This window comes from Streptomyces sp. NPDC058758 (genome assembly GCF_042746075.1).
Taxonomy (GTDB): domain Bacteria; phylum Actinomycetota; class Actinomycetes; order Streptomycetales; family Streptomycetaceae; genus Streptomyces.
Map to the genome: position 1 here is coordinate 54,929 of NZ_JBHYPS010000026.1, position 55,737 is coordinate 110,665.

Annotated in this window: 50 protein-coding genes (2 of these 50 only partly in view); 27 read left to right on the forward strand and 23 right to left on the reverse strand. The window is 75.0% G+C overall.

The genetic code is table 11. From position 1 onward, the window contains the following. The 4 genes in view from ACFW6A_RS26370 to ACFW6A_RS26385 are tightly spaced (at most 48 nt apart) and all read left to right on the forward strand, a layout consistent with a single transcriptional unit that may run on beyond the window. Positions 1-360, forward strand: the 3' portion of a protein-coding gene (locus ACFW6A_RS26370; RefSeq protein ID WP_351856577.1) for a hypothetical protein. 153 nt of this gene lie to the left of the window's left edge; the window shows 360 of its 513 coding nt (coding positions 154-513); its start codon lies beyond the left edge, outside the window; it ends in the stop codon at positions 358-360. Continuing rightward, the gene (locus ACFW6A_RS26375; protein WP_386643378.1) at positions 357-1,052 is read left to right on the forward strand and encodes a hypothetical protein; all 696 of its coding nucleotides are present in this window, start codon (positions 357-359) and stop codon (positions 1,050-1,052) included. Before ACFW6A_RS26370 ends, ACFW6A_RS26375 begins: the two co-directional genes overlap by 4 nt. 26 nt (positions 1,053-1,078) lie before the next feature. Further along, a complete protein-coding gene (locus ACFW6A_RS26380; RefSeq protein WP_351856579.1) occupies positions 1,079-1,621 on the forward strand; it encodes a nuclear transport factor 2 family protein in 543 nt (180 codons plus the stop codon). 48 nt (positions 1,622-1,669) lie between these two features. Beyond that, entirely contained in the window at positions 1,670-2,446 is a 777-nt protein-coding gene (locus ACFW6A_RS26385) for a hypothetical protein (protein WP_351856581.1), read from the forward strand. Between the two features lie 10 nt (positions 2,447-2,456). Here ACFW6A_RS26385 and ACFW6A_RS26390 read toward each other — a convergent pair whose 3' ends face one another. Further along, a complete protein-coding gene (locus ACFW6A_RS26390; RefSeq protein WP_351856583.1) occupies positions 2,457-3,248 on the reverse strand; it encodes a putative protein N(5)-glutamine methyltransferase in 792 nt (263 codons plus the stop codon). 199 nt (positions 3,249-3,447) lie between these two features. Continuing rightward, positions 3,448-3,930: a glutathione peroxidase gene (locus ACFW6A_RS26395; RefSeq protein WP_351854308.1), complete on the reverse strand. Its 483-nt coding sequence runs from the start codon at positions 3,928-3,930 to the stop codon at positions 3,448-3,450. A 36-nt stretch (positions 3,931-3,966) separates the two neighbouring features. On the opposite strand from ACFW6A_RS26395, the gene ACFW6A_RS26400 reads away from it, so the two are divergent. Beyond that, a complete protein-coding gene (locus tag ACFW6A_RS26400) occupies positions 3,967-4,185 on the forward strand; it encodes a DUF6011 domain-containing protein (RefSeq protein ID WP_351854305.1) in 219 nt (72 codons plus the stop codon). On the opposite strand, the gene ACFW6A_RS26405 is transcribed toward ACFW6A_RS26400, so the two are convergent. Next, complete coding sequence (locus ACFW6A_RS26405) at positions 4,182-4,919, reverse strand: hypothetical protein (RefSeq protein ID WP_351854303.1); 738 nt, start codon at positions 4,917-4,919, stop codon at positions 4,182-4,184. The genes ACFW6A_RS26400 and ACFW6A_RS26405 overlap by 4 nt on opposite strands. 155 nt (positions 4,920-5,074) lie before the next feature. Between ACFW6A_RS26405 and ACFW6A_RS26410 the strand changes: the two genes are divergently transcribed. Continuing rightward, positions 5,075-6,145 carry an RNA ligase (ATP) gene (locus ACFW6A_RS26410; protein WP_351854300.1) on the forward strand — a complete coding sequence of 357 codons (1,071 nt, stop codon included), beginning with the start codon at positions 5,075-5,077 and terminating at the stop codon, positions 6,143-6,145. Between the two features lie 9 nt (positions 6,146-6,154). Here the strand turns inward: ACFW6A_RS26410 and ACFW6A_RS26415 are convergent, their stop codons facing one another. Together ACFW6A_RS26415 and ACFW6A_RS26420 are read right to left on the reverse strand one after the other, a co-directional pair. Then, complete coding sequence (locus tag ACFW6A_RS26415; protein WP_351854298.1) at positions 6,155-7,021, reverse strand: acyl-CoA thioesterase II; 867 nt, start codon at positions 7,019-7,021, stop codon at positions 6,155-6,157. A gap of 22 nt (positions 7,022-7,043) precedes the next feature. Continuing rightward, positions 7,044-9,557, reverse strand: a complete 2,514-nt coding sequence (locus ACFW6A_RS26420) for a DUF3516 domain-containing protein (protein WP_351854295.1) — start codon at positions 9,555-9,557, stop codon at positions 7,044-7,046. A gap of 132 nt (positions 9,558-9,689) precedes the next feature. Here ACFW6A_RS26420 and ACFW6A_RS26425 point away from each other — a divergent pair, with 132 nt between their 5' ends. Together ACFW6A_RS26425 and ACFW6A_RS26430 are read left to right on the forward strand one after the other, a co-directional pair. Beyond that, positions 9,690-10,481, forward strand: a complete 792-nt coding sequence (locus ACFW6A_RS26425) for a metal-dependent hydrolase (protein WP_351854292.1) — start codon at positions 9,690-9,692, stop codon at positions 10,479-10,481. Positions 10,482-10,635: 154 nt separating this feature from the next. Continuing rightward, on the forward strand, positions 10,636-11,361 hold the full coding sequence (locus ACFW6A_RS26430) for a trypsin-like serine protease (protein ID WP_351854289.1): 726 nt from the start codon (positions 10,636-10,638) through the stop codon (positions 11,359-11,361). 69 nt (positions 11,362-11,430) lie between these two features. Here the strand turns inward: ACFW6A_RS26430 and ACFW6A_RS26435 are convergent, their stop codons facing one another. From ACFW6A_RS26435 to ACFW6A_RS26455, 5 genes are all read right to left on the reverse strand, one after another. After that, positions 11,431-13,212, reverse strand: coding sequence for an ABC transporter ATP-binding protein (locus tag ACFW6A_RS26435; protein ID WP_351854286.1), 1,782 nt, complete (start codon positions 13,210-13,212; stop codon positions 11,431-11,433). Continuing rightward, complete coding sequence (locus tag ACFW6A_RS26440) at positions 13,209-15,005, reverse strand: ABC transporter transmembrane domain-containing protein (RefSeq protein ID WP_386483815.1); 1,797 nt, start codon at positions 15,003-15,005, stop codon at positions 13,209-13,211. The genes ACFW6A_RS26435 and ACFW6A_RS26440 overlap by 4 nt, the downstream gene beginning before the upstream one ends. Positions 15,006-15,210: 205 nt before the next feature. Further along, positions 15,211-17,163 (reverse strand): ABC transporter ATP-binding protein, encoded by a 1,953-nt coding sequence (locus ACFW6A_RS26445; protein WP_386643387.1) that lies wholly within the window; start codon positions 17,161-17,163, stop codon positions 15,211-15,213. Between the two features lie 124 nt (positions 17,164-17,287). Beyond that, positions 17,288-20,212 carry an FAD-binding and (Fe-S)-binding domain-containing protein gene (locus ACFW6A_RS26450; RefSeq protein ID WP_351854280.1) on the reverse strand — a complete coding sequence of 975 codons (2,925 nt, stop codon included), beginning with the start codon at positions 20,210-20,212 and terminating at the stop codon, positions 17,288-17,290. A 34-nt stretch (positions 20,213-20,246) separates the two neighbouring features. Beyond that, positions 20,247-20,693, reverse strand: a complete 447-nt coding sequence (locus ACFW6A_RS26455; protein ID WP_351854311.1) for a MarR family transcriptional regulator — start codon at positions 20,691-20,693, stop codon at positions 20,247-20,249. A 126-nt stretch (positions 20,694-20,819) separates the two neighbouring features. Here ACFW6A_RS26455 and ACFW6A_RS26460 point away from each other — a divergent pair, with 126 nt between their 5' ends. Together ACFW6A_RS26460 and ACFW6A_RS26465 are read left to right on the forward strand one after the other, a co-directional pair. Continuing rightward, on the forward strand, positions 20,820-22,655 hold the full coding sequence (locus ACFW6A_RS26460; protein ID WP_386643390.1) for an ABC transporter ATP-binding protein: 1,836 nt from the start codon (positions 20,820-20,822) through the stop codon (positions 22,653-22,655). A gap of 394 nt (positions 22,656-23,049) precedes the next feature. Beyond that, positions 23,050-23,433, forward strand: a complete 384-nt coding sequence (locus tag ACFW6A_RS26465; RefSeq protein ID WP_386483820.1) for a hypothetical protein — start codon at positions 23,050-23,052, stop codon at positions 23,431-23,433. Here the strand turns inward: ACFW6A_RS26465 and ACFW6A_RS26470 are convergent. The 5 genes from ACFW6A_RS26470 to ACFW6A_RS26490 form a co-directional block, all read right to left on the reverse strand. Continuing rightward, positions 23,423-24,541, reverse strand: coding sequence for an NAD(P)-binding domain-containing protein (locus ACFW6A_RS26470; protein WP_386643393.1), 1,119 nt, complete (start codon positions 24,539-24,541; stop codon positions 23,423-23,425). The two genes, ACFW6A_RS26465 and ACFW6A_RS26470, sit on opposite strands and share 11 nt — an antisense overlap. Before the next feature lie 68 nt (positions 24,542-24,609). Then, positions 24,610-25,794 (reverse strand): LLM class flavin-dependent oxidoreductase, encoded by a 1,185-nt coding sequence (locus ACFW6A_RS26475; protein WP_386643396.1) that lies wholly within the window; start codon positions 25,792-25,794, stop codon positions 24,610-24,612. Between the two features lie 2 nt (positions 25,795-25,796). Then, positions 25,797-26,834, reverse strand: a complete 1,038-nt coding sequence (locus ACFW6A_RS26480; RefSeq protein ID WP_351854270.1) for an ABC transporter substrate-binding protein — start codon at positions 26,832-26,834, stop codon at positions 25,797-25,799. 10 nt (positions 26,835-26,844) lie between these two features. Continuing rightward, positions 26,845-27,627, reverse strand: a complete 783-nt coding sequence (locus tag ACFW6A_RS26485; protein WP_386643399.1) for an ABC transporter ATP-binding protein — start codon at positions 27,625-27,627, stop codon at positions 26,845-26,847. Further along, positions 27,600-28,469 (reverse strand): ABC transporter permease, encoded by an 870-nt coding sequence (locus tag ACFW6A_RS26490; protein ID WP_351854264.1) that lies wholly within the window; start codon positions 28,467-28,469, stop codon positions 27,600-27,602. The genes ACFW6A_RS26485 and ACFW6A_RS26490 overlap by 28 nt, the downstream gene beginning before the upstream one ends. Positions 28,470-28,799: 330 nt before the next feature. On the opposite strand from ACFW6A_RS26490, the gene ACFW6A_RS26495 reads away from it, so the two are divergent. Next, positions 28,800-29,222 (forward strand): YjbQ family protein, encoded by a 423-nt coding sequence (locus ACFW6A_RS26495; protein ID WP_351854262.1) that lies wholly within the window; start codon positions 28,800-28,802, stop codon positions 29,220-29,222. 154 nt (positions 29,223-29,376) lie between these two features. On the opposite strand, the gene ACFW6A_RS26500 is transcribed toward ACFW6A_RS26495, so the two are convergent. After that, a complete protein-coding gene (locus ACFW6A_RS26500) occupies positions 29,377-29,583 on the reverse strand; it encodes a hypothetical protein (RefSeq protein ID WP_351854260.1) in 207 nt (68 codons plus the stop codon). A gap of 379 nt (positions 29,584-29,962) precedes the next feature. Between ACFW6A_RS26500 and ACFW6A_RS26505 the strand changes: the two genes are divergently transcribed. Together ACFW6A_RS26505 and ACFW6A_RS26510 are read left to right on the forward strand one after the other, a co-directional pair. Next, positions 29,963-30,346 (forward strand): DUF6479 family protein, encoded by a 384-nt coding sequence (locus ACFW6A_RS26505; protein WP_351854257.1) that lies wholly within the window; start codon positions 29,963-29,965, stop codon positions 30,344-30,346. A 280-nt stretch (positions 30,347-30,626) separates the two neighbouring features. Beyond that, positions 30,627-31,283, forward strand: coding sequence for a sigma-70 family RNA polymerase sigma factor (locus ACFW6A_RS26510; RefSeq protein ID WP_351854254.1), 657 nt, complete (start codon positions 30,627-30,629; stop codon positions 31,281-31,283). Between the two features lie 132 nt (positions 31,284-31,415). On the opposite strand, the gene ACFW6A_RS26515 is transcribed toward ACFW6A_RS26510, so the two are convergent. Together ACFW6A_RS26515 and ACFW6A_RS26520 are read right to left on the reverse strand one after the other, a co-directional pair. Then, a complete protein-coding gene (locus ACFW6A_RS26515) occupies positions 31,416-32,081 on the reverse strand; it encodes an SDR family NAD(P)-dependent oxidoreductase (protein ID WP_351856163.1) in 666 nt (221 codons plus the stop codon). Positions 32,082-32,213: 132 nt separating this feature from the next. Then, positions 32,214-33,470 (reverse strand): NAD(P)/FAD-dependent oxidoreductase, encoded by a 1,257-nt coding sequence (locus ACFW6A_RS26520; RefSeq protein WP_386480367.1) that lies wholly within the window; start codon positions 33,468-33,470, stop codon positions 32,214-32,216. A gap of 372 nt (positions 33,471-33,842) precedes the next feature. Between ACFW6A_RS26520 and ACFW6A_RS26525 the strand changes: the two genes are divergently transcribed. Further along, positions 33,843-35,924 carry an MMPL family transporter gene (locus ACFW6A_RS26525; RefSeq protein ID WP_386643404.1) on the forward strand — a complete coding sequence of 694 codons (2,082 nt, stop codon included), beginning with the start codon at positions 33,843-33,845 and terminating at the stop codon, positions 35,922-35,924. Positions 35,925-35,984: 60 nt separating this feature from the next. Here ACFW6A_RS26525 and ACFW6A_RS26530 read toward each other — a convergent pair whose 3' ends face one another. Further along, positions 35,985-37,328 (reverse strand): glycosyltransferase, encoded by a 1,344-nt coding sequence (locus ACFW6A_RS26530; protein WP_386643407.1) that lies wholly within the window; start codon positions 37,326-37,328, stop codon positions 35,985-35,987. 167 nt (positions 37,329-37,495) lie between these two features. On the opposite strand from ACFW6A_RS26530, the gene ACFW6A_RS26535 reads away from it, so the two are divergent. Continuing rightward, positions 37,496-39,592: a glycosyltransferase family 4 protein gene (locus ACFW6A_RS26535; RefSeq protein WP_386643410.1), complete on the forward strand. Its 2,097-nt coding sequence runs from the start codon at positions 37,496-37,498 to the stop codon at positions 39,590-39,592. Between the two features lie 237 nt (positions 39,593-39,829). On the opposite strand, the gene ACFW6A_RS26540 is transcribed toward ACFW6A_RS26535, so the two are convergent. Next, positions 39,830-40,072, reverse strand: coding sequence for a hypothetical protein (locus ACFW6A_RS26540; RefSeq protein ID WP_386480377.1), 243 nt, complete (start codon positions 40,070-40,072; stop codon positions 39,830-39,832). A 251-nt stretch (positions 40,073-40,323) separates the two neighbouring features. Next, complete coding sequence (locus ACFW6A_RS26545; RefSeq protein WP_386480380.1) at positions 40,324-40,971, reverse strand: RNA polymerase sigma factor; 648 nt, start codon at positions 40,969-40,971, stop codon at positions 40,324-40,326. 203 nt (positions 40,972-41,174) lie between these two features. Between ACFW6A_RS26545 and ACFW6A_RS26550 the strand changes: the two genes are divergently transcribed. The 3 genes from ACFW6A_RS26550 to ACFW6A_RS26560 all read left to right on the forward strand — a co-directional run bounded on the left by ACFW6A_RS26550 (position 41,175) and on the right by ACFW6A_RS26560 (position 43,732). Beyond that, positions 41,175-41,996 carry a DUF4397 domain-containing protein gene (locus ACFW6A_RS26550; protein WP_386643413.1) on the forward strand — a complete coding sequence of 274 codons (822 nt, stop codon included), beginning with the start codon at positions 41,175-41,177 and terminating at the stop codon, positions 41,994-41,996. Continuing rightward, complete coding sequence (locus ACFW6A_RS26555) at positions 41,989-42,732, forward strand: sortase domain-bontaining protein (RefSeq protein ID WP_386480386.1); 744 nt, start codon at positions 41,989-41,991, stop codon at positions 42,730-42,732. The genes ACFW6A_RS26550 and ACFW6A_RS26555 overlap by 8 nt, the downstream gene beginning before the upstream one ends. A gap of 148 nt (positions 42,733-42,880) precedes the next feature. Further along, complete coding sequence (locus ACFW6A_RS26560; RefSeq protein WP_386643416.1) at positions 42,881-43,732, forward strand: anti-sigma factor domain-containing protein; 852 nt, start codon at positions 42,881-42,883, stop codon at positions 43,730-43,732. Here the strand turns inward: ACFW6A_RS26560 and ACFW6A_RS26565 are convergent. After that, on the reverse strand, positions 43,701-44,765 hold the full coding sequence (locus ACFW6A_RS26565) for a MerR family transcriptional regulator (RefSeq protein ID WP_351856139.1): 1,065 nt from the start codon (positions 44,763-44,765) through the stop codon (positions 43,701-43,703). The genes ACFW6A_RS26560 and ACFW6A_RS26565 overlap by 32 nt on opposite strands. A 100-nt stretch (positions 44,766-44,865) precedes the next feature. Continuing rightward, positions 44,866-45,138, reverse strand: coding sequence for a DUF6479 family protein (locus ACFW6A_RS26570; RefSeq protein WP_386480394.1), 273 nt, complete (start codon positions 45,136-45,138; stop codon positions 44,866-44,868). Between the two features lie 313 nt (positions 45,139-45,451). On the opposite strand from ACFW6A_RS26570, the gene ACFW6A_RS26575 reads away from it, so the two are divergent. The 9 genes from ACFW6A_RS26575 to ACFW6A_RS26615 form a co-directional block, all read left to right on the forward strand. Continuing rightward, positions 45,452-46,444, forward strand: coding sequence for an ATP-binding protein (locus ACFW6A_RS26575; protein WP_351856133.1), 993 nt, complete (start codon positions 45,452-45,454; stop codon positions 46,442-46,444). Beyond that, positions 46,441-46,956 carry a hypothetical protein gene (locus ACFW6A_RS26580; protein ID WP_351856129.1) on the forward strand — a complete coding sequence of 172 codons (516 nt, stop codon included), beginning with the start codon at positions 46,441-46,443 and terminating at the stop codon, positions 46,954-46,956. The genes ACFW6A_RS26575 and ACFW6A_RS26580 overlap by 4 nt, the downstream gene beginning before the upstream one ends. Positions 46,957-47,032: 76 nt before the next feature. Then, positions 47,033-47,653, forward strand: coding sequence for a hypothetical protein (locus ACFW6A_RS26585; RefSeq protein ID WP_351856126.1), 621 nt, complete (start codon positions 47,033-47,035; stop codon positions 47,651-47,653). Continuing rightward, positions 47,643-48,143 (forward strand): single-stranded DNA-binding protein, encoded by a 501-nt coding sequence (locus tag ACFW6A_RS26590; protein ID WP_351856123.1) that lies wholly within the window; start codon positions 47,643-47,645, stop codon positions 48,141-48,143. Before ACFW6A_RS26585 ends, ACFW6A_RS26590 begins: the two co-directional genes overlap by 11 nt. A gap of 63 nt (positions 48,144-48,206) precedes the next feature. Further along, a complete protein-coding gene (recA, locus tag ACFW6A_RS26595; RefSeq protein ID WP_386643421.1) occupies positions 48,207-49,466 on the forward strand; it encodes a recombinase RecA in 1,260 nt (419 codons plus the stop codon). Between the two features lie 44 nt (positions 49,467-49,510). Beyond that, complete coding sequence (gene ruvB, locus ACFW6A_RS26600; protein WP_351856118.1) at positions 49,511-50,614, forward strand: Holliday junction branch migration DNA helicase RuvB; 1,104 nt, start codon at positions 49,511-49,513, stop codon at positions 50,612-50,614. A gap of 313 nt (positions 50,615-50,927) precedes the next feature. Further along, the gene (locus ACFW6A_RS26605; protein WP_351856701.1) at positions 50,928-52,094 is read left to right on the forward strand and encodes a glutamate--cysteine ligase; all 1,167 of its coding nucleotides are present in this window, start codon (positions 50,928-50,930) and stop codon (positions 52,092-52,094) included. A 317-nt stretch (positions 52,095-52,411) separates the two neighbouring features. Further along, positions 52,412-54,196 (forward strand): N-acetylglutaminylglutamine amidotransferase, encoded by a 1,785-nt coding sequence (locus ACFW6A_RS26610; RefSeq protein WP_386643426.1) that lies wholly within the window; start codon positions 52,412-52,414, stop codon positions 54,194-54,196. Next, positions 54,169-55,737, forward strand: the 5' portion of a protein-coding gene (locus ACFW6A_RS26615; protein WP_386643429.1) for an alpha/beta fold hydrolase. Its footprint extends 462 nt past the window's final position; 1,569 of the gene's 2,031 nt are visible here — the first part of the coding sequence; its start codon is at positions 54,169-54,171; its stop codon lies beyond the right edge, outside the window. Before ACFW6A_RS26610 ends, ACFW6A_RS26615 begins: the two co-directional genes overlap by 28 nt.

A 55,737-nucleotide genomic window follows, 5' to 3' on the forward strand; every position in this document is an offset into this window, starting at 1 on the left:
CTCACCGTCCTCAACTCCCTCGACGCCTCCACCCGCGAGCGCGCCGAGGCGGGCATCCAGGCCTGGCGCGACGCGTCCGCCGGCCCGCTCCGCGCAGAGCTGGGCCGCACCGAGCCCGCGGTGGGGGCCTCGGCCCGCGCCACCGTCACCGAGGCCGCCCTCACCGCCCTCGACGCGCGCGCGGGGACGGCGAAGCTCATCGCGACCGTGCGCGTCGACGTCACCCCGAAGGGCGGCACCGCCACCACCGACCGCAAACGCCTGGAGGCCGTCCTGACCCGCACCGGCGAGCACACCTGGCAGGTGGCGGCGCTCAGCGCGGTGCCCGTCGCCGGAACCGAGGAAGGCGGGAACGAGTGAGCCGAACGCTGCCGACCCCCGAAACGGAAACCGGGCCCGAGAAGACGGCCGGGCCCGAGAAGACGGCCGGGCCCGGAACCGAAGACGGAACCGAGCCCGACCCCGCAACCGAGCCCGAGCCCGGGACCGGGGAGGCCGCCGGGGACGAGGAGGCGGCCGAGGACGGTACCGGCGCCGGCCCCCGCCGCCCCGCCGGCGTCCGCCGCAAGGCCGCCCTCGCCACCGCCCTCGCCGTCCTCCTCCTCGGCGGCGGCGCCTTCTTCCACGGCGCCCACCAGCTCCGGTCGACGCCGTCGGCGCGGAACCAGGCGCTCACCGACGCCGCCGCGACCACCCGCGTCGGGGGCGACGTCGCGGAGGGCCTCGCCCGGATCTTCTCCTACACGCCCACCAGCTCCGACGCCGCCGAACGCAGCGCCGGGACCGTACTGGCCGGCCGCGCCGCCCGCCAGTACGCCGACCTGTTCGCCCAGGTCCGCAAGAGCCTGGTGGAGCAGCGGATCACCCTCTCCACCCAGGCCGTCCGCACCGGCGTCATCGAGCTCGACGGGGACACCGCGCGCCTCCTCGTCTTCCTCGACCAGGTCTCGCGCCGGGACAGGGCCGCGGCCACCTCCGCGGCGGCCCAGCTCACCGTCACCGCGCGGTTCCAGGACGACCGGTGGCTGATCACCGACATCAAGGCCCGCTGACCATGGGCGGGAGACGGGAGCACCTCATGACACGCGCGGTCCGCACTCCGGCCGGCACCCGGCCGGCCCTGGCCGCGGCCCTCGTGCTCACCCTCGTCGCGGGCGGCTTCGCGGCCTGGACCGGCCAGGGCTGGTACGCCGCGGCCCACGACGACACCGCCGCGTACGCCGCCGAACGCGACCGGGCGCTCGCCGCGGGGGAGCAGGCCGTGCAGAACCTCAACACGCTCGACCACCGGCAGGTCGACCGGGGGCTGGACCTCTGGGAGTCCTCCACCACCGGCGAGCTGCACGAGCAGCTCGTCGGCGGCCGGGAGGAGTTCGCCGACCAGGTGAAGGCGGCGAAGACGGTGACGACGGCGCGGGTGCTGTCCGGCGCCGTCACGGAACTCGACGACCGGTCGGGGCGGGCCCGGCTGCTCGTCGCCCTCCGCGTCACCGTCACGACGCCGGACAACAAGAGCACCGACAAGGACAGCCGCATGCTGGGCGAACTCACCCGCGCCGACGGGCAGTGGAAGCTCAGCGGTCTGGGGCAGGCCCCCGTGGGGGGCACGGCGGCCGGCTGACGCCCGGCCGCCCCCGAGAGCCGCCAGCACCCGAAAGGACACCGCACCATGCCGACGCCCCGCCACCACCTCAACCGCGAGCGCCGCCGCCAGGCCCGCGCCGACCAGCCGGCCGCCGACGCCAAGGCCCCCGTCGGCCTCCTGACCGGGCCCGCGCCGGCGCCGCGACGGCGCACGGCGGCGAAGCCCGTACCGGAGGAGGGGGGGTCCGGGGCGGCGGAGCGGCACGGGGACGGCCGGGAGGCCCGGCCGCGGCGGCACCGCGTCCCCCTCCTCGTCCTGTGCGTCCTGACCCTCCTGCTCGGCGGCTTCGCGGGTTGGGCGCAGAGCAGGGCGGGCGAGCTGCGCGACGACCCGGCGCGCGGGAACACGGCCCTCACCGACCCGGCCCGCACCAGCGAGATCAAGGGGCAGACGGCCGTGGCGGTCGCCGCCCTCTTCTCCTACGACCACACCGACGCCGCCGCCTTCGAGCGGGCCGGGAAGACCTTCCTCACCGGCAAGGCCGTCGAGCAGCACCGGACGCTCTTCGCCGGGGTGCTGGCCCAGGCCGCCGCGCAGAAGTCGGTGATCACCACGACCGTCACCGACAGCGCGGTCGAGCGGATCGACGGTGACCGCGCCCGCGTGCTGGTCTACGCGGACCAGAGCAGCGTGAGCACGGCCGGCACCCCGAAGCCGAAGGCGGGCAAGGGGCAGCCGAAGGCCCAGGCCCAGGCCCAGTCCCAGGACCAAGGGGTCTACGCGGGCGCGATGTTCGCCGTGGACGTCGTCCGGCGCGACGGGACCTGGCTGGTCGAGGGCATCGACACCTTCGGCCGCTGAGCCGCCCGGCCTAGCGCGGCCGGGTCGCGACGAGCACGGTCGCGTACCGGTCCTCGCAGGTCTCGAACCGGGGCGTCAGGCCGTGCGCGGCGACGGCGTCGGCCGCCGCCCCGGTCTGCCGCTCGCTCGTCTCGACGAACAGCCGCCCGCCCGGTGCCAGCCAGGCGGGCGCCTCGGCGGCCACCCGGCGCAGCACGTCGAGACCGTCGGCGCCGCCGTCGAGCGCGACGAGCGGTTCGTGCTCGCGCGCCTCGGGCGGCAGCAGGCCGACCTCCTCGGTCGGCACGTACGGCACGTTGGCGACCAGGATCTCCACCCGCCCGCGCAGCTCGTCGGGCAGCGGCGCGAAGAGGTCGCCCTCGTGGACGCGGCCGCCGCGCGGCTCGACGTTCCGGCGGGCGCAGCGGACGGCGGCGGGCTCGATGTCCGCGGCGTGGACCCGCGCGTCCGGGACGGCCGACAGCAGCACCGCGCCTGCCGCGCCGGAGCCGCAGCACAGGTCGACGCAGAGCGCGCCGGGCGCGGCCAGCGCCACGGCCCGCTCGACGAGGAACTCGGTGCGCCGCCGGGGCACGAAGACCCCGGGGTCGACGGCGATCCGCAGCCCGGCGAAGTCCGCCCAGCCGACGACGTGTTCCAGGGGGAGGCCGCCGGCCCGCCGCTCGACGAGCACGTCGAGTTCGGCGGCGTCACGGGCGGCTTCGATGAGGAGTTCCGCCTCGTCCTCGGCGAACACGCAGCCCGCGGCGCGGAGTCGGGAGACGATGGTGGGGCGGAGGGAGACGGTGGGGTCGAGCGACATGGGGGAGAGACCTTCCGGGAAGCCGTGCGGAGGCTCCCGCGGCCGCTACGACCGGACCGGTGCGACGGCCGCCGAGGGGGAGCTTCCTGCCTGCGTGGTGCGGATCGAACCCACCTCCTTCGGTTGCCGTGTGCGGAGCCCGATGATCGTACCCCAGGGCCGGCGCCGGGCCGCGGCCCGGCGCCGGCCCGTGCGGGACTCAGCCGAGCAGCGCCTCGATGGCCGCGACGACCTCGGGGGCCTCCGGCTCGGTGCGCGGGCGGAAGCGGGTGACGGTGCCGTCGGCGGAGATCAGGAACTTCTCGAAGTTCCACTGCACGTCACCGGCCTCGCCGTCGGCGTCCGCGACCCGCGTCAGCTCGGTGTAGAGCGGGTGCCGGCCGTCGCCGTTGACCTCGGTCTTCTCCAGGAGCGGGAAGGTGACGCCGTACGTCGTCGAGCAGAAGCTCTGGATCTCCTCGGCCGTACCCGGCTCCTGCCCGAGGAACTGGTTGCAGGGCACGCCCACGACGGTGAGCCCGCGCTCGCCGTACGTCTTCTGGAGCCGCTCCAGGCCTTCGTACTGCGGGGTGAGGCCGCACTTGGAGGCCACGTTCACGACCAGCACGGCCTTGTCCCGGTAGTCGGCCAGGGAGACCGGCTCGCCGGCCAGGTTCTTCAGCGGGATGTCGTACAGACTCATGGGGGCTCCTCGTCGAGACTAGGGTGTGATGACAACATGAGTGAAGAACCCCTGGCAATCGCGGTCGATTCCGCCCCCGGCGCGTCGCGCCGCCTCGTCCGCTGCCGCCTCTGCGGCCGCCCCCTGACCGGCGCGGACTCCCGCCGTACGGGACTGGGCCCCACCTGCGACGCCAAGCTCCACCCGCCGGCCCCCGACATCCGCACCCGCCGCCACGAGGTAGACCAGGACCCGCTGCCGGGCCTGGACCCCTAGCCGGCCGAGGCGATGAGCCCGGAGTACGCCGGCCACCGCTCCTCCTGCCCGAGCGCCAGCAGCGCGACCTTGCGGGCGAGCAGGGGATCGGGGTGGGCGGCGAGCCGGGCGGGCGCGTGCTCGACGAGCCAGGCCTGGAGCTCGGGCAGGAGGACGCCGTCCAGGTCCATGTACCAGGGCAGGACGGACGAGTCGTCGTTGAGCAGGTCCTCGATCCGGTACGCCACCCAGTCGGCGAGGTGCCGGTCCGCCGTCCCGCCCCGGGGCGCGGCCGCCCAGACGTCGTGCACGGGCGCGAGCGACCGGTGGATCTCCACGCACAGCTCCCACACCGCCCCCACCCCGTACACGGGCGCGGGGTCGGCGAGCGTCTCCCGCCACCACACGTCGAGGAAACCGGCGATCGCCCCGGCCTGCTCGGCGGGCCATTCCTGCCACCGCACCCGGCCGAGACCGGCGGGGGCGTACCCCATGCCGGAGAACCGGCCGTCCGCGAGGTGGTGGAGGAACTCCGGCAGCACCCGCCGCAGCACCGCCGGGTGGTCGCCGAAGTGCCCGGGCTCCTTGTGGAAGAACCGGCGTGCCAGGTCGTCGCCCAGCGGCGTCCGGGGCACCGCGAGGAGCGCCAGCTCCTCCGCCCCGTAGCAGCGGAGGCACCCGTCGGCGGGAGCCGTCATGCCGCCGAAGACGGCGTCGACGCGGCGGAGGGCGGCGGTCAGTGCGGGAGAGGTCACGGCGTGGTCCTGACGGGACTCCGTCCGGGGCGGCGCCCGGCGAAGAGCGCGACGATACCGGTCGCCAAAAGCGGTGGCCAGGGATTTAACGTTCCGTCAGGGTGGTCCGTCATGAGAGCGAAACCCGCGGCACACCACCCATCGGAGTCCTGAACATGTCCACCCTGCGCGTCACCGCCGAAGTCCTCACCGTCCACCCCCACCCGAACGCCGACGCCCTCGAACTGGCGCAGGTCGGCCTCTACCGGGCCGTCGTCGCCAAGGGCGCCTACCGGACCGGGGACACCGCCCTCTACATCCCGGAGCAGGCGGTGCTGCCCGCCGGGCTCGTCGCCGAGCTGGGGCTGACCGGGCGGCTGGCCGGGAAGGCCTCGGACCGGGTGAAGGCGGTGCGGCTGCGCGGGGAGCTGTCGCAGGGGATCGTGTGCCGGCCGGGCGCGCTGGCCGGGGTCGACCTGGCGCGGGCCGCCGCCGACGGGACCGACTTCGCGGAGGCGCTCGGGATCACCAAGTGGGTGCCGCCGGTCCCGCCGACCATGAGCGGCGACGTGGAGGCCGCGCCCGACCTGCTGCCCTGGGTCGACATCGAGAACCTGCACCGCTACCCCGGAATCTTCGAGCCCGGCGAGGCGGTCGTCCTCACCGAGAAGATCCACGGCACGGCCTGCCTGCTGACGCACGTCGCCGGGGAGGGGCGGACGTACGTGTCCTCCAAGGGCTTCGGCGGCAAGGGCCTCGCCCTCCGGGAGGACCCGCGCAACCTGTACTGGCGGGCCGTCCGCGCGCACGGCCTGCCCGCCGTCGCCGCGCGGCTCGCCGCCCGGCTCGGGGCGACCCGCGTCGGCCTCTTCGGGGAGGTGTACGGCTCCGGCGTCCAGGACCTGGCGTACGGCGCCGACGCCCGCCGCGAGGCCGTCGGCTACGCCCTCTTCGACGTCTCCGCCGAGATCGACGGGCAGGTCCGCTGGCTGGACCCGGCCGAGGTCCTGGAGCCGGGCGAGGTGCCGCTCGTACCGCGCCTGTACGAGGGCCCGTACGACCCGGACACCGTCCTCGCCCACGCGAGCGGCGCCGAGACCGTCTCCGGGCGCTCCGCCCACCTCCGGGAGGGCGTCGTCGTCCGGCCGGCCGTCGAGCGGTACAGCCCGGTCACCGGCGGCCGGGCCGTCGCCAAGGCGGTCAGCCCGGCCTACCTCACCCGCAAGGGCGGCACCGAGTACGAGTGACGCGGCCGGTCAGGACAGCGCGCGGAACAGGCCCTCCTGGACCACCGAGACGAGCATCCGGCCCTCCCGGTCGTAGATCCGGCCCCGGGCCAGTCCCCGGCCGCCGGTCGCGACCGGGGACTCCTGCTCGTACAGGAACCACTCGTCGGCCCGGAAAGGCCGGTGGAACCACATCGCGTGGTCCAGGGACGCCATGTCGAAGCCGCGCGGGCCCCAGAGCGGCTCGACCGGGATCCGCACGGCGTCGAGCAGGGTCATGTCGGAGGCGTACGTCACCGCGCAGGTGTGCACCAGCGGGTCGTCGCCCAGCGGCCCGACCGCCCGCATCCACACCGCGCTGCGCGGGTCCGCGCCCTCGACCTCGTCCTTCGTCCAGCGCAGCCGGTCGACGTACCGGATGTCGAAGGGCTGGCGGCGGGCCATCCGCTCCAGCGCCTCCGGCAGCGCCCCGAGGTGGTCCCGGATCTCGTCCGCCAGCCTCGGCAGGCTCTCCGGGTCCACCAGGTGGCGCGGCGGCAGCTGGTGCTCGAAGCCCGCCTCCTCCGGGAGGTGGAAGGAGGCCGTCAGGTTGAAGATCGTCCGGCCCTCCTGGACGGCCGTGACCCGGCGGGTCGTGAAGGAGCGCCCGTCCCTGACCCGTTCCACCTGGTAGACGATCGGCACGCCCGGCCGGCCCGGCCGCAGGAAGTAGGCATGCAGCGAGTGCACCGGCCGGTCCGCGTCCACGGTCCGCCCGGCCGCCACCAGGGCCTGCCCGGCGACCTGCCCGCCGAAGACCCGTTGCAGCGACTCCTGCGGACTGTGCCCGCGGAAGATGTCGACCTCGATCCGCTCCAGGTCGAGCAGGTCCACGAGCTTCTCGGCGGGATTGGTCACGAGCGTCCTCCTCGGGAAGGGTCTACAGCTGTCCGACCGACGTCACGCGGACGACCGCCCGGCCCTCCTCGTCGGAGGCCGCCAGGTCCACCTCCGCGCTGATGCCCCAGTCATGGTCGCCGTTCGGGTCGGCGAAGGTCTGCCGGACGCGCCACAGGCCGTGCGCCGCGTCCTCCTCGATCGCGAGCAGCTTCGGGCCGCGCGCGTCCGGGCCCGTCCCCAGGTCGTCGTACTCGTCCCAGTACGCGTCCATCGCCTCGCCCCACGCGTCCGCGTCCCAGCCGGACTCGGCGTCCATCTCGCCCAGCTCGCCGACCTTGTCGAGCGCCGCCAGCTCCACCCGCCGGAACATCGCGTTGCGCACCAGGACGCGGAAGGCGCGCGCGTTGGCCGTGACCGGCTTGACCTGGTCGGCCTTCTCCTGCGCCTCCTCGGCGGTCTGGACCTCCGGGTTGGCCAGCTGCTCCCACTCGTCGAGCAGCGAGGAGTCCACCTGGCGCACCATCTCGCCGAGCCAGGCGATCAGGTCCTCCAGGTCGTCCGTCTTGAGGTCGTCCGGGATGGTGTGGTCGAGCGCCTTGTACGCGCTCGCCAGGTAGCGCAGCACGATGCCCTCGGTCCGGGCCAGCTCGTAGTGGGAGGTGAACTCCGTGAAGGTCATGGCCCGTTCGTACATGTCGCGGATGACCGACTTCGGCGACACCGGGTGGTCGCCGACCCACGGGTGCGACTTCCGGTACACGTTGTACGCGTGCCAGAGCAGCTCCTCCAGCGGCTTCGGGTACGAGACCTCCTGGAGCCGTTCCATCCGCTCCTCGTACTCGACGCCGTCCGCCTTCATCCGCCCGACGGCCTCGCCGCGCGCCTTGTTCTGCATGGCGGCGAGGATCTGGCGCGGGTCGTCGAGCGTCGACTCGACGACCGACACCATGTCGAGGGCGTACGACGGGGACTCCGGGTCGAGCAGGTCGAAGGCGGCCAGCGCGAACGTCGACAGCGGCTGGTTCAGCGCGAAGTCCTGCTGGAGGTCGACGGTCAGCCGGATGTGGCGGCCCTCCGCGTCCGGCGTGTCCAGCTGCTCCACCACGCCGCCGTCGAGCAGCGAGCGGTAGATCGCGATGGCCCGCCGGATGTGCCGCAGCTGCGCCTTGCGCGGCTCGTGGTTGTCCTCCAGGAGCTTGCGCATCGCCTCGAAGGCGTTGCCGGGCCGGGCGATCACCGACAGCAGCATGGTGTGGGTGACCTTGAAGCGGGAGGTCAGCGGCTCCGGCTCGGCGGCCTGAAGCTTCTCGAAGGTGGTGTCGCTCCAGGCGACGAAGCCCTCGGGGGCCTTCTTGCGGACCACCTTGCGGCGCTTCTTCGGGTCGTCGCCGGCCTTCGCGAGCGCCTTCTCGTTCTCGATGACGTGCTCGGGGGCCTGCGCCACCACGAAGCCGGCGGTGTCGAAGCCGGCCCGGCCGGCCCGGCCCGCGATCTGGTGGAACTCGCGGGCGCGCAGCGTGCGCACCCGGTTGCCGTCGTACTTGGTGAGGGCGGTGAAGAGCACGGTGCGGATCGGCACGTTCACGCCGACGCCGAGGGTGTCGGTCCCGCAGATCACCTTGAGCAGGCCCGCCTGCGCCAGCTTCTCCACGAGCCGCCGGTACTTCGGCAGCATGCCGGCGTGGTGCACGCCGATGCCGTGGCGGACGTAGCGGGAGAGGTTCTGGCCGAACTTGGTGGTGAAGCGGAAGTTGCCGATCAGCTCGGCGATCCTGTCCTTCTCCTCGCGCGTGCACATGTTGATGCTCATCAGCGACTGCGCCCGCTCGACGGCCTGCGCCTGCGTGAAGTGCACGATGTAGACGGGCGCCTGCTTGGTCTCCAGGAGCTCGGTCAGGGTGTCGGTGATGGGCGTGAGCCGGTACTCGTACGAGAGCGGCACCGGCCGGGTCGCCGAACGGACCACCGAGGTCGGGCGGCCGGTGCGCCGGGTGAGGTCCTTCTCGAACATCGACACGTCGCCGAGCGTCGCCGACATGAGGACGAACTGCGCCTGGGGGAGTTCCAGCAGCGGGATCTGCCAGGCCCACCCCCGGTCCGCCTCGGCGTAGAAGTGGAACTCGTCCATGACGACCTGGCCGATGTCGGCGTCCTTGCCGTCGCGCAGCGCGATCGAGGCCAGCACCTCGGCCGTACAGCAGATGACCGGCGCGTCCGCGTTCACGGAGGCGTCGCCGGTCAGCATGCCGACGTTCTCCGTGCCGAAGATCTTGCACAGGTCGAAGAACTTCTCCGACACCAGCGCCTTGATCGGCGCCGTGTAGAAGGTGACCTGGTCGTTCGCGAGCGCCGTGAAGTGCGCTCCGGCCGCCACCAGCGACTTCCCGGACCCGGTCGGGGTCGACAGGATGACGTTCGCCCCCGAGACCACCTCGATCAGCGCCTCCTCCTGCGCCGGGTAGAGCGAGATGCCGCGCTCCTCGGCCCAGGAGGAGAAGGCCTCGAAGAGGGCGTCGGGGTCGGCGGTCGGCGGCAGCTGATCGATAAGGGTCACGTCCCCATCTTGCCTGCATTCCGCCCGGATGAGGGAACCGGCCGTCGAACGTGAAGATCACGCCCGATAGGCTGCTCCGTCGACCGGTCGTCAACTCGGCGCCGGCAGGGGAGAAACGGGGCGGAACCGACCATGATGGGACCGGCGCACTCGCTGTCCGGAGCGGCGGCCTGGCTGGGCGTGGGAGCCGCCGCGGCCGCCTTCGACCACCCGATGCCCTGGCCGGTGCTGCTGGTCGGCGCGCTGCTCTGCGCGGGCGCGGCCCTCGCCCCCGACCTGGACCACAAGTCGGCCACCATCTCACGCGCCTTCGGCCCCGTCTCGCGGGGCCTGTGCGAGATCGTCGACAAGCTGTCGTACGCCGTCTACAAGGCGACCCGCAGCCCCCAGGACCCGCGCCGCTCCGGCGGCCACCGCACCCTCACCCACACCTGGCTGTGGGCGGTCCTCATCGGCGGCGGCTGCTCGGTCGCGGCCGTCACCGGCGGCCGCTGGGCGGTCCTCGCGATCCTCTTCGTCCACCTCGTCCTCGCCGTCGAGGGCCTGCTGTGGCGGGCCGCGCGGATGTCCAGCGACATCCTGGTGTGGCTGCTCGGCGCGACGAGCGCCTGGATCCTCGCCGGGGTCCTGGACCAGCCGGGCAACGGCTCGGACTGGCTCTTCACCGGCCCCGGCCAGGAGTACCTGTGGCTGGGCCTGCCGATCGTCCTCGGCGCCCTCGTCCACGACGTCGGCGACGCGCTCACCGTCTCCGGCTGCCCGATCCTGTGGCCGATCCCCATCGGCCGCAAGCGCTGGTACCCGATCGGCCCGCCGAAGGGCATGCGCTTCCGGGCCGGCAGCTGGGTCGAGCTGAAGGTCCTCATGCCGGCCTTCATGGTCCTCGGCGGCGTCGGCGGGGCCTCGGCGCTCGGCTTCTTCTAGCACGGCCCGGCCCCCGCCGGGCCGTGCCCCGCCCCGGGGATAACACGGTGTTATGGACGAACGGGATTACCCCGGTGTCCGGCGCGTGACGACCCTGGTTCCACCCACTCCCCCCACAGGCGGCACGTCCGCGTGCCGTCGGAGACGAGGAACCTTGCGTACGCACCGCATATGGGCGTCCGCCGCCGCCGCGGCGCTCTCCGTGCTCGCCCTGTTCGCGCCCGCCGCCACCGCGGCGGAGACTCCCGCCCCCGCCGCCGGCACCACGGCCGTCCAGCCGATCATCGGCGGAGGCTACGCCCAGAGCGGCCCCTGGGCGGCCCGGCTGCTCTCCAACGGCAGGGAGACCTGTTCCGCGACGATCATCGCCCCCACCTGGATCCTGACGGCCAAGCACTGCGTCACCGGGGGCGGCCTCTCCTTCCGGATCGGCAGCCTGGACCAGCACAGCGGCGGCACCCTCGCCAACGGGGTCCAGACCTACACCCACAGCGCCGACCTCGCGCTGGTCCGCCTGGACCGCTCCGTGACGGCGACCTACGCCCGGCTCGGCCAGCCCGGCTCCGTGACCGTCGGACAGAACGTCCAGGTCTACGGCTGGGGCGCCACCTCCCAGTGCGGCTCCGAGGCCACCTGTCAGTCCCGCTACCTCAAGGTCGCCAACGTGACGGTGACCGGAGGCTGCCGCGACGCGTACGGCGGCTCGGCGATCTGCGCCCGGCGCGGCGACGGCATCACCGCCGGCGGCGACTCCGGCGGCCCGATGATGGCGAACGGCGTCCAGGTCGGCGTGGCCTCCACCAGCGACCGCCAGACGACCACCGCCTACACCAACGTGACGGCCTACCGGTCCTGGATCCAGTCGGTCGCGGGCGTCTGACCGCCCGGACGGCCGTGCCCCGCCCCGCCGGGCGGGGCACGGCCGTCGCCCGGCGGGGCCGGGACCGGATCAGCCGTGCCAGGACCGCCACAGGGCCGCGTACGCGCCGTCCGCCGCGACCAGGTCGTGGTGGCTGCCCAGCTCGCTGACCCGGCCGTTCTCGACCACCGCGATCAGGTCGGCGTCGTGCGCGGTGTGCAGCCGGTGCGCGATCGCCACCACCGTCCGCCCGTCCAGGACCCGGCCGAGCGAGCGCTCCAGGTGCCGGGCCGCGCGCGGGTCGAGGAGCGAGGTCGCCTCGTCCAGGACCAGCGTGTGCGGATCCGCCAGGACCAGCCGGGCCAGCGCGATCTGCTGCGCCTGGGCCGGGGTCAGCGCCCTGCCGCCCGAGCCGACCTCGGTGTCCAGGCCCGCGTCGAGCCCGCGCGCCCAGCCGTCCGCGTCCACCGCGCCCAGCGCCGCCCACAGCTCCGGGTCCCCGGCCGCCGGGCGGGCCAGCAGCAGGTTGTCGCGGAGGGTGCCGACGAAGACGTGGTGCTCCTGGTTGACCAGCGCCACGTGCGTGCGGACCCGCTCGGCCGGCATCCGCGCCAGCTCGGCCCCGCCCAGCGTGACGGCGCCCGAGCGCGGACCGTAGATGCCCGCGAGGAGCCGGCCCAGCGTCGACTTGCCCGCCCCGGACGGGCCGACCAGGGCCAGCCGCGTGCCGGGCGCCACCGCGAGCGACACCCCGTGCAGCACGTCCACGCCCTCCCGGTAGCCGAAGCGCACGTCGGCCGCCTCGACCGCGCGGCCCTCGGGCTCCACCGACCCGTCGCCGGGCTCCGGCTCGATGTCCCGCACGCCCACCAGCCGGGCCAGCGACACCTGCGCGACCTGGAGCTCGTCGTACCAGCGCAGCACGATCCCGATCGGGTCGACCAGCATCTGCGCGAGCAGCGCTCCGGTGGTCAGCTGCCCGATGTCCATCCAGCCCCTGAAGACGCAGAACCCGCCGATGGCGAGGACCCCGCACAGCACCGTCGAGTGCGTCGCGGTGACGACCGGGAAGAGCACCGACCGCAGGTAGAGCGTGTACCGCTCCCACCGCGTCCACTCCCGGATCCGCCGGTCCGACAGCGCCACCCGGCGCGCGCCCAGCCGGTGCGCCTCGACCGTGCGGCCCGCGTCGACCGTCTCGGCGAGCGCGGAGGCCACCGCCGCGTACCCGGCCGCCTCCGAGCGGTACGCGGCGGGCGCCCGCTTGAAGTACCAGCGGCAGCCGGTGATCAGCAGCGGCGCGGCGATCACCACGGCCAGGGCGAGCGGCGGCGCCGTGAAGGCGAGCCCGCCGACCAGCAGCCCGGCCCACACCACGCCGACCACCAGCTGCGGCACCGCCTCGCGCATCGCGTTGGCCAGCCGGTCCACGTCGGTGGTGATCCGGGACAGCAGGTCGCCGGTGCCGGCCCGCTCCAGGACGCCCGGCGGCAGGCCGACGGCGCGGACCAGGAAGTCCTCCCGCAGGTCGGCCAGCATCTCCTCGCCGAGCATCGCCCCGCGCAGCCGGACCAGCCGCACGAAGAACGTCTGCACCGCGAGCGCCACGGCGAACAGCGCGACCGCGCTCCCCAGGTGGAGCTCCCGCGCGCCCTCGGCGAGCCGGTCCACCACCTGGCCGAGGACGTAGGGGCCCGCCATGGAGGCGGTCACGGCGACCGTGTTCACGACGACGAGCAGCACGAAGGCGCGGCGGTGCCGGCGCAGCAGTCCGCGGACGTAGGCCCGGACGGTCGTGCCGGCGGCGACGGGCAGGGTGGTGGCGGTCGTCGGGGCCGCCGGGTCGTACGCGGGCGGCGCCAGGCCGATCATGCGGTTTCCCCTTCCAGTGCTTCGGGTCCGGCCGCCGTCGCGGCCAGCTCGTCCTCCGTCTCCCGGGTGACGACCGCCCGGTAGCGCGGCTCCCGCGCCAGGAGCTCGCGGTGGGTGCCGTGGGCGACGGCCCGGCCCTCGTGGACCAGGACCACCCGGTCCGCGAGGTCCAGGAGCAGCGGCGACGAGGCCAGCACCACGGTGGTCGCCCCCGACCGCAGCTTGCGGACCCCGGCCGCGACGCGGGACTCGGTGTGCGAGTCGACCGCCGAGGTCGGCTCGTCGAGGACGAGCACCTCCGGGTCGGTCACCAGGGACCGGGCGAGGGCGAGGCGCTGGCGCTGGCCGCCGGAGAGCGAGCGGCCCCGCTCGGTGATCCGGGTCCGCATCGGGTCGCCGCCGGTGTCCACCGACGCCTGCGCGAGCGCGTCGAGCACGTCGTCGCACTGGGCGGCGGCGAGCGCGTCCTCCGGCCGGACCGCGCCGGACGCGGGCACGTCGAGCAGCTCGCGCAGGGTGCCGGAGAGCAGCACCGGCTCCTTGTCCTGGACGAGGACGGCCGTCCGGGCCGCGTCCAGCGACAGCTCGTCGAGCGGCACCCCGCCGAGGCGTACGGAGACGTGGTCGTCGCCCGGCTCGGCCGGATGCCCGCCGAGCCGCTCCGCCAGCCGGCCGGCCGCGTCCGGGTCGCCGCACACCACGGCGGTGAGCAGACCGGCGGGGGCGATCAGCCCGGTCAGCGGGTCGTACAGGTCACCGGCCGCCTTCGGCTCCCGCCCGCCGCCGGCCGGCGCGGTGGTCCGGCTCAGCGCCAGGACCCGCGCCGCGCGCTTCGCGGAGGGCCGCGAGAAGGCGTAGGCCATCGCGATCTCCTCCACGTTCCGCAGCGGGTGGTGGGTGAGCGCCACCGCGCCGTAGACGGTGACCAGCGCCCCGACGGTGATCGTGCCGTCGAGCGCGAGCCGGGCGCCGTACGCGACCACGGCGATCAGCAGCAGGCCCGGCAGCAGCACCTGGACGGCTGCGATCAGGGCCCACATGCGGGCGCTGCGGACGGCGGCCCGGCGGACCTCCTGGGAGGCGGTCCGGTAGCGGCCGAGGAACAGCTCCTCGCCGCCGATGCCCCGCAGCACGCGCAGTCCGGCGACCGTGTCGGAGGCGAGTTCGGTGGCCTTGCCGGCCTTCTCGCGCTGCTCGTCGGCCCGGCGGGTCGCGCGCGGCAGCAGCGGCAGCGCGGCCAGGGCGAGCGCGGGGACGCCCACCGCGACGACGAGGCCGAGCGCCGGTTCGTACACGACGAGCCCGACGCAGACGGCCAGGAGGGTGAGGACGGCGGCGGCGAAGCGCGAGAACGCCTCGACGAACCAGCCGATCTTCTCGACGTCGCCGGTGGAGACGGCGACGACCTCGCCGGCCGCGACCCGCCGGGTCAGCAGCGAGCCCAGCTCGGCGGTCCTGCGGGCGAGGAGCTGCTGGACCCGCGCGGCGGCGGTGATCCAGTTGGTGACGGCGGTGCGGTGCAGCATCGTGTCGCCGACGGCGATGCCGAGGCCGAGCGCCACGAGGACGCCGCAGCCGAGGGCGAGCCGCCCGCCGTCGCGGTCGATGACGGCCTGCACGGCGAGGCCGACGCCGACCGGCAGTCCGGCGATGGACAGCTGGAGCACCAACCCCCACAGCAGGGACCTCGCCTGCCCGCCGAGCTGCATGCGCCCCAGCCAGATCAGGAACCGGGTGCCCGAGCGGACGTCGGGCACCCCCGGGTCGGCGTACGGGAGTCGATGGATCTGCATGACGTCCCCAGGGGTGCTCGGGGGCGGACGGGGGGTGGGCCGGCGCACGCGGGCGCGCGTCGGCGGGGGTCCCGGCGAGGGACCCCGTGGGTGCGGACCCCGGGGTGCGGGATCCGTGCCAGGTTCGCCCTCCGCCGGGCCCCGCGGCAACGGATTTTCCGGCTCCGGCTCCGGCGGTACGGGGCGAGCCGGTCCGCCCCGCCCGTCACCCCTGCCCCGCGGACTCCTCAGGCCGCCGCTGCCCGGGGACGCCCCGGTCGTTCTGGAGCTCCAGGAGCTCCCGGAAGAGCCCCGGCGCCGCAGAGAGTTCGTCGAAGGTGCCCTCCTGCACGATCCGGCCGTGGCCGAGGACGACGATCCGGTCGGCGACCGCCACGTTGGCCAGCCGGTGGGTCACGAGCACGACCGGCCGCCCCTCGGCGACCTCCCGCAGCCCGGCGAAGATCCGGTGCTCGGCGCGGGCGTCGAGCGCGCTCGTGGGCTCGTCGAGGACGAGCACCCCCGGCCGGTAGAACGCCCGGGCGATCGCGATCCGCTGCCACTGCCCGCCCGACAGCTCGACCCCGCCGAACCACTCCCGGGCCAGCAGCGTCCCCCAGCCGCTGCGCAGCCCGTCCACCACCTCGTCCGCCCCCGACCGCTCGGCGGCCTCCCGCAGCGCCCCGCGCCCGCCGCGCGGCTGCCCGAGCGTGACGTTCTCCTCGGCGGAGAGCGGCCAGTGCGCGAAGACCTGCGGGACGACGGCCGTGTGCCGCCACATCGCGTACGCGTCGAGCTCGCGCACGTCCCGCCCGTCCCAGGTCACCGTGCCCTCCGTCGGCAGGTACAGGCCGGTGAGCAGCCGCGAGAGGGTCGTCTTGCCGGAGCCGTTCTCGCCGACCAGGGCGACGATCTCGCCCGCCCGCACCTCCAGCGTGACGTCGGTGAGGGCGGGCCGGTCGGCGTCCGGGTAGGCGTAGCCGAGCCGTTCGGCGCGGACGGCCTTCGGCGGGCCGGGGACGACCGTGCCCCGGTCCAGGCGGTGGCCGCCCGCCTCCGCGATGAAGTCGGCCCAGTCGTCGACGTACAGCCCGGTGCGGAAGATCCGGGTGCCGTAGCCGACGATCCCGTACAGGTTGCTGCCGACGGTCTGGAGGGCGAAGACCGCGGTGCCGGCCGAGGCGAGCGTCATGCGCCCGGAGGCGAGCAGCAGCACCAGCGCGCCCCACATCACGGCGGAGGCGACGCCGCCGGCCGCCGATCCGGCCATCGCCCAGCGCGAGCCGCGGTGGATGGCCCGGTCGGTGACGGCGTCCACCCGGGCGCCGATCTCGCGGTAGCGGCCGAGGAGGAAGCCGAACATGGTGCCGGAGCGGAGCTGGTCGGCGATCTGCCGGTCGGCGATGTACCAGCGCAGATGGCCCAGGGTGCGCCGCTCGGCGGAGACCGCCCGGCTGCTCTCCCACTGGAGGTGCGCGCCCTTCATCCGGGCCAGCGCCTGGGGGAGGACCGCGAGCACGAGCAGCGGCAGCAGCACGGGGTGGAGGACGGCGACGACGCCGGCGGCGGCGATGATCGAGGCGAGGCAGGACATCAGCATCTGCGACTCGGTGATGAGGTCCTTGGCGACGTCGGCGCCCCGGTCGGCGTGGTCCCACTTGTCGTTGAAGCCGGGGTGGTCGTACGCGGTGAGTTCGGCGTTCGCCGCCGCGTGCAGCATCTCCAGCTCGGCCTCGCGGGAGATCCGGGGCGAGAGGCGCGAGGAGACGTCGGAGATCACGATGCCGAGGACGGCCCGCAGCCCGACGGCGGAGGCGATCAGGGCGAGGGAGGGCAGCGCCTCGGCGATCCGGTCCCGGATGGGGCCGGGGGCGATCAGCGAGGCGAGGGTGGAGCCGGTGGCGACGAGGCCGGTGGCCTCCAGGACGGCCGACAGGGCCTGGCAGGAGAGCAGCAGGGCGACGGCCCGCCGGTCCACCCGCCAGCCGAGCGCGAGCCCCTGGCGCACGAGGTGCGGAAGGCGGCGGGCCATCACCCACGGCGAGGTGGGCCTGCCTTCGAGGGCGGTGAGCTTGCCCGTCTGGTAGCGGTACTCCTCGGCGGGCGGCTGTTTCCGGTCCCGGGGCGCCGCCGGGTCGGCGGGCTGTCCCGCGGTGTCGGTGGTCTGCTCTGCGGTCACGGTGGTGTGTTCCCCCGTCCGGGTGACGACACGGAAGGGGAGGAGCTACCCAGCCGTGCCCCCGGCGCACCGCCCGGCGGGCGGTTCACCCGCCGGGGGGAACGCTTTCCGGACAGGCGCCGGGTCAGGGGCGCGTGGCCCGCTCCAGGGCGAGGAGCGCGGAGGCGTACCGGCGGCCGGTGGCGCGGTCCATGCCGATCTCGCACATCCGGTTGGCCGAGAGGTGCGCGTCGAAGGGACGGGCGGTGACCTCGGCGGCCTCGCGGGCGGTGGCCGAGGCGGTCAGTTCGGGGTGGAGCATGCCCCGGTCGCCGGCGAAGGCGCAGCAGCCCGCGTCGACCGGGACGACGACCTCCTCGGCGCAGAACCCGGCGATCTCGGTGAGCTTGTCCGCGTCGCCGAGGTGCCGCATCGAGCAGGTGGGGTGCACCACCGCGGACCCCACCCGGCGCCGTGCCTCCAGCCGGGGCAGGAGTTCGTCGGCGGCCCACACCAGGGAGTCCACGACGGTCAGTTCGGCGTGCAGCGCGCGGTTGTCGTCGGTGAGGTGGGGGACGACCTCGTGGGCGATGCCGAGGGTGCAGGAGGAGGCGTCGACCACGAGCGGCAGCCGGCCGCCCGCGGTCCAGCCCCAGGCGGCCTCCACGATCCGGTTGGCCATCACCGCGTTGCCCGCCTCGTACCCCTTGGAGTGCCAGATGGTGGCGCAGCACGTGCCGGCCACGTCCTCGGGGATCCACACGGGCCGGCCCGCCCGGGCCGAGACGGCGACGACGGCCTCCGGGAGGGAGGGGCCGGGGGTCCCGTCGGGATGGCCGAAGATGCGGTTGACGCAGGCCGGGTAGTAGACGGCGGCGGCCGCCGGGCGGTGGGTGCGGGGCAGCCGCCGGGGTGCCGCCCCGGGGATCTCCGGCAGCCACTCCGGTACGAGGTCGGGCCGGACGGCCCTGCGGGCGAGGCCGGTCACCCGCTCCAGGAGGCCGTCGCCCATCCGGCCGGCCGCGCCCACCGCGAGCCGCGCCGAGGCCTCCACGGCGCGGAAGTGCCGGGCGGCGAGCGCGGCGATCCGCTCCTCGCGCGGGGAGTGCCGGGCGTGCCGGAAGTCCTTCATCAGGGCGCCGGTGTCGATGCCGACGGGGCAGGCCAGCTTGCAGGTGGAGTCGCCGGCGCAGGTGTCGACGGCGTCGTAGCCGTACGCCTCCAGGAGCCGCTGCTCGACGGGGGAGCCGTCGGCCTGGCGCAGCATCTCGCGGCGCAGCACGATCCGCTGGCGCGGGGTGGTCGTCAGGTCCTGGCTGGGGCAGGTCGGTTCGCAGAAGCCGCACTCGATGCACGGGTCGGCGGTCCGCTCGACGGACGGGATGGTCTTCAGGCCGCGCAGATGGGCCTGGGGGTCCCGGTCGAGGACGATCCGGGGGGCGAGGACGCCGTCGGGGTCGATGAGTTCCTTGGTGCGCCACATGAGTTCGGTCGCCTTCGGGCCCCACTCCAGCTCCAGGAAGGGGGCGATGTTGCGGCCGGTGGCGTGCTCCGCCTTCAGGGAGCCGTCGAAGCGTTCGACGGTGAGCTTGCAGAAGTCGGCCATGAAGGAGGCGTACCGCTCGACGTCCGAGGGGTCGGCGGCGTCGAAGGCGAGCAGGAAGTGCAGGTTGCCGTGGGCGGCGTGACCGGCGACGGCCGCGTCGAAGCCGTGCCGGGCCTGGAGGTCGAGCAGTTCGGCGCAGGCCTCGGCGAGCCGGGCCGGGGGCACCGCGAAGTCCTCGGTGATCAGGGTCGTGCCCGAGGGGCGGGAGCCGCCGACGGCCGTCACGAAGGCCTTGCGGGCCTTCCAGTAGCCGCCGATGACGGCGGCGTCACGGGTGAAGGCGTTGTCGACGGAGGGGACCGGGGCGACCAGGTCGAGTCCGGCCAGGACCTCGCCGGCCGCCCGCTCGTACGCGGCCAGGGCCGGTTCGTCCGGCGCCCGGAACTCGACGAGGAGCGCCGTGGTGTCCTTGGGCAGGTCCGCCCAGTCGGCCGGGACGCCGGGCACCCGCACCGAGGCGCGCAGGGTGTTGCCGTCCATCAGCTCGACGGCGAGCGCCCCGGCCTCGTTGAAACGGGGCACGGCCGCCGCGGCGGCGGGCAGGGAGGGGAAGAAGAGCAGGGCGGTGGAGACCATCCGGTCGAGCGGCAGGGTGTCGAAGACGACCTCGGAGAGGAAGCCGAAGGTGCCCTCGGAGCCGATCATCAGGCCCCGCAGGATCTCCACCGGGGTGGCGCCGTCGAGGAAGGCGTCGAGGCGGTAGCCGTTGGTGTTCTTGATCCGGTACTTGGCGCGGATCCGGGCCGTGAGCTCGGCGTCGGCCTCGATCTCTGCCTTGAGCGCGAGCAGCCCCGCGCACAGGCGGGGCTCGGCGCGGGCCAGCTCCTCGTCGGCGGCGGGGTCGGCGGTGTCGACGACCGTGCCGCCCGGCAGCACGCAGGTGAGCGAGGCGACCGTCCGGTAGGAGTTCCGGGTGGTGCCGGCGGTCATCCCGGAGGCGTTGTTGGCGACGACCCCGCCGATCGTGCAGGCGACCGCGCTGGCGGGGTCGGGGCCGAGCACCCGGCCGTAGGGCGCGAGGGCGGCGTTGGCGCGGACGACGGTGGTGCCGGGGCGGATCCGGGCCCGGGCCCCGCCGTCCAGGACCTCCACGCCCGCCCAGTGGCGGCGGACGTCGACGAGGATGTCCTCGCCCTGCGCCTGCCCGTTGAGACTGGTGCCTGCGGCCCGGAAGACCACCTCGCGGCCCTTGCCGTGGGCGTAGGACAGCACGGCCGAGACGTCGTCGACGTCCTCGGCGACCACGACCACCTGCGGCAGGAAGCGGTAGGGGCTCGCGTCGGAGGCGTACCGCACCAGGTCGGAGACGCCCGAGAGGACCTTCTCGGGGCCGATCAGCGCCGCCAGGTCCTCCCGCAGCCGCCGTGGGGTGCCGCGCGCCTGGAGGTCCGGGACCCGGTCGGGGGCCGGGGTCCGCTTCCGGCCCGGGCTGAGGGCCCGCGGGTTCGGTTCCAGCAGCGGCATGGCACGGCTCCCCTCGGCACGGGCGCCGGCGGGGTCAGCAGCCGCTCTCCGGGACGGGCCCGGCCAGGGCGGTCAGCAGGCCTCCGAGCTCCTCGCGCTGTTCGACGGTCAATGGAGCCAGGATGTCCTCTGCGGCGGCCCGGCGCGCGCTGCGCAGCTCCCACAGCGTGGCGCGCCCCTCGTCGGTGAGCTCGATCCGCACCACCCGGCGGTTGCTCGGGTCGGGCACCCGGCGCACCCGCCCGGCGGCCTCGAGGCCGTCGACGAGGCTGGTCACGGCGCGCGGGACGACCTCCAGGCGGGCGGCGAGGTCGGCCATCCGGGGCGGGGCGTCGCCGAAGTGCGCGACCAGGCGCAGCAGCCGGGACTGCGCGGGGGTGATGCCGACCGGCTCCAGGTGGCGCTTCTGGATGCGGTGCAGCCGGCGGGTGAGCCGCAGCAGCTGCTCGGCGAGGAGCCCGTCGGGGTCGGGGGCGCTCACGGCGGGGGTGTCCATGGGGGAACAATATCAGGACCCCGCTCATTGTGAACATAGGTAAGAGTGAGCTACAGTCCGATGTGCGCCCCCGCGGCGCACCCCGCCGCCCCGACCCCCTCGAAGGAGCCCATGCGTCCCCACGACGAGTCCACCTGGACACCTCCGCCGCGCGATCCCGCGCAGCCGAGGGAGCCCGCCCAGCTGCGGCGGATCCTCGGCCTCTTCCGTCCCTACCGCGCCCGCCTCGCGCTCGTCGGCCTGCTGGTCGCCGCCGCCTCGCTGGTCTCGGTCGCCACCCCGTTCCTCCTCAAGGGGATCCTCGACACCGCGATCCCCCAGGGGCGCACCGGGCTGCTCAGCCTGCTCGCCCTCGGCATGATCGTCACCGCCGTCCTGACCGGCGTCTTCGGCGTGCTCCAGACCCTGATCTCCACCACGGTGGGCCAGCGCGTCATGCACGACCTGCGCACCGCGGTCTACGGCCGGCTCCAGCGGATGCCGCTGGCCTTCTTCACCCGGACCAGGACCGGCGAGGTCCAGTCCCGGATCGCCAACGACATCGGCGGCATGCAGGCCACCGTGACCTCCACGGCCACCTCCCTGGTCTCCAACCTGACCGCCGTCGTCGCGACCGTGGTCGCCATGCTCGCCCTCGACTGGCGCCTCACCCTCTTCTCCCTCCTCCTGCTCCCCGTCTTCGTCTGGATCAGCCGGCGGGTCGGCGGCGAGCGGAAGCGGATCACCACCCAGCGCCAGAAGCAGATGGCCGCCATGGCGGCGACCGTCACCGAGTCGCTCTCCGTCAGCGGCATCCTGCTCGGCCGCACCATGGGCCGCGCCGACTCGCTGACCGAGTCCTTCGCCCGGGAGTCCGAGCGCCTCGTCGACCTCGAAGTGCGCTCCTCCATGGCCGGGCGCTGGCGGATGTCCGTCATCGGCATCGTGATGGCCGCCATGCCGGCCCTGCTCTACTGGGCGGCCGGCCTCGCCGTGCAGGCCGGCGGCGCCGCGATCTCCCTCGGCACCCTGGTCGCCTTCGTCTCGCTCCAGCAGGGGCTCTTCCGGCCCACCGTGAGCCTGCTCTCCACCGGCGTCCAGATGCAGACCTCGCTCGCGCTCTTCCAGCGCATCTTCGAGTACCTCGACCTCCCGGTGGACATCACCGAGCCCGAGGAGCCCGTCCGCATCGGCGCCGTCCGCGGCGAGATCGGCTTCGAGAAGGTCCGCTTCCGGTACGACCCCGAGGGCGCGGGCCGCCCGACCCTCGACGGCATCGACCTCACCGTGCCCGCCGGCGGCAGCCTCGCCGTCGTCGGTCCCACCGGCTCCGGCAAGTCCACGCTCAGCTATCTCGTGCCCCGGCTCTACGACGTGACCGAGGGCCGGGTCACGCTGGACGGGGTCGACGTCCGCGACCTCGGCTTCGACACCCTCGCCGACGCGATCGGCGTCGTCTCCCAGGAGACGTACCTCTTCCACGCCTCCGTCGCCGACAACCTGCGCTTCGCCAAGCCGGACGCCACCGACGCGGAGATCGAGGCCGCCGCCAGGGCCGCCCAGATCCACGACCACATCGCCTCGCTGCCCGACGGCTACGACACCCTGGTCGGCGAGCGCGGCTACCGCTTCTCCGGCGGCGAGAAGCAGCGCCTGGCCATCGCCCGCACGATCCTGCGCGACCCGCCGGTGCTCATCCTCGACGAGGCGACCAGCGCCCTCGACACCCGCACCGAGCACGCGGTGCAGCAGGCGATCGACACCCTCTCCGCGGGTCGCACCACGATCACCATCGCCCACCGCCTCTCGACCGTCCGCGACGCCGACCGGATCGTCGTGCTGGACGCGGGCCGGATCGCGGAGAGCGGTTCGCACGAGGAGCTCATGGCCCGGGACGGGGCGTACGCCGCCCTGGTCCGCCGCGACGAACAGACGAACGCGGGAGCGGTTGTTCCCACGAACGTGTGATCGTTCCGGGATTCGTTGCCCAACTCCCGTGCGGCGTCGGATGATTACGGTGCGCAAGCGACGGGCTGCAGACCGCGACTGCGCTGTCCCACGAAACACCTGTACGAGGAGAAGCACCACCATGAACGTCATCACCGATCTGCTCGCCGGCGTCCTCCACTTCCTGGGCTGGCTCGTCTGACGCTCGCAGTTCCCGGCGCCGCCGGTCCCCCGTCCCAGGGGGCCGGCGGCGCCGCCGTGCGTCCACTCCGCGGCCGACCGCGAGGCCCGTCGGCCGGACGCGGCCGAGTTCAACGAGCGGCAGGGCCGGCAGCGGACGGAGTGGCGCCGATTGTGTGGTGAAAACGACCGATTCGAGTGGTATCGCGAGGGCGCCCGACTCGTTGGGCAGCGCATGAATCAGCTCAGACGACGTCGCTGGATCTGGTCGCCCATCACCTCCTGGCAGGCCAGGCGGCTGGCCCGGGTGACCGGGGTGGACTTCGACGATGCCTGGGTCGAGATCCGGCTCACCACCCATCCGGACGAGCGACATTTCGCCCTCGCCCATGACGTCCTCACCCAGGTCCTCCTCACCCGGAGCGCCGTCTACCTGGAGGAGGGGCTGCGGTACGCGCCGGAGGGCGGGACGCGGTACGCCCCGGAGGGGGGCGGTGCCCGGTACGCCCCGGGCGAGGGCGCGCGGTACGCACCGGGCGGCGGCCGGTACGCGCCCGAGGCGGGGCTGAGGTCGCCGGAGGGGGAGTGGCGGCCGCGCGACGGGTCCCTCAGGCCGTGAGCGGCGCCGGCTCCAGGGGGTGGTCCGGCCGGCGCGCGAGGAGCCGGCGGACCTCGGCCACCGCGGCGCGGCCGGCCCGGTTGGCGCCGATCGTCGAGGCCGACGGGCCGTAGCCGACCAGGTGGACGCGCTCGTCGAGAACCGCGCGGGTTCCCTCCATCCGGACGCCGCCGCCGGGGTCCCGCAGGCGGAGCGGGGCCAGGTGGTCGATGGCCGGCCGGAAGCCTGTCGCCCACAGGATCACGTCCGCGTCGACCGTGCGGCCGTCCGCCCAGACCGCGCCGGTCGGCGTGATCCGTTCGAACATCGGCCGCCGGTCCAGGACGCCGTTCGCCAGTCCCGCGCGGATCGCGTCGTTGAGCGGCAGTCCGGTCACCGAGACCACGCTGCGCGGCGGCAGACCCCGCCGGACCCGCTCCTCGACCAGCGCGACCGCCGCCCGCCCCTCCGCCTCGCCGAAGGGGCCCTCCCGGAAGACCGGCTCGCGCCGGGTCACCCAGGTGGTCGCGGCGGCGTGCTCCGCGATCTCCAGCAGGTGCTGGGTGGCCGACGCCCCGCCGCCCACCACGATCACCCGCCGGCCGGCGAAGGCCTCGGGACCCGGGTACCGGGCGGTGTGCAGCTGGGTCCCGAGGAAGGTCTCCTGTCCGGGGTAGCGGGGCCAGAAGGGGCGGTCCCAGGTGCCGGTCGCGTTGATCAGCGCCCGGGTCGCGTACACCCCCTCCGAGGTCTCCACCCGCAGCCGGCCGCCCTCGCCCTCCCGGACGGCGGTCACGTCCACCGGCCGGTGCACCCCGAGGCCGAAGGTCCGCTCGTACGCGTCGAAATAGGCGGCGATCACCTCGGAGGAGGGGCGGGAGGGATCGGCCCCGGTCAGCTCCATGCCCGGCAGGGAGTGCATCCCGTGCACCTTGCCGTAGGTCAGCGACGGCCACCGGAACTGCCAGGCGCCGCCCGGCCCGGGCGCGTGGTCGAGGACGACGAAGTCCCGGTCCGGCTCCAGGCCGGTGCGCCGGAGGTGGAAGGCGGCGGAGAGCCCCGCCTGACCGGCGCCGACGATCACGACGTCCACCGTACGGTCCACCACGTCCACCACAGAATCGTTCACGTTTCTACCAACCGGGGCGGGGGCCGGGATCTTCCCGGCCCCCGCCCGCCGGTCCGGCGGCCGGGGCCTCAGCGCCCGCCGCCGACCCCCGTGAGGCCCGCCGCGCCCGCCAGGAGCGGCGACGCCGGCACCGTCGTCAGCAGGCCGCGCTCCGCGAGCAGCGGGGTGACGCCCTCGCCGAACCAGTACGCCTCCTCCAGGTGCGGGTAGCCGGAGAGCACGAAGTGCTCCACGCCCAGGTCGTGGTACTCCTCGATGCGGTCGGCGATGTCCGCGTGGCTGCCGACGAGCGCCGTACCGGCCCCGCCCCGCACCAGGCCCACGCCCGCCCACAGGTTCGGGGCGATCTCCAGCCGGTCCCGGTCCAGCGCGCCGCCCCCGTGGAGCGCGAGCATCCGCTGCTGGCCCACCGACTCGCTGCGGCCGAGGAGCGCCTGCGCCGCCGCGACCGTCTCGGCGTCGAGGTCGGCGAGCAGCCGGTCGGCGGTCGCCCACGCCTCCCGGGAGCTGTCGCGGGAGATCGTGTGCAGCCGGATGCCGAAGCGGACGGTCCGGCCGCGCTCCTCGGCGAGCCGGCGGATCCAGTCGATCTTCTCCTTGACCTGCCACGGCGGCTCGCCCCAGGTGAGGTAGACGTCCGCGTGCTCGGCGGCGACCGGGCCGGCCGCCGGGGACGAGCCGCCGAAGAACAGCTCCGGCAGGGGGTCCGGCGGCAGCGCGGTGAGCCCGCCCTCCACCTGGTAGTGCTCGCCCCGGAAGTCGTACGGGCGCCCGCTCCACACGCCCCGCACGACGGACAGGAACTCGGCGGTGCGCGCGTACCGCTGGTCGTGGTCCAGGTGGTCGCCGAACCGCCGCTGCTCGACGGAGTCGCCGCCGGTCACCACGTTGAGCAGCAGCCGCCCGCGGGTGATCCGCTGGTAGGTCGCGGCCATCTGGGCGGCGAGCACGGGGGACAGCACGCCGGGCCGGAACGCCACCAGGAACTTGAGCCGTTCGGTGTGCTGCGCGAGCGCGACCGTCGTCAGCCAGGCGTCCTCGCACCACGTGCCGGTGGGCGTCAGCACGGCCTCGAAGCCGAGCCGCTCGGCCGCCTTCGCGATCTGCGCGAGGTACTCGACGTCCGGCGCGCGGACCCCGGCGACCGTGCCCGAGCGCGTCCGGGCGATGCCGCCGTCGGTGTAGGCGTGCCGGTCGACGAGGGTGCGCCCGTCGCCGCCGGTCGGCAGGAACCAGTGCAGGTGGACCGTCATGGTCAGTTGTCCTTTCCGTAGGAGCGCGCCGGAGTGGTCGACGGCGGCAGGTCCTTGTCGTAGCGGTCGTCCACGAAGTCGGCGAACCGGATGGAGCGCGGGATCAGCCCCAGGCCGGCGAAGGTGTCGGCGATCCGCTGCTCGGAGGCGATCGCCGCGTCGTCGAGGGCGACGGGGATCCGGGTGCCGCTGCTGCGCTTCACGGCGGCCAGCGCCACCTCGTACGGCAGCCCCGTCTCCTTCGCCCAGACCTTCGCCCACTCCTCCGGGTGGTCGAACACCCAGTTCTGGGCGCGCCGCAGCCGCTCGACGAAGTCGCCGACGGCCTTCTCCTTCTTCTCGTCGGCGAGCGCGGCGGGCGCGGCGACCTGGAAGCCGAGCCCGTTGACGACCCCGCGCCCGTCGGTCAGGACCCGTCCGGAACCGCTGTGCAGCACCTGGGAGGTGTACGGGTCCCAGACCGCCCACGCGTCGACCTTGCCGCTGGTGAAGGCGGCGAGCGCGTCGGCCGGCTGCAACAGCGTGACCTGGACGTCCTTCAGCGTCAGCCCGGCCTTCTCCAGCGAGCCGATCAGCTGGAAGTGCGCGGAACTGCCCTGTGCCACCGCGACCTTCCTGCCCTTCAGGTCGCGGACGGAGCGGAGCGGCGAGTCCTTCGGCACGAGGAGGGCCTCGCCGGCCGAGTCGCCGTGGGTCGCGGCGATCACGGTGATCTTCGAGTGGGCGCCGGCGGCGAAGACCGGCGGGGTGTTGCCGACGCCGCCGATGTCGACGGCCCCGGCGTTGATGGCTTCGAGCAGCGGTGGCCCGGAGGTGAAGGTGGACCATTTCACCCGGTACGGCAGGTCGTCGAGTTCTCCGGCGGCGCGCAGCACGGCCTCGGAGCCGCCCTTCTGGTCGCCGACGTTCAGGACGAGATCGCCCTTGCCGTCGGTGTTCCCGCCGGCGTCGGCGCCCGAGGCGGGCGCGCAGGCGGTCGCGGCGAGCAGCGCGAGCGGGAGCAGCAGCGCGGTGGAGAGGGAGAGTCGGAGGGACTTCACGACGGGGCTCCTAGGCGGGGGAGGAGGAGGGGACGGGGGCAGGGGTGGTGGCGGCGGGTCGGGCGGCTTCGTCGGTGCCGGACCCGCCCTCCCCGACGCCGAGTTCGGCGAGGAGGCGGCCGCGGAGGCCGGCGAAGGCGGGGTCGGCGGGGGAGCGGGGCCGGTCGAGGGCGACGGGCGTGTCGTACGCGATGGCCCCGTCGCGCATCACCAGGGCCCGGTCGGCGAGGAGCAGGGCCTCGTCCACGTCGTGGGTGACGAGGAGCACGGTGCAGCCGCGCCGCCGCCACAGCTCGGCGACCAGCCGCTGGGCCTTGATCCGGGTCAGCGCGTCGAGTGCGCCGAACGGCTCGTCGAGCAGCAGCAGATCGGGGTCGCGTACCAACGCCCTTGCCAGGGAGGCGCGCTGGGCCTCGCCGCCGGAGAGGGTCTTGGGCCAGACGTCGGCCCGGTGCCCGAGCCCGACCTCCTCCAGGGCGCGGTCGGCGACGGCCCTGTCCGGGCGGCCCGGCAGTCCGAGGAGGACGTTGCGCCAGACCCGCTTCCACGGCATCAGCCGGGGGGCCTGGAAGGCGACCGCGCGGCGGCGCGGCACGAGCACGGTGCCGGAGACCTCGCGGTCGAGCCCGGCGAGCACCCGCAGCAGGGTGGACTTCCCGCACCCGCTGTGTCCGAGCAGCGCGGTGAACTGCCCCGGTTCCAGGGTGAGATCGAGGCCGTCGATGACCGGCCGGCCGTCGAAGGAGCGGGTCAGGCCCCGGACGGTCACTGTCCGGTGAAGGTCGGTCGCCATTGCAGCAGCAGCCTTTCGAGAGTGCGGACGACGGCGTCGGCGAGCAGGCCGAGGAAGGCGTAGACGACGAGGCAGACGACGATCACGTCGGTGCGGAAGAACTCGCGGGCCTGGTTCATGAGGAAGCCGATCCCGGCGTCGGCGTTGATGGACTCGCCGAAGACGAGCGCCAGCCAGGCGGTGGCGAGCGCGTACCGCAGCCCGGTCATGGCGCCCGGGAGCGCGCCGGGCAGCACCACGTGCCGCACGAGCCCCCACCGTCCGAGCCCCAGCGACTGTCCGGCCTCGACGAGTTGGGCGTCGACGCCCCGGATCCCGGCGTACACGTTCAGATAGAGGTGGAAGGCGGTGCCGAGCGCGATGAGCGCCACCTTGGGGGCCTCGCCGATGCCCAGCCAGATGATCAGCAGCGGGATGAGCCCGACCCACGGCACCGTCCGCAGCATCTGCACGGTGGCGTCCACGAGGTCCTCGCCGAGCCGGGAGAGCCCGGACAGCAGCGCCAGCGCCGTCCCGACGGCGCCGCCGATGAGCAGCCCGGCGGCCACCCGCCGGAGCGAGACCCCCATGGCGGTCGGCAGGGTCCCGTCCGCGACCAGACCCGCGGCCGACCGCGCGATCGTCCCGGGCGAGGCGAGCACCTCCGGCGCGAGCGCCCCCGTGGCGCTGGCCACCTGCCACGCCAGCAGGAGCAGCAGCGGCCCGACGGCCCGCCGCAGCCAGCGCGGCACGGCGGGCCGGCGCCCGGGGCGCCGCAGGGGAGTGAGGGATTCGATCTCCGGAATACCGGATATGTCCGGCAGGAGGGGCGCAGGGGGCGGGGGTGCGTGACCGACGGCCATGAAGAGACTCCGGTACGGGGAGGGGAACGCGGCAAGGAGCGGCGGGGAGCGGGTACGCGTCGACGTCACCGCACGCGGAGGGCGCACGCGTACGGCGGAGGGGTCAGAGCGTCAGGAGGAGGCGTCCGGCCGTCGGCACGGCCGGGAAGAAGGCGTCAGCAGCCGCGGGAACAGGTGGCGGAGGCCACCCGCAGCAGGTCGATGTGACCGCGCGTGGTGAGCAGTGCTGTACGCAACATGGCGCGAACGTAGCGACCCGCGGGCGACACGGTCAACGGTGTCTCGGAGCGTGGACGCGCGATCCTGCTCCTCGGACGGCAGGATGACCCCATGTCACCTTCCTTCACCACGCGCGTCGTCAGCCTCACCACGGGTTCCCAGGAGACGGTCACCGATCTGACGCGGGTCTGCGAGGACTTCCTCACGGAGGCCGCCGCGGGACGCGACGGCCTCCTCAACCTCTTCGTCCCCCACGCCACCGCGGGCCTCGCCGTCCTGGAGACGGGCGCCGGCAGCGACAGCGACCTCCTGGCCACCCTCCACCACCTGCTCCCCGCCGACGACCGCTGGCAGCACCGCCACGGCTCCCCCGGCCACGGCCGCGACCACGTCCTCCCCGCCTTCCTCCCGCCCCACGCCACCCTCCCCGTCGTCGCCGGCGGCCTCGCCCTGGGCACCTGGCAGTCGGTCTGTCTGGTCGACACCAACAAGGACAACCCCCAGCGGCAGGTGCGGCTGAGCTTCCTGGGGTGACCCGGGGCGGGGCGGCCTCCGCGAAGGGCGCCTCCGCGAAAGGTTCTTGCTCGGGAGGCGCCGGGTGCCGGGGTCCGGATGCCGGGCGCAGGGTGCCGGGCGCCGCCGGGCAGGGCCCGGCGCCCTGGTCCGTGTCCGCCGGGCGGGGGCGAGGTCAGGCCAGGGGGCGGTCCGGGGCCGGGGCGGGGGATCCCGAGGCCTGGGCCGCGTGCCACCGCAGGGCACTGCAGTGCGGCGGGAACGGCGGGAAGAGGTGTCCGGCGAGGTCGATCCGCCAGACGTGCCCTTCCACGCAGTCGCAGACGTACTCGCCCGCGGCCGGCGTGTAATGGCCGGGGAGGAACGCGGCAGTCGAGGTCATGGGGTGTCCTGGCTTTCTCCGGGGGACTGGGCGTTCGGAATTCACGGGCGGGTGTCCGCGCGGATGCGCGGTCCCCGGGAGATCACCCGGACGGCGGTGCGTGCCGGCCCCGGTGTCGCGCGGGCCCGCCGCTCCGGTCCGCGGTCGGCCCGGCGGCCGGAACGGGGCCTTTCCGGTCCGTCCCCGAAACCACCGCGACCGCCGGGACGCTGCACGAACGACGCGTATGGTGGCGCGCTCCTCCCGGAGGGACGCTGGTTCTCCTCGGCCTCGTCGTCCTTCCGGCCCCGGCCGTACGGCCGCGACGGGAGGTGTGCGGCAGGGCGATCCCGACCGTGCCCCGCCCTGCGGGCGGGGGTCCGACGCATGGGAGACCTTCATGAACACCCACTCCGTCGCGGTGAACGGACTGGCTGCCGGCGTCTGGCAGTCAGGACTCGCCCAGGTGCTCGGCGGCCTGATCGTGGTCGTCGTCCTCATCGGCGCCTTCGTCCTGGGGACCAGGCTCACGAGGAAGGAGCTCCCGCCCCCGGCCCCCGACACCCAGCCGCACCGCCCCGAGACCGACCGGCACCCCGGCGAGGTGTCCGAGTACCGGAGGCCCTCCGAGATGCCCCACACCGACGGGGCGCACCGTCTCATGCCCTACAACCTGCGGAACTGCGGCGAGGCGTCGGCCGTTCCGCCCAGCGAGGAGCAGCGCAAGTGGGGCGGCATCTCCAGCGGCGGCTTCGGCAGCGGTGGCACGGGCCACGGCGACTGAAACGGCCGAACGACGGCCGCGTGAGCGGCGAACGGAGAACGGCGCGAGAGGGTCTCCCCTCCGCGCCGTTTCCGCGTGCGAGGGGGAGGATCGGGCCCGCCTCCGGCGTCGTGCCGGCGCGATCCTCACGGTCGGCCCGCCCGGGATGGCGGCGGGCGGGCCCCCGTGTTCCGCTGGTGCCGTGGGCATCTCTGCGCCGCGGCCTCGTCCCGAGGGACCCGTTACGGCCGTCGGCATCGCGACCCCGTCCCCTTCCCCCGGATGACTCCGGAGACGACTGGTGCCCTCCCGACCGCCCGCGCCCCCGTGCGCCCACTGCCTGGCCCGGAACGACGGCGCGCCGCCGCACGGCGATGTCGTACGCGATGCCTTCGATTCCCTCTTCACCCAGTGGTACCCCGTCGTGCTGCGCTGGGCCCGGCGCCGCTGCATCGAGCCCCAGGACGCCGAGGACGTCGCCCAGCGGGTGTTCGCGGACGTCTGGTCGCACTCCGGCCGGTACTGCCCGCGCCGCGGCGGCCTCGGTCCGTGGCTGCACGGCATCACCGCGCACAAAGCGGCCGACGCGTCCGGTGCGCTGGTGCGGCGTCACGAAGGCTTCCGCCGCCTGGGGCGGGGGCCCGCTCCGGAAAGCCCCGACACCTGCGCGCGTGCGGTGGAGCGCCTGGGACTCGCCGCCCACCTGGCCGGTCTGCCGCCCGACCGCCGCGAGATCCTCTTCCTCGCCTACTACGTGGGGCTCACCCAGCCCGAGATCGCGCGGCGCCTCGGTCTGCCCCTCGGCACGGTCAAGAGCCATACGAGGAGGGCGCTGCGAGCGCTCGCCGGAGTGGTCGACGCCCGTACGGACGCCCCTGCGGAGGGGGTGGCCGGTCGGGCGAGCGGGAGCAACTCCACGGAGGGGCAGCCCGGTTGCGGCCTGCGGGTCGGCTCCTGAGAGCCGTCCCGGTGCCTCGCGAAGGAGGCCGGCCGTTCCCGGGCGAGGGGCAAGGCACGGGGGACGGGACGGGGCGGGAGGGGCGAGCGCGCCTCCCCGGGGCGTGCGCCCCGGGGAGGGGGTGACGGGTGCTCACCTCCCCGTGGCGCCTGCCAGGACGGGCGTGACCAGGAGGCGGTCGACCGCCTCGGCCGGGTCGGCCCCGGCCGGCATGCGCGGGGCCGTTCCGGTCACCGCGCGGTCGGCGAAACCCGTGGCGAGGTGGGGCAGGCGGACGTCCACGACCGAGGTTCCGCGGGCGCGTCGCTCCCGTCGCACCACTTCGAGCCAGGCCGCGAGGGCGGTCTTCGCCGCCGCGTAGTCGGCCGTGCCGCGCATCGGCCGGTCGACGATCGCGCCGGTGACGACCGCGACGGTGCCCGCGCCCTCCATGACGCGCAGGGCTCCCCTGACCACCGCCATGGGGGCGAGCGCGTTGACGGTCATGAGGTGTTCGGCGACCGCGTTCGTGACGTCGTCCGCCGCGCCGAAGCCCGCGACGCCCACGGTGACGACCACCGTGTCGAGCCCTCCCAGGGCGCGGGCCGCCCACGGTGCCAGCGCGGCGCAGCGGTCGAGGTCGTAGGCGTCGAAGGCGAGCGCCGGGCAGCCGTCCAGCCCACGGGACCGCTCCTCCAGCCGGGCGGGGTCGCGCCCCGCCAGCGCCACGGAGGCCCCGCGCTCGGCCAGCAGCCGTGCCGCCAGGCCCCCGACCTCCCCGGTCGCCCCGACGACGAGCACTCTTCTCCGACCTGTCATCCCGTCCTCCCGGCCTGTCATCCCGTCCTCCCGGACTTCGATACGGGCCGACCGTCCCGACGGGCCGGCCGCCCCGCGGGCCGGCCGCCCCGCGGGCCCGGAGCCCCGCCGCCCCAGGGCGGCGCGGACCGTTCAGGCAGGGCCCGGGCGGAGGTCGTCCAAGACGGCGCGTGCCGCCCGGGCTCCCGAAGCCAGCGCGCCCTGGAGGGAGCCGGTCGCCCGGTGGTCCCCGCACACGTACCGGCCGGGCGCCCACCGCACAGCGCGGACCAGCGGGGACGGGCCCGGCATGGCCGGCAGGGCGTCGGTGACCGTGACGCGGTGGACCAGCTCCCAGTCGTCGGTGCCGACGCCGTACACCTCGCCCAGGTCGTGCCGGACGGCGTCCGTGCGGGCCGCGCCGGGGGAGCCGAGCACGGAAGTGGAGACGAGGGCCCGGCCGTCGGTGGAGAAGCCGGGCTGGACGGCGGTGAGGACGCAGGTGTTGAGGAACCTGCGCCGGGAGTCGACGACGAGGACGGGCTCGGCCAGCGGGGGGCGGGTGGTCGCGTGGTACAGCGTGGTCACCGTCCGGCCGTCCGGTACGCGGAGCCCCGGGAGCAGCCGCGCCGCGACCCGCTGGCCGGTCGCGACGACGACCGCGCGGGAGGCCACCTCGTGCCCGTCGGCGAGGGCCACGCCCCCGGGCGTCAGGGAGGAGACCGGGGTCCCGGTCCGCAGCACGCCCGGCGGCAGCCGCGACGCGAGTCGGGCGGGCACCGCGCCGATCCCCTCGGCCGGCAGGCAGAGGGTGCCGCGGAGCATGCTCCGCCACACCAGGTGGAAGAAGCGGGCCGAGGTCTCCAGCCCGTCCTCCAGGAAGACGCCGGAGAGGAAGGGGCGGAAGAACGTCTCCACCAGCCGCGGCGACACGCCCGCCGCCGCCAGCGCGTCGCGCGTCGTGCCGTCGGCGCCGCGCCGCAGCACGGCCGCCGGGGCCAGGGCGTCCCGGGCCGACAGCGCGGAGAGGGCGAGCAGGTCGCGACCGGAGGCGAGCCGGCCGGGAAGCAGGTCCCGGCTCTGCAGCGGGCGCCGGCTGGGGTCCGTGAACCGGCGGAGCCCGTCTTCCGTGTGGACCAGCACTCCGGGGGTGAACGGTCGCAGCCGCAGGGACTTGAGGTCCAGGCGGCGCTTGACCTGGGGATACGACGTGTTGAAGACCTGGAAGCCGCGGTCCGCGGTGAAGCCGGCCACCCGGTCGGTGCGCATCCGCCCGCCGACCGCGTCGCCGGCCTCCAGCAGCAGCACCCGCAGCCCCGCCGCGCACAGGTCGCCGGCACAGGCGAGCCCGGAGGCACCCGCTCCGACGACGACCACGTCGTAGGATCCGCCGTCCGTCGTCCGCGCCATGGTGTCCTCCTGGGGTGTGGGTTCCTGATCGGACGGGCCCGTCCCGTCCCGCCTGGGGAAGAGGGCCCCGGCTGATCCGCGGAGAACCGGCGCGTGTCCGTCCCGCCGCGTCCGCCCGTGCCCGCGCGATGCCCGCTCCGGCCGGCTCTGTTCCTTCGCTCCGCGGGCTGCCCGCGGATGCGGCGGACGTCCGTGGGGCGGGACGCGCCGGCCCCTCGCGCATCGGGTGCATCCACGGCACGGCCCCGGGCGGAATCCCCACCGACCCGTGAGCCTCCGTCGCCCGCCGGCGGCCTGGGTCTCGGGTTTCGCCCCCTTATGACTCAGTCATTGAGATTGTTTTTTGTCGAGAGATCGTTTCCGGGAGTTCTCATGTCCACACCCCTGCGGTGGGCCGGCCGACTGCTGCCGCTCCTCGTGCTCGTCGTCTGGCTCGCTGTCGGAGGAGGGCTGGGCCCCTACGCGGGCAGGCTCGGCGAGGTCGCCACGAACGACCAGGCGGCCTTCCTCCCCCGCAGCGCCGAGTCCACCCGGGTCCTGGGGGAACAGGAGGCCTTCCGCCAGGAGGAGACCCTGCCCGCCCTGATCGTCTGGACGGAGCCGGCAGGCGGGCGGCTGGACCCCGCGGTCCGAGCGGCGGCGACGGGGGCGCTCGCGTCGCTGGAAGGTACGCCGGGGGTGGTCGGCGCCCCCTCCCCGGCGCTGCCGTCCACGGACGGAGAGGCCCTGCGGGGGATCGTCCAGCTCAGGCCCGACCTGGGCGACGAACTCCCGGCGGTGGTGGAGAGGATCGACGCCGCCGTGTCCGCCGTCCCGGGCACGGAGGCATGGCTCGGCGGACCCGCCGCCACACAGGCCGACCTCGCCGACGCGTTCTCCGGCATCGACGGCCTCCTGCTGGTGGTCGCCCTGGTGACGGTCCTGGTGATCCTGCTTCTCGTCTACCGCAGCGTCCTGCTTCCGCTGCTCATCATCATCGGAGCCGTGTTCGCCCTCGGACTGGCCTGCGCCGTCGTCTACTTCCTGGCGGACCGCGACGTCGTGCGCGTGGACGGGCAGGTCCAGGGGATCCTGTCCATCCTCGTCATCGGAGCCGCCACCGACTACGCACTGCTGCTGGCCGCCCGCTACCGGGAGGAGCTCGGGGCCCGGGACGGGGACCGCGTACCCGCCATGCGGGCGGCGCTGCGGCAGTCCATCGGGCCGATCGCTGCCAGCGCGGCCACCGTCGCGCTCGGTCTTCTCGCGCTCCTCCTCAGCGACCTGACCAACAACCGCGCCCTGGGCCCCGTCGGAGCGATCGGCATCGTGTGCGCCGTGCTGAGCGCCGTGACGTTCCTTCCCGCCGCCCTGGTCCTGCTCGGCCGTGCCGCCTACTGGCCCGCACGCCCCAAGGCCACGCCCGCCGACGACGCCCACCCGGTCTGGCGCAGGATCGCCGCCCTCGTCGACCGGTCGCCCCGCAGGGTGTGGGGAGGGTCCCTCGCCGCCCTGCTGGTCTGCGCCGCCTTCTCCTTCGGCCTCGACTCCAAGGGCGTGCCGCTCGACGAGATCTTCGTCAAGGACGCCCCGTCCGTCGCGGCCCAGGCGCGACTGAGCGAGCACTTCCCCGGCGGCGCGGGCAATCCCGCCGTCGTCATCGCCGACGCCGGCGCCGCGGAGAGGGTCCGCGCGGCCGCCCAGGAAGTCGAAGGGGTCGACTCCGCCGTCGTCTTCACGGCCCCCGGGGCCTCCGGCACCGCCGAGGCGCTCGTCGCGGACGGACGCGTGCGCATCGACGTGACCCTCGCCGACGCCGCGGACACCGATGCCGCGAAGGCCACGGTCGCCGACCTCCGAGCGGCCCTCCACGCCGTGCCGGACGCCGACGCCCTGGTCGGCGGCTACACCGCACAGCAGTACGACACCCAGGTCACCGCCGAGCGGGACCGGACGCTCATCGTTCCCGTGGTGCTCGCGGTCATTCTCGTGATCCTCGTCGGCCTGCTGCGCTCGGTCCTGCTCCCCCTGCTCCTGGTGGTGACGGTCGCGCTCAACTTCGCCGCCACCCTCGGGGTGTCCGCCCTCGTGTTCCGGCACGTCCTCGGATTCACCGGCACGGACCCGGCCGTGCCCCTGTACGGCTTCGTCTTCCTGGTGGCGCTCGGCGTCGACTACAACATCTTCCTCATGTCCCGCGTCCGCGAGGAGACCGTCCGGCACGGCACGCGGGAGGGGATGCGACGGGGCCTGATCGCCACCGGGGGAGTCATCACCTCGGCCGGCGTCGTCCTGGCCGCCACCTTCGCGGCCCTGGGGGTCATCCCCCTCGCGTTCCTGGTGCAGATCGCGTTCATCGTCGCCTTCGGCGTCCTCCTCGACACCCTGGTCGTCCGGTCGCTGCTCGTCCCCGCCCTGGTGCGCGACATCGGCCCCGCGGTGTGGTGGCCGGGCGCGCTGCGGCACCGCCCCTGACGACCGCCGCGCCCACCGGGCGGTCCCCCGCCCCGCCTCCCCGCGCCGGGTGCCGGTCGGTCACCGGCACCCGGCAGCCGGCTCCATGGCGTCGAGCAGCCGGCCGGCGACCCAGTCCGGTCCGCGCCGGCGGACCGCTTCCGACCAGCGCGGCAGCCCTTCGGGTACGCGTTCGAGGAGACCGCGTACGGCGGCACCCGCGTCGTCCTCGGTCAGGGTCGCCTGGTCCAGGCACGTGGCCAGCCGCGCGCGTTCGGCGTCGTGGGCGATGGCGAACTGATCGCTGGAGAAGGGCAGGACCAGCGCCGGAGTCCCGGACGCCACGCACTCGGTGAACGAGTTGTTGCCCCCGTGGTGCACCATGGCGTCGACCCGGCTCAGCAGCCAGCGCTGCGGAACGACACGTGCCACGTGCACCCGGGGCCCGGCGAGGTGCGCCAGCGCCGGCGCGGCATCGCCCGCGGCGACCACCACCGCCACGTCCGGACAGCGGGAGAGGACGCCCCGGACCAGCAACGCCAGCACGTCGTCGCGCGCGGACAGGAAGGTGCCGAGCGCGATCAGCACCAGACGGCCGGCGGCCGACCTCAGCCGGCCGACCACGCCCTCCCACTCGGCGCCCGGGTCCTTCTCCTCCGGGGGCACGCCGTGGCCCCCGTACAGGAACCGCGCACCGGACGGCGGGTGTTCCGGCAGCCAGGGGAACGGAGGGTAGTTGAAGACGACGGCGCGCTTCGACGCCAGGGCGAACGCCCGCCCGGGTGCCGGCCGCCGTGGTGCGTGCCTGCGGGCGACCTCGGCGAACCGCTCGGTGAACGCGAGGTCGTTGGCCGAGGCGGCCCGCCGCAGCTCGGCGAGTTCCCGGGCGGCGGGACGGACGGCCCCGGGCCAGGCGTAGGGGACGCCGAACAGGGCCTCCGGGCCGTGCGGCAGGTACGTCGGATGCCCCGGGCAGAAGGTGGCGAAAGGCAGCCCGAGGCAATGGAGGGCGAGGGTCACCGGGTAGCTGAGCTGGTCGACGACGAACCAGTCGGGGGCCAGGCGCTCCTGGAGGTTGCGCACCTCGGCGAGGACCTTCTCCGGATCGGCGAGCATGTCCTCGCCGCGGTGACGGGACTGCGTGAGCAGGGTGGCGACCGCCCCCTCACGGGTGGAGCCGAGGAACTCCTCGAGCCGTTCCGCCTCCCGCGCGCCCTGCCGCGTGCTCCGGGCGACACCGGTGTTCGCGTTGCGCGACACGGTCAGCGGGGCGAAGTCCACGCCGACTTCCCCGGCGAGCCGGGCGAAGGGGGGCGCGCACGCGAAGGTGACGTCGGAGCCCGCCCGGGCGAGAGCGCCCGCCAGCACCGACAGGGGCCGGGCGTGCGACTGGAAGGGGGGACTGATCACCGCGATGCGTGGCATCCGACCTCCTGTGCCGGGAAGACTCCGCCGGTGCTTCGTCCCGGAGGGCCGAAGCGGATGCGCTCCCGCGCCTTCGCGCACCCGCCCGTTCCTCGTGCCCCGGTGCATCCGCGCCGGGAGGAGACGAGGAAAGCCTCCTGGTCGGACGTATCCCACCAGGAGTCCCCATGGAAATCCCTGTCCCGGACCTGGCGCCGCCGGGTTCCCACGGCTCCGTCGCCACCGACGGGAAGCACGACGCCTTCACGGCGGCGAGGCGGGCCTTCTGGGCCCGGTCCGAAGGGGCGGCGGCGTCCTCGTACCCGACGGACCCGCCTCCGTCCTCCCGCAGTCTCCTGTCCCGGCTGGTCGAGGAGGAGTACGGCACCGGCGGCGGCGCACGACACCACGGGCCGTACGCCGCGGTGACCCCCCAGGACGTCGCGGTCGCCCGCCTCCGGAACCGGGTGCGGTCGGGACGGACGCCCGGCCCCGAGGAGTGCGTGCGGCTCGTGGCCGGGGGCGACGGGGCGCGCGGAGCTGTCTTCGACGCGTGGCCGGAGGTCGTGCGCCTCCACGGCGGGGCCCGGGCCACGAGGGCGCTGCGCTCCGGATTCCGCACCGCCCGGGACCCGGGGACGACGGCCGTGCTGCTCCACCTCGCGGCCGCCGCCGGCCTGCGGCCGGTCCCCGGAGACGGCGTCCTCCGGCTCGCCGCCGGAGGCTCCCGGAGGGTGCGGCACGCGGCGTGGCGGCTGCTCGCCCGGTACGGGGGCCCGGGGGAGAACCGGCTCCGGACCGCGGAGCCCGCGGACGCCTACGAGCGCCTCCTGCTGGAGGCCCTGCGGCACGGTCCGCGCCCATGGCTCCGGTGCTCCCCGCCCTCCTCGGGGCTGTTCGTCGCGCAGTCGATGCTGATGGGGCGGTTCGACCGGCCGGGCGAGGGCCTGAGCGGCGGCCTCAGCGTCCTCCTCGAATCCGTCGGCGAGGCGCTCGCCTCGACCGACGGCATCGCGGGCGTCCTCACCGTGGTCACCGCCTGCCGCCCCGACCTCGAGGACGATCCCGTGCTGCTGCGCCGGAGGAGCCCCGGCCACTGGATCCTGCGGCTTCCCGTGGACGCGGACCGGCCGGTCGGCCCGCAGGACATCGGGGCGCACCGCGAAGCCCTGGCCTGGTGGGCCGCCAGGCTGATGTCCGGGCTCGGACGGCCGCTCGACGTCCTCCACGTGCGGTACGCCGACGACGGTTCGCTGGCCCTGGCCGAGGCGGCCCGAAGGGTCGGTGCGGGGCTGGTCTTCACCGCGACCCCCGATCCGCACCGCCAGATGAGCGAGCTCCTCGACCGTCCCGACGCGGACCCGGACCGCGTGCGCCTGGACCTGCACCGCGTGTTCCTCGCCGACCGCCTGGTCGACCGGGCCGACCGCGTGGTGGGGATCGCCGGCCGGGGCGGGACGGCGGAACTGCTCCACCACTTCCCCCAGCTCGCCCGTGGACACGGGGCACGGCGACTGAGCGCCCCGCCCGAGGGCGTGGCGCCCTACGCGCCGCCGCCCGGCGCGGCGAAGCGGTGCGGATCCCTCGTCGACAGGATCCGTGCGAAGGCCGGATCCCTGGGGGGACCCAGGAGGACGGTGCTGCTGAGCGTCGGACGTCTGCACCCGGTGAAGCAGCAGGACGTCCTGGTCCGGGCGTGGATCGAGTCGGGGTGCCACCGCGCATCGGTCCTGGTCCTCGTCGGGGGGAGCACGCGGGCGCCGGACCGCCAGGAATCCCTGATGCGCGACCGGATCCGCGCGGCGACCCTCGGCGAGCCGGAAGCCCGGGAGCACCTGCTCCTCCTTCCCGCGCTCTCCAACGCCGACGTGCGGTCGCTCGAACGCACGCTGACCGACCCCGCCCACCGCCTCCGGGCACGCTACGTCTGCGCGAGCGCGAAGGAGGAGTTCGGTCTGGCGGTCCTGGAGGCCATGGAGGCGGGGATGGTCGTGGCCGGACCCGAGCGCGGCGGCGTGCCGCACTACCTGGACGACGGGGTCAACGGCCTGCTCCTGGACACCTCGACCCCCCGCGCGCTGGGCCGGGGGCTGCGGCGCCTGCTGGAACTGGACGACGGGGCCGCCGAGGCAATGGCCCGGCGGGCACAGCACCTCGTGCGCACCGAGTACTCGGCGGCCGCCATGGCCCGCGCCCTCGCGGACCACTACGCCGACGCGGCCCCGCGGGGCCGGGGCGGGGGACGCGGCCCTTCGCTGGACCGGGGCGGGCGGAAGTCCGCCTGATGCGGGCCGGACGCTCCGACCCGTGAGCGGGGCGCGCCCACCGGGCGCGCCCCGGACCGCTCCCCGAGGGCCTTTCGCGCTTTCGGTGTTCCGCGGGACGTCCCCCGCGCCCCCGCGGCGCACGGGTCCGCGCCGACGGCCGGCGGGGGCGTGCGCGCCGGCGCCACCGGGCGCGGACACGCGGCCGCGCCCCAGGCCGGTCGGCCGGGGGCGCGGGGCGACGGGACGCTCGGAGCGTCAGCCGATGTCGACGACGTTCTTCGGTGCCTCTTCTCGTTCGTAGTTCGCCAGTGCCAGACCCAGGGCGAAGAACGTGGGCGCCCACTCACCGACGAAGATGCCCCACCGGTCGGCCCTTTCCAGATCCTCGCTCCGCCGCGAGGTGAGCCACGAGGCGAGCGACAGCCCGATCGAGCCGGCGGCCGCGAGGTAGGCGTGCTCACTCGTCATTCCCGCATCGTGCAGCTTCTTGACGATCATCTTCTCTCTCACTTCGGTCGAACCGGCAGCGGCGTGGCGAGCGCTCCTCGGGGTGAGCGGTCGCGTCCGCTGTGAGGCCAGGTCAGCAGTTGGAGGGCAGAGACGTGAGGTTGACGCTGCTGACGGTCATCTCCTTCTCCTCATACTTCGCATTTCGCCCTTTTTCGGATGCGCTTCCGGCGGAGCATCCGGGTGAGGGAAGGAGCCGGTCGGGTCGGTTCACCGGAGGTGCCGCGCGTCGCGGCCGCTCCTCAGACGGAGGGTTCCATCCAGCGCCGCAGGGAGTGCAGGGCGCGCCTGATGTGGCTCTTGACCGTGCCGAGCGGGAGTCCGGTCTCCTCCGAGATCTGCGCCTGTGTCATGTCGCCGTAGATCGCCATTCCGACCAGACGCCGTTGGACGGGGGAGAGGAGGCCGAGCTTCTGCAGGACGAGCACGCGGTTCAGGGCCTGCTCGCACTCGTCCTTGCTGTAGTTGCGGACCCCCTGCGCGTACTGACCCGTCAGGGTGCGCTCAAGGTCGGTCCGCCGGGTCCGCGCGGTCCGCGCGTCCAGGATGACGTGGCGCGCGATGCCGACGAGCCAGCCGCCGAGGGCGCCTCGCTCCGCCCGGTACCCGGCGCGGCCGCGCCAGGCGGCGATGAACACCTGCTGCGTGACGTCCTCCGCGTCCTGGGCGTTGCCGAGGGCACGGCGGGCGAGCGAGTACACCAGCGCGGAGTGCTGCTCGTACAGAGTGGCCAGCGCGGAAGGGTCGCCGCTCGTGAACCGTGCGGCGAGCTCCGCTTCCGACGCGTCGGGCGTCGTCGCGCGGCCGGCCGCGCGCGCCGTCCCGCCGGGGGACGCCGGCGGTGCGTGCGGGTGGACCTGGGTCGAGGAAGAGGGGTGGGCGGAGACCATGGCTTGCTCCTATGGCACGTGGATGCACCGTCTCCCTCACGGTCCGCCGAATCGATGCACGCGGGCAATTCGCATTGATCCTGCATCGAAAAAGGGCGAGGAGGGGAAAGTCGGGGCCGAACCCTGCATCCGCCCGTGGGGGCCAGGAGAAGCACAGGTATCCGCTCACTCGCAGGGAGTGAACGGTCCGAAAGGAATCAGAGATGCGTTCCCGGACCCCCGCCCTCGTAGCAGCCACCCTCGGAACGTGCGCCCTCGCCCTGGGCGCCGCCGTCCCCGCCTCCGCCTCCGCCGACGACGACAAGGCCATGGTGTCCGTCCTGCACGCCGTGCCCGGACTGACCGTCGACGTGTACGCCAACGGTGACGAACTCCTCCCGGACTTCAAGCCGGGCACCCTCACCGAACCTCAGGAACTCCCCGCGGGGAGTTACGACCTGAAGGTCTTCCCGGCCGGCGCCGACCCCAAGGGGACCCCCGCCATCCAGAAGACCGTGGACGTCCCCGCGGGTGCGAACGCCACCGTCGTCGCGCACCTGTCGGCCGACGGCAAGCCCCAGCTGGACGCCTTCGTCAACGACACCTCGAAGATCCCCGCGGGCGAGACGCGCCTGACCGTACGCCACGTCGCCGCGGCCCCCGCCGTGGACGTCAGGGCGGAAGGCCGGCCCGTCTTCAAGGGGCTCGTGAACCCCAAGGAGGCCACCGCCGAGCTTCCCGCGGGGACCGTCTCGGCCGACGTCGTCCTCGCCGGCACCGACGATGTCGTCATCGGCCCCGCCGACCTCGACCTGAAGGAGGGCACCACCAACATCGTGTACGCCTGGGGCAGCGCCGCGGACAAGAACCTCCAGCTCAAGGTGCAGACCCTGAGCGGCATGCACGCCGCGCCCACCGGGGTGGCCGCCGGCCTCGGACAGCCCAACGACTCCGAGGCGTGGATCGCCTTCACCGCCGGAGCCGGACTGCTCGCGCTCGCCGGAGCCCTCACGGCCCGCCGCGTGGTGGCACGGTCCCGTGCCTGAAGCACGCGAGGCCGCTCCCTCCCGGAGGCGGCGGGCGGACGGCGTCGCGATCGCCGTGCTGGCCGTCTCCGGAGCGGTGGCCCTGGCGGCCGGGGCGGCGCTCCGGCCGTCCGCTCCGGCCGCCCCGGACTTCCAGGCCCGGACGGCCCCCTCCGCGTCCGGGCCGCGGGCGGAAACGCTCCCGGGCCGTTTCCCCGCCTCCCTCCCGCACGCCTCCGCGCGGCCCGACGGGCCGCCCGCCCGGCCGGCACCCGCACGGACCGACGAGCCGCGCGGCCGACAGGCGCCCCCGCGGGGCGTCGAGATCCCGCGCGTCGGCCTGGACGCCCCGGTGGTGCCGGTCGGAGTCGACCGGGACGGCGGCGCCGAGGTTCCCGCCGACCCCGGGCGGGCCGGCTGGTACCGCTTCGGCCCCGCTCCGGGAGAGCCCTCGGGCTCGGCCGTGCTGATGGGGCACGTCGACTCGCGCTCGGGCGACCTGGGCGAATTCGCCGCCCTCTTCGACGTCCGCGCCGGTGACACCGTCCTGGTGCGCCGCGACGGCGCTCCTCCCGTCTCCTACCGGATCACCTCCCGCGCGACGGTCGACAAGGGCGAACTGCCCGCGTCCGCCTTCGCCAGGTCGGGCCCTCCCGTCCTCACGCTGATCACCTGTGCGGCGCCGTACGACCCGGACAGAGGCGGATACCTGCGCAACCTCGTCGTCACCGCGGTCCCCCTTCCCGCGAAGGGCTGACCGCCCGTTGATCCGGAAGCCCGCCCCATGCGTACGCCGAGACCCGTGCCGGACCCCCACGACACCGGTGCGCCCCAGCCCCTCGGGCCCCTCTCCCCGAACCGCGTGAGTGCGCCGGCCCGCGCGTGTCGGCCCAGGTGAGGTGACCATGGCAGAGCATCTCGCCGCCGACGACCTGATCGCACTCGCCCTGCGGCCCTCCGGCTCGCCCGACGCGTGGCAGCGGGCCCATCTGCGGGCCTGCGGGGAGTGCGCCCGAGAACTCCGGCAGCTTCGGCGGGTCGTGGACAGCGCCCGTTCCGCCGCCGTCGACGACCTTCTCGCGCCGCCTCCGGCAAGGGTGTGGCACTCCATCGCCGCGGAACTGGGCCTGCCCGGAACGGCGGCCGGGAACGGGCCCGCCGACGGGAACGGGCCCGCCGACGGGGATGGGCGCGCCGGCGAGGACAAGCGCGCCGACGGGAAGGGGACCGCCGCGAGCGGCCCCCCGGACCCGGACGGACCGGCAGAGGGCCCGGCTCGGGGGCAGCCGCGCCGCCGGTCCCGGCGGCGCGGTCCCGGTCTGCTGCTCGCGACCGCCGGTCTGGTCGCCGGACTCCTGACCGGGAGCGCGGCGACCTGGTGGCACCTGCACGAGGACGCGTCGTCACCGGTGGCCGCCGGCCGGACGGTTCCCCTCGTGCCGGTGGCGGGCCGGGCGACCGAGGGGACCGTCCGGATCCACCAGGGCACGGACACGAGACGCGCGGTGACCGTGTCCGTCAGCGGGCTGCCGCCGACGCGGGGCTACTACGAGGTGTGGCTCATGGACCGGAGCGGCACCAAGCTGATCGCCGTGGGGGTGCTCGGGTCCGACGGCAGGGCCAGCCTCCCCCTGCCCGACGGGGTCGATCCGGCGGGGTACCCCCTCCTCGACGTCTCCGCGCAGGCCTACGACGGCGACCCCGCCCACTCGGGGGAGAGCGTGGTCAGGGGCGACCTGCCGTCCTGGGCTCCGTAGGCGGGCGGTCCGTGCCGGAGGGTTCCGGCTCGGCGGCCGATCCGCGTTCCGGTTCCGGTACGGGCTCGCCGTAGAGGCGGGACAGGGAGTCGAGAGCCTCGCGCAGTCCCCGGGGGCGCAGCACGCCGGGGTCGGGCGTCCGGCCCGCCCAGCCGGGCCCCGCCAGCAGCACCAGCGGCGCGGTGCGGGCGCCGCGCAGACCGAACGTCGTGCCCGCCACGTGGCGGGCCAGTGCGTGGCTGGCGGTCGAACGCGCCTGGGACCACAGGACGACCGCGGCGGGGCCGCACCTGCGCACCGCCGCGTCCAGCGCCTCCGCCGGGACCGCCCCGCCGAACATCCGGGTCGGGAGGCCCCGTTCGGACAGGCCCGCGGCGAGCGCTTCGAGCGGAAGCGTGTGGGTCTCCGACGGCACGCACGCCAGGAGGACCGGGGGCATCGGCTTCCCCGCGGACGCGACGGCGGCGCGCCGGAGGACGGTCGACACCTGCCAGGACAGCAGGTGCTCGACTTCGACGTAACGGTCGTCCGAGGACTCCCACTTGCGGCCGACGGCGTGCAGCGTGGGAACCATCACCTCCTCCCAGGCCGTGACGAGGCCGTAGTCGGAGATCACCTGCTCCAGCAGCGTCTCCATCGCCGGTGCGTCCAGCCGGACCGCGGCCCGGGCCAGCCCCCGGCACTCCTGGCGCACGTCCCCCAGGGGCAGTGCGCCTCCGCCGGCCGGCCGGTGCCCCGGGGCGGGACCGGATGCGGAGGGGACCGGAGCGGCGAGCTCCTCGTCCGTGCCGGACGGCCCCCGGCTGTTCCGGGCGGCCCGGGCGGCCTCCGCCGGGGGGACGCCCGACGCCGTGAGGCGGCACATCTCCTCCAGCATCGCGACGTCGGAGGGGGTCCAGCGCCGGTGCTTGCCGTCCGGGCGGGTGGCAGGCCCGATGCCGTAGCGCTGCTCCCAGGAGCGGACGGTGGTCGGCGACACCCCCAGACGGCGGGCCAGGGCCCCCGTGGTGATTCCCGGACTCGTATCGGCCATGCGACCCACCTCGCGGTTCATGAACGCTGCATATCATCCGAACGCCGCGCGGGACGGAATCCGCCCGGCCCGCGCGGGCGCCGCCGTCGGCACGGGGCGGCTATTCCCGCGGCGGCACGGGCGATGCCTCCGTACCGGCTCGGAGCTGGTACGGCCGCAGCCGGTGGGCCCAGTCGGCGCGGGGGACCTCGGAGGGCCTCCGGTACGCGGAGGTCTCGCCCGGAAGGCGGTCGGTGGGGGGCCGCAGCGGATGCGAGGCGGGATCCGGCGGCCCGGTCTCCTCGTCGCGGACCTTGGTGCCGAGGACGAACGCGCCGATCAGCACGGCGACGACGATCACTCCGATCAGAACGAGCATGACGACCTCCCGCACGGTGGTGGATGTATGCGTGGTTTCGGTCGCCGGCCCGCGGGTGGATGCGCCAGGGGCGGGATCTCCGCCCCGGAGGACCGGGGAGGGCGGGCGGCCGCGGGGCGCCCCGGCCGGCCGGACGCGTGCGGCGAGGTATTGTACGCCTCCTTTCTGACATTTCTTCCTTTATCGGGTTTTTCTGGTCGAAAAGGGTGGATTCTTCCTCCCGGCGGGCCTAGCGTGGACGCAGAAGGTAATTCGATTACATGTTCGATCAAGGCGGCGGCCCTACGGAAGCACCGGGAACCGCCGTCGCGGATGCCAGGAGCACGGCGTGAACCTCACCTTCACCACCGCCACCAAGGAACAGGCCAAGGCCCGCGTCGCACTCGCCGGGCCCACCGGGTCGGGCAAGACCTACACCGCCCTGGTCACCGCCACCGGGCTCGGCGAGCGGGTCGCCCTGATCGACACCGAACACGGCAGCGCCGCCAAGTACGCCGACGAGTTCGCCTTCGACACCCTCCCGCTCACGACGTTCGAGCCCACCACCCTCGTCGACGCGCTCGCCGTGGCCGCCCACGAGGGCTACGACGTCATGATCGTCGACTCCCTGAGCCACTTCTGGTCCGGCACCGGCGGGATGCTGGAGCAGGTCGACAACGCGGCCAAGCGCCTCGGCGCGGGCGGCAGCTTCGCCGGCTGGAAGGAGGCCCGCCCCCAGGAGCGGGCCATGATCGACGCCCTGCTCGCCTACCCCGGCCACCTCATCGTCACCATGCGCACCAAGACCGAGTACGTCGTGGAGGCCGACGAGCGCGGCCGCAAGGTGCCCCGCAAGATCGGGCTCAAGCCCGAGCAGCGGGAGGGCATCGAGTACGAATTCGACATCGTCGGCGACCTCGACCACGAGAACACCCTGGTGATCTCCAAGTCCCGGGCGAAACCGCTGTCCGGGACGGTGCTCCACAGGCCGGGCCCGGAGTTCGCCGAGGCCGTCCTCGACTGGCTGGAGGCCGGCAAGCCCACCCCCTCCGTCTCCGACTACGTCACGGCGGCGACCGCGCCGGGCGCCGGCCACGAGGAACTGCGCGTCCTGTACGAGGAGGCCCGCCGGCACAACCTGCTGGGCGCCGCCGTCCTGGACGACGCCGGGGAGACCCGCACGCTCGGCCAGCTGATCGTGCGCTACGGCACCGCGGCGGCGAGGAACAGGGTCGCCGAGGACGTCGAGTCCGGGGCCGGCACCGGGCGGGAGGACGGGACCGGGCGGAAGGACAGGGCCGGGCGGAAGGACGGGACCGAGCGGAAGGACAGGGCCGCATGAGCCTCAAGGAGCACGCCACCCGGGTCGCCGTGCTCCGGGTGCTGCGCGACGCCGTCGACACCGAGTACCGGACCGAGCGCCACGAGGTCATGGAGGAACTGCGCGCGGCCCGCGCCGAGCTGGACCTGAAGTCGGTCCGCGTGACCCTGCCGGACGACACGCCGGTCGCCACCCTCACCCTCGTCGACCCCGCACCGGCGGTCGTGGTCGCCGACGAAGAGGCCTTCACCGCCTGGGTGGCCGACAACCACCCCGGCGAGGTGGAGACGCTGGTCCGGGTGCGCCCCAGCTGGCAGCGGCAGTTCCTCGCCCGGCTGGCCTGCGTCGACCCGGTCGCCGACCCGCACACCGGCGAGGCGATCCCGGGGCTGGGCGTGCTGCCGGCCTCCGCACCGCGGTCGTTCAGCCTGCGGCCCCTGCCCAGCGGACGGGAACGGATCGCCCGCGCCCTGCGCACCGGCACGCTCGACCTGCACCGCCTGCTCCCCCTCGGGGGAGGCGAGGACCCGTGACCGCCGCCGACGCCCGCCCCGGCCGGGACGCGCTCCGCCCGGCGCGGTGCCCCCGCGGAAGGGAAAGGAGGAGAGCATGCTGCCGGCCGAGACGGCCCGGCTCGTCGCCCTGATCGCGGCGACGTGGCCGTCGATGCACCTGGAGGACGCCACGACGGACGCCTGGCACCCGCTGCTCGCGGACCTGGACGCCGCCGACGCCCGGACGGCCGTGACCCGGCTGGGCAGGCAGCGGTCCCGCATCGCCGCCGCCGACATCCGCGCCGAGGTGCGCGCGATCCGGGAGGACCGGCTCGCCCGCCACCCGCTGCCGCTCCCGGACAGCGACCCCGACGACCCGAGCCGCTATCGCGCGGAGCTCCTCGCGCTGGTGACCGCGATCGCCTCGGGGCGGCGGGTCCGGCGCGCACCCGCCGCCCCGGGCGGCCCGCCCTCCCGCCTCGCCGGCACGGAGCGCGACCCGCGCCTCCGCTCCCTCCGCGTGCCCTGCCCCTGGTGCGGGGCCGCCGCGGGCCGCCCCTGCACCGTCCCCCGGCTCGGCACCCCGCTGAGGAGGGCCCCCGCCCACCAGGCGCGCCTCCTCGCGGCCGGGCTCGCCGAGCCCGGGCCGGGACGGACGGAGGCCGCCCGCCGAACCCGAACAGGCACGGGTGGGGAACCACCCGCCGCACGAGAGGAAAGCCGCCATGGCCGGTGAAACCGTCGTCACCGTCGTCGGCAACCTGACCGACGACCCCGAGCTGCGCCTCACCCCGTCCGGCGACACGGTCGCCCACTTCACCGTCGCGTCCACGCCCCGCACCTTCGACCGGCAGAGCAACGAATGGCGGGACGCCGAAACGCTGTTCCTGCGCTGCTCGGTCTGGCGGCAGGAGGCGGAGCACGTCGCCGAGTCCCTGACCCGCGGCACCCGCGTCATCGTCCAGGGACGGCTGCGCCAGCGGACGTACGAGACCCGGGAGGGCGAGAAGCGGACCGTCGTCGAGCTGGAGGCCGACGAGATCGGCCCCTCGCTGCGGTTCGCCGCCGCGACGGTCGTCAAACCCCCGCACACCGGCGTCCCCACCGGTTCCCGCGGCCCCCGCCCTCCCGCCGAGGAGCCGTTCGCCCGGACCGGTACCGGCGAGCGGCCCGTCCCCGCCGCGAGCGGACGACCCGCACCCCACGAGGAGACGGACCCCTTCTGACGGGCCGGCGCGCCCCCGTGCGCCGGCCGTGACCCCCCACCGCACCCACCCGAGGCGGACCCCATGAAGGAACAGGACCGCGAGGAAGCGCTCGAACTCGCCCTCGCCCAGATCGAAAAGCGGTTCGGCACGGGCTCGGTGATGCGCCTGGGCGACGAGCCGGAGGCCCCCGCGGAGGTCATCCCCACCGGCTCGATCGCCCTGGATCTCGCCCTCGGCGTCGGCGGCCTGCCCCGCGGCCGGGTGGTGGAGATCTACGGGCCGGAGTCCTCCGGCAAGACGACCCTGGCCCTGCACGCCATGGCCAAGGCGCAGAAGGCGGGCGGGATCGTGGCCTTCATCGACGCCGAGTACGGCCTCGACCTCGAGTACGCCAGGCGGCTCGGCGTCGACACCGACGCCCTGCTGGTCTGCCAGCCGGACAACGGCGAGCAGGCCCTGCAGATCGCCGACACCCTCATCCACTCCGGCGCCCTGGACCTCGTCGTCGTCGACTCCGTCGCCGCGCTGGTGCCGCGCGCGGAGATCGAGGGCGAGATGGGCGACCCGCACGTCGGCCTGCAGGCCCGGCTCATGAGCCAGGCGCTCCGGAAGACCGCCGGCGCGCTGGGCCACTCCGGCACCACGATGATCTTCATCAACCAGCTGCGCGAGAAGATCGGGGTGGTCTTCGGCTCGCCGGAGACCACGACCGGCGGCCGCGCCCTGAAGTTCTACTCCTCGGTCCGCCTGGACATCCGCCGGATCGAGACCCTCAAGGACGGCACCGAGCCGGTGGGCAACCGCACCCGCGTCAAGGTGGCCAAGAACAAGGTCGCCCCGCCGTTCCGGCAGGCCGAGTTCGACATCCTCTACGGCCGGGGCATCAGCCGCGAGGGCGAGTTGATCGACCTGGGCGTCCAGCACGGCCTCGTCCGCAAGGCCGGCACCTGGTACACGTACGAGGGCGACCGGCTCGGCCAGGGCAAGGAGAACGCCCGCGCCTTCCTCGGCCGCCACCCCGACCTCGCCGACCGGATCGAGGAGGGGATCAGGGCGAGACTGGGCATCGGAAGGGGGCCGCAGACCCCGGCGGCGGAACCCGGGGCCGACACACCGCACCGGACGACCGCGCCCGGCACCGCACCGCCCGTCCCGGCCGCCCCCGGCGCCGCACCGCCCCGCCCGGCCGCCCCCCGCACCGCACCGTCCCGCCCGACCGCCCCCGGCACCGTGCCGCTCGACCCCGCCGCGACCGGCCGGCGCCTCACCGGGACGGCCTCGCCGGCGCCGGCCGGTCCGGCCCCCCGCGTCCTGCTCGACCGCACCCCGGCCGGGCCGTGAAGGCCGGCCCGCCGCTCCCGCGCACCGGCGCGAGGCGCACGCCCGTGAACGGGAGCGGCACCGTGTTCCCCGCCGCCGCGCCCCGGGACGGGACGCCGGACCCGGGCGGGAGCGCCGCCGGCCGGCCCGTCGCGCCGGAGCCGGACCAGCGGCCGGCCGCGGCCCCCGCCGACGGCGAGGACCGGGCCACCGACGCGGCGCTGCGCCCCGGGGACCTGGACGGGTTCATCGGACAGGAACGGGTCCGCGAACAGCTCGACCTCGTCCTCAGGGCCGCCCGGCGGCGCGGCGCCACCGCCGACCACGTGCTGCTCTCCGGCGCCCCCGGCCTCGGCAAGACCACCCTGGCGATGATCATCGCCGCGGAGATGGAAGCCCCGCTGCGCGTCACCTCCGGCCCCGCCATCCAGCACCCCGGGGAGCTGGCGGCGGTCCTGGCCTCGCTCACCGGGGGCGAGATCCTCTTCCTCGACGAGATCCACCGCATGTCCCGGCCCGCCGAGGAGATGCTCTACCTGGCGATGGAGGACTTCCGCGTCGACGTCGTCGTCGGCACCGGCCTCGACGCCACCGCCATGACCCTCGACCTGCCGCCGTTCACCCTGGTCGGCGCCACCGTCCGGGCCGGTCTGCTGCTCCCGCCGCTGCGCGACCGTTTCGGCTTCACCGCGCACATGGAGTTCTACGAGCCGCACGAGCTGGAGCGGGTCGTCACCCGCTCCGCCGGCCTCCTCGACGTCGAGATCGACACCGACGGCGCCGCCGAGATCGCCGGCCGCTCCCGCGGCACGCCCCGCATCGCCAACCGGCTGCTGCGCCGCGTCCGCGACTACGCCCAGGTCACCGCGGACGGCGTGGTCACCCGCGAGACCGCGGCCGCGGCCCTGGGGCTCTACGAGGTCGACGGCCGCGGCCTGGACCGCCTGGACCGGGCCGTGCTGCGCGTCCTGCTCCAGCTGTTCGGCGGCGGACCGGTCGGCCTCTCCACCCTCGCCGTCGCCGTGGGGGAGGAGCGCGAGACGGTGGCGGAGGTCGCCGAGCCGTTCCTGGTCCGGGAGGGGCTGCTGGCCCGGACGCCCCGGGGCCGGATCGCCACGCCCGCCGCCTGGGCCCACTTCGGGCTCGTACCGCCGCCCGCGCCGGCCTGAGCCGCGCCCCCGGCGCAGCGCCGGGGGCGTCCTCACCGAGGGGTGTCCTCGTCGGTGCCCGCCGACGAGGACACCCCCCCCGGCGGCGGGTGCGGCCGGGCGCCCCGGCAGCGGGCGCGGCCGGGACCTCCGGCGGCGGGTACGGCCGGGCTCTCCCGGGCCGAAAAGGGCCCGCCACCGGCACCGGAGCCGGCCTGCGTGCGGGGCCGGAGGCATGGGAAGCGCGAGGCGGGGCAGTCGGTGGGCACGAGGAGCCGTCGCCGTGGGGCGCGGCCCCGGACCAGAGAAGACCGTCCGATCGCAGGGAGTCACGGTGACCGTCCGCATCGGGGTCGAAGAAGAGTTCCACGTGATCGACATCGAGAGCGGACAGCTGGTCCCGCGCGCCGACGCGGTGCTGCGCGCCGTGGCACGCTACGGCGAGACCTTCACCGGGGAGCTGCCCCAGTCCGTGGTCGAATCCAACAGCGAGGTGCACACGAGCCTCGACGGACTCTTCTCCGACCTGACCACCACCCGCGCGCGGCTGGACCGCGCGGCCGCCTCCGAGGGCCTGGCCGTCGTCGCGGCCGGCACCGCCCCGCTGGCACGGCTCGGCACCGTCCCGAGCACCGACGGCGATCCGCGCTACGCGCACCTGACCGGCGAGTACCGCCGGCTCGTGGACGAGCAGCTGATCTGCGGCGTCCACGTCCACGCCGACGTGCCCGACCGGGACACGGCGGTCCGGGCGATGTGCGTCGTCGCGCCGTGGCTGCCCGTCCTCCTCGCGCTCTCCGCGAGTTCGCCGTACTGGCTCGGCGCGGACACCGGGTACGCGAGCTGGCGCACCATGGTCTGGCAGCGCTGGCCCACCGCCGGCCCGCCCGGCTGCTTCGCCGGCGCGGAGGAGTACGACCGGGTGGTGGGGGAGCTCGTCGGCTCGGGCGTCATCAGCGACCCCGGCATGATCTATTACGACCTCCGCCCCTCGGACCACCTGCCCACCCTCGAAATGCGCGTCTGCGACGCCTGCCCGCGCGTGGAGACGGTGATCCTGATCGCCGCCCTCTACCGTGCGCTCGTGACCGACGCCCTCGCCCGCCTGGACGCCGGGGAGCCCGGCTGCGACGGGAACCACGCCTGGCTGCGCGCCGCGACCTGGCGCGCGGCCCGCTCCGGACTGGAGGGCGACCTCATCGACCCGGTGACGCGCCGTCCCGCGCCCGCCGCCGCCGTGGTGCGGAGCATGCTCCGCCGGCTGCGCCCCGCCCTGGAGGCGCACGGCGACCGGGACACCGTACGGCCCCTCGCGGAGGAGGCCCTCGCGCGGGGGAGCGCCGCGGAACGGCTCCGGTCCGCGGTCGCCGGGGAGGACCTGCTCGCCGGAGTGGACCGGCTCCTCGCCCAGACGCGCGGAAGGGCCCGCTCCCCGCGCCACCGTACGGCCGCCCACACCCCTCGCCACGACGAGCGGGCGGCGGCGGCGAGAGTGCCGTGAACCGGCCCGGCGCCTCCGGAGGACCGGCGAAACCGGCCGGCGGGCACCGGCCCGCCCGCGCCCGCCCCACCGAAGGAGCCCGGCGGCCCGTCCGCCCGGCGCCCCCACCGACCGGTCCGCCGGCCGGTCCGCCGTGGGGCCGATGCGCCGCCCGACCGACCTGCTGACCGAATGACGACCGACCGACCGTCCGACCGACCGTCCGACCGAGGAGGAACGCCCATGCGAAAACATGTCCCCACGCCCCTTCACGCCCCCGAAGCCGCCTCCCCCGGCGGCCGTACGGAGCGGTCCACCGTCCCGGGAGGTGGCGTCCCGTGTGCGGCCTGACCGGTGAGATGCGGTTCGACGGAAGCCGTCCCGACCTGGCGGCGGTGGAACGCATGGCCGACCGGCTGGAGGCCAGGGGACCCGACGGACGCGGCCTGTGGTCCGAGGGCGCCGTCGCCCTGGGCCACCGGCGGCTCAGGATCATCGACCTGAGCGACCGCGGCAGCCAGCCCATGACCGACAGCGAAGCCGGTCTGACCTGCGCCTTCAACGGCTGCATCTACAACTACCAGGACCTCAGGGAAGAGCTCCGCGGACTCGGCCACACCTTCACCACCACCTCGGACACCGAGGTCGTGCTCAAGGCGTACCGCCAGTGGGGCACCGACTTCGTCACGCGCCTCACCGGCATGTTCGCCATCGCCCTGGCGGAGCACCGCACCGGCCGGCTCGTCCTGGTCCGCGACCGGCTCGGCATCAAGCCCCTCTACCTCGCCGAGACCCCCGGGCGGCTCCGCTTCGCCTCCACGCTGCCGGCACTCCTCGCCGGCGGCGGCGTCGACACGACCCTCGACCCGGTCGCGGTCCACCACTACATGAGCTGGCAGTCCACGGTCCCCGCGCCGCGCACGATCCTCACCGGCGTGCGCAAGCTGCCCCCGGCCACCGTCCGCGTCGTGGAACCGGACGGCACCCACACCGACCGCACCTACTGGCAGCCCGCCTACGAACGCCGCGCCGAGTTCGCCGGCATGGGCGCCCCGGAGTGGCGGGACGCCGTGCTCGACGCGCTCCGCACCGCCGTGCGGCGCCGGATGGTGGCCGACGTGCCCGTCGGGGTGCTCCTCTCCGGTGGCCTGGACTCCAGCCTGATCGTGGCCCTGCTCGCCGAGGAAGGACAGGCGGACCTCGCGACCTTCAGCGTCGGCTTCGAGACGGAGGCCGGCGAGGAGGGTGACGAGTTCTTCTACTCCGACCTCGTCGCCCGGCGCTTCGGGACCGACCACCACCAGCTGATGGTGCCGTCCGACCGGGTCTCCACCGCGCTGGACGCGGCGGTCGCCGCCATGAGCGAACCCATGACGAGCCACGACGCCGTCGCCTTCCACCTCCTGTCGGAGCTGGTCGCGAAGGAGGTCGGCGTCGTCCAGAGCGGCCAGGGCGCCGACGAGGTCTTCGCCGGCTACCGCTGGCACCAGGAGCTCGCGGGGGTCCCGCGCGCCGAGGAGCCCCGCCGGTACGCGGAGGTGTACTTCGACCGCACCCACGGGGACCTGGAGAAGATCCTGCAGCCGCACATGCTGCCGCTGCGCGACGTGTCCCGCGAGTACATCGAGACCCACATGGCCGCACCGGGCGCCGAGACGGCGATCGACGCGGGACTGCGCACCGAGACCCACGTGATGCTCGTCGACGACCCCGTGAAGCGGGTCGACAACATGACCATGGACTGGGGCCTGGAGGCCCGGGTGCCCTTCCTCGACCACGAGCTCGTCGAGCTGGCGGCCGCCTGCCCGCCCGAGCTGAAGCTCGCCCAGGGCGGCAAGGGCGTCCTGAAGGACGCCGGGCGGACCGTCCTCCCGCGCGAGGTGGTCGACCGGCCCAAGGGGTACTTCCCCGTGCCCGCCGTCCACCACCTCGCCCCGCCCGTCATGGCACGCGTCCGGGACGCCCTGGCCGCACCGGCCGCCCGCGCCCGCGGGCTGTTCCGCGAGGAGTACGTCGCCTCCCTCCTGGAGGCTCCCGACGACCACCGCGCCCACCGCGGGCAGAACACCCTGTGGCAGGTAGCGTTGCTGGAGATATGGCTGCAGACGCACGGAATCGACTGACCGGAGGACCCGGGCCGGGCGCGCCCGCGGCGCAGCCCCTGCCCGCGGGGGCCGGGCACCACGACACCCCGCCGCTCCAGACGGCCCACGCCTGCTGGTACCCCTCCGCCGACCCGGGCGGCGAACGCGTCGCGTTCGTCTGCGACCGGAACGGCTCGCCGCAGCTGTGGACCGGACGGACCGACGACGACCGGGCACGGCTGCTCGACGCCACGCCCGATCCCGTCACGGAGGTCGCCTGGTCGCCGGACGGCCGGTGGATCGCCTACACCGTCGCCCCCGGCGGCAGCGGACACACCCGCGTCCTGTGCGTCCGCCCCGACGGCTCGGACCGCAGGGTCCTCGCCGGGGCGGAGCCCGGCACCTCCGCCTACCTGGGGTGCTGGCTCGGCGACGGCTCCGCGCTGGCCGTCACCGTCGCCGAGCCCGTCGAGGCGGCGGGGGTCCCCGCCGGGTCCCGGGAGGAGCCGCCGGGCCTGGCGGACCGCGACGGGGCCGCCACCCTCCTCGGCCCGGCCGGCCGCCCGGTGCCGGGCGGCGGCCGGGGGCCCGTGCGCGACCGCCTCACCGCCTACCTGATCGATCCGGACGGCATCCGTCCGCCCCTCCTGTTCGCCGACGAGTCCGAGGCCGCCACGCTGCGCGTCTGCGACGTCAGCCGCGACGGCCGGCTCGCCCTGCTGCGGCGCGGGCCGCGCGGCGGACGCGAGGCGGTCGTGGTCCGCGTCGCCGACCGGACCGCCGTCTGCACCCTCCCGGTCGCCGACGGCGATCCGTGGATCGGCCGCTTCTCGGCCGACGCCCGCACGCTGTGGCTGCGCAGCGACGCCGGCGCCGAGTTCGCGGCCCTGCTCGCCGTCGACCTGGACGAGGACGGGCGGCGGACCGGCGTGCGCGAACTCGCCCGGAGGGCCGCCCACGACCTGGAACTGCTCGCGCTCGTCGAGAACGGCCGCCGCGCCGCCCTCGTCTGGAACGCCGGCGGGATCAGCGAGCTGGAGACCCTCGCCCTGCCCGGGCCGGAGGAGGTGCCGGTCCCGCCCCGGACGGTGGAGCTCGACCACGAGGTCGTCACCCGCGTCGCCGCCGCCGGCCCGCACGGCATCGTGGCCTCCCTGGCCGGGTCGCAGCGCCGCCCCGGGATCTGGCACCTGGCCGGCGCGACGACCCCGCTCCGCACCCCGTGGACCGCGCGGGACGCCGACACGGTCCCGCCCGGCCCCGCGCCGGTGCGCCCGGTCCCGATGCGGCCCACGGCCCGCGACGGGCTGCGGCTGGGCGGCTGGTACCACCGCGCCCCCGGCCGCGCGCCCGGTGAACCCGCGCCCTGCGTGATCCACCTCCACGGCGGCCCCGAGGACCAGGAACGCCCGGTCTTCGACCCGCTGTACCACGAGCTGACCGCGCGCGGCCTCGACGTCTTCGCCCCCGACGTCCGCGGCTCCTCCGGCTGGGGCCGCACCTTCCGCGACGCGGACCTCGGCGAGGGGCGCTTCGCCGCCATCGACGACGTCGCCGACTGCGTCGCCCACGCCGTCGGC

What these genes read in the sequence shown, in the direction of transcription:
- ACFW6A_RS26385 (WP_351856581.1), top strand. Translation starts at nt 1,670, where the DNA reads ATGCCGACGCCCCGCCACCACCTCAACCGCGAGCGCCGCCGCCAGGCC.
- ACFW6A_RS26450 (WP_351854280.1), bottom strand. Translation starts at nt 20,212, where the DNA reads ATGCCGCTGCTGGAACCGAACCCGCGGGCCCTCAGCCCGGGCCGGAAG.
- ACFW6A_RS26440 (WP_386483815.1), bottom strand. Translation starts at nt 15,005, where the DNA reads ATGCAGATCCATCGACTCCCGTACGCCGACCCGGGGGTGCCCGACGTC.
- ACFW6A_RS26530 (WP_386643407.1), bottom strand. Translation starts at nt 37,328, where the DNA reads ATGCCACGCATCGCGGTGATCAGTCCCCCCTTCCAGTCGCACGCCCGG.
- ACFW6A_RS26560 (WP_386643416.1), top strand. Translation starts at nt 42,881, where the DNA reads ATGGCAGAGCATCTCGCCGCCGACGACCTGATCGCACTCGCCCTGCGG.
- ACFW6A_RS26400 (WP_351854305.1), top strand. Translation starts at nt 3,967, where the DNA reads ATGAGTGAAGAACCCCTGGCAATCGCGGTCGATTCCGCCCCCGGCGCG.
- ACFW6A_RS26515 (WP_351856163.1), bottom strand. Translation starts at nt 32,081, where the DNA reads ATGACAGGTCGGAGAAGAGTGCTCGTCGTCGGGGCGACCGGGGAGGTC.
- ACFW6A_RS26390 (WP_351856583.1), bottom strand. Translation starts at nt 3,248, where the DNA reads ATGTCGCTCGACCCCACCGTCTCCCTCCGCCCCACCATCGTCTCCCGA.
- ACFW6A_RS26535 (WP_386643410.1), top strand. Translation starts at nt 37,496, where the DNA reads ATGGAAATCCCTGTCCCGGACCTGGCGCCGCCGGGTTCCCACGGCTCC.
- ACFW6A_RS26590 (WP_351856123.1), top strand. Translation starts at nt 47,643, where the DNA reads ATGGCCGGTGAAACCGTCGTCACCGTCGTCGGCAACCTGACCGACGAC.
- ACFW6A_RS26500 (WP_351854260.1), bottom strand. Translation starts at nt 29,583, where the DNA reads ATGACCTCGACTGCCGCGTTCCTCCCCGGCCATTACACGCCGGCCGCG.
- ACFW6A_RS26380 (WP_351856579.1), top strand. Translation starts at nt 1,079, where the DNA reads ATGACACGCGCGGTCCGCACTCCGGCCGGCACCCGGCCGGCCCTGGCC.
- ACFW6A_RS26490 (WP_351854264.1), bottom strand. Translation starts at nt 28,469, where the DNA reads ATGGCCGTCGGTCACGCACCCCCGCCCCCTGCGCCCCTCCTGCCGGAC.
- ACFW6A_RS26435 (WP_351854286.1), bottom strand. Translation starts at nt 13,212, where the DNA reads ATGATCGGCCTGGCGCCGCCCGCGTACGACCCGGCGGCCCCGACGACC.
- ACFW6A_RS26485 (WP_386643399.1), bottom strand. Translation starts at nt 27,627, where the DNA reads ATGGCGACCGACCTTCACCGGACAGTGACCGTCCGGGGCCTGACCCGC.
- ACFW6A_RS26495 (WP_351854262.1), top strand. Translation starts at nt 28,800, where the DNA reads ATGTCACCTTCCTTCACCACGCGCGTCGTCAGCCTCACCACGGGTTCC.
- ACFW6A_RS26540 (WP_386480377.1), bottom strand. Translation starts at nt 40,072, where the DNA reads ATGATCGTCAAGAAGCTGCACGATGCGGGAATGACGAGTGAGCACGCC.
- ACFW6A_RS26465 (WP_386483820.1), top strand. Translation starts at nt 23,050, where the DNA reads ATGAATCAGCTCAGACGACGTCGCTGGATCTGGTCGCCCATCACCTCC.
- ACFW6A_RS26585 (WP_351856126.1), top strand. Translation starts at nt 47,033, where the DNA reads ATGCTGCCGGCCGAGACGGCCCGGCTCGTCGCCCTGATCGCGGCGACG.
- ACFW6A_RS26580 (WP_351856129.1), top strand. Translation starts at nt 46,441, where the DNA reads ATGAGCCTCAAGGAGCACGCCACCCGGGTCGCCGTGCTCCGGGTGCTG.
- ACFW6A_RS26525 (WP_386643404.1), top strand. Translation starts at nt 33,843, where the DNA reads ATGTCCACACCCCTGCGGTGGGCCGGCCGACTGCTGCCGCTCCTCGTG.
- recA (WP_386643421.1), top strand. Translation starts at nt 48,207, where the DNA reads ATGAAGGAACAGGACCGCGAGGAAGCGCTCGAACTCGCCCTCGCCCAG.
- ACFW6A_RS26520 (WP_386480367.1), bottom strand. Translation starts at nt 33,470, where the DNA reads ATGGCGCGGACGACGGACGGCGGATCCTACGACGTGGTCGTCGTCGGA.
- ACFW6A_RS26545 (WP_386480380.1), bottom strand. Translation starts at nt 40,971, where the DNA reads ATGGTCTCCGCCCACCCCTCTTCCTCGACCCAGGTCCACCCGCACGCA.
- ACFW6A_RS26395 (WP_351854308.1), bottom strand. Translation starts at nt 3,930, where the DNA reads ATGAGTCTGTACGACATCCCGCTGAAGAACCTGGCCGGCGAGCCGGTC.
- ACFW6A_RS26550 (WP_386643413.1), top strand. Translation starts at nt 41,175, where the DNA reads ATGCGTTCCCGGACCCCCGCCCTCGTAGCAGCCACCCTCGGAACGTGC.
- ACFW6A_RS26475 (WP_386643396.1), bottom strand. Translation starts at nt 25,794, where the DNA reads ATGACGGTCCACCTGCACTGGTTCCTGCCGACCGGCGGCGACGGGCGC.
- ACFW6A_RS26425 (WP_351854292.1), top strand. Translation starts at nt 9,690, where the DNA reads ATGATGGGACCGGCGCACTCGCTGTCCGGAGCGGCGGCCTGGCTGGGC.
- ACFW6A_RS26460 (WP_386643390.1), top strand. Translation starts at nt 20,820, where the DNA reads ATGCGTCCCCACGACGAGTCCACCTGGACACCTCCGCCGCGCGATCCC.
- ACFW6A_RS26505 (WP_351854257.1), top strand. Translation starts at nt 29,963, where the DNA reads ATGAACACCCACTCCGTCGCGGTGAACGGACTGGCTGCCGGCGTCTGG.
- ACFW6A_RS26410 (WP_351854300.1), top strand. Translation starts at nt 5,075, where the DNA reads ATGTCCACCCTGCGCGTCACCGCCGAAGTCCTCACCGTCCACCCCCAC.
- ACFW6A_RS26565 (WP_351856139.1), bottom strand. Translation starts at nt 44,765, where the DNA reads ATGGCCGATACGAGTCCGGGAATCACCACGGGGGCCCTGGCCCGCCGT.